This is a genomic window from Burkholderia sp. 28_3, from assembly GCF_003253915.1.
Taxonomy (GTDB): Bacteria; Pseudomonadota; Gammaproteobacteria; order Burkholderiales; family Burkholderiaceae; genus Burkholderia; species Burkholderia cenocepacia.
The window spans coordinates 1-57132 of record NZ_QKZF01000014.1; the positions used below are offsets into that span (position 1 = coordinate 1).

General features: G+C 67.2%; 53 protein-coding genes and 1 pseudogene (1 of these 54 only partly in view). 19 read left to right on the forward strand and 35 right to left on the reverse strand.

Annotated features, from left to right (window positions below; all coding sequences use genetic code 11):
* The 6 genes and pseudogenes from DFS13_RS25355 to DFS13_RS25380 form a co-directional block, all read right to left on the reverse strand.
* Window positions 1-3065 (reverse strand): annotated as a pseudogene (locus tag DFS13_RS25355) (DUF6531 domain-containing protein); the annotation flags it as partial.
* Window positions 3066-3072: 7 nt separating this feature from the next.
* Window positions 3073-3495: a DcrB-related protein gene (locus tag DFS13_RS25360; RefSeq protein WP_006484761.1), complete on the reverse strand. Its 423-nt coding sequence runs from the start codon at window positions 3493-3495 to the stop codon at window positions 3073-3075.
* Between the two features lie 21 nt (window positions 3496-3516).
* Entirely contained in the window at window positions 3517-5637 is a 2121-nt protein-coding gene (locus tag DFS13_RS25365; protein WP_012493514.1) for a type VI secretion system Vgr family protein, read from the reverse strand.
* 401 nt (window positions 5638-6038) lie between these two features.
* Window positions 6039-6548, reverse strand: a complete 510-nt coding sequence (locus DFS13_RS25370; RefSeq protein ID WP_012493515.1) for an OmpA family protein — start codon at window positions 6546-6548, stop codon at window positions 6039-6041.
* Window positions 6549-6634: 86 nt separating this feature from the next.
* Window positions 6635-7903, reverse strand: a complete 1269-nt coding sequence (locus tag DFS13_RS25375; protein WP_048985069.1) for a diguanylate cyclase domain-containing protein — start codon at window positions 7901-7903, stop codon at window positions 6635-6637.
* A complete protein-coding gene (locus tag DFS13_RS25380; protein WP_006484729.1) occupies window positions 7900-8595 on the reverse strand; it encodes a YfiR family protein in 696 nt (231 codons plus the stop codon). Before DFS13_RS25380 ends, DFS13_RS25375 begins: the two co-directional genes overlap by 4 nt.
* Window positions 8596-9033: 438 nt before the next feature.
* Here DFS13_RS25380 and DFS13_RS25385 point away from each other — a divergent pair, with 438 nt between their 5' ends.
* The 4 genes from DFS13_RS25385 (at window position 9034) to DFS13_RS25400 (ending at window position 14294) form a co-directional block, all read left to right on the forward strand.
* Window positions 9034-9921: a LysR family transcriptional regulator gene (locus tag DFS13_RS25385; RefSeq protein ID WP_058903614.1), complete on the forward strand. Its 888-nt coding sequence runs from the start codon at window positions 9034-9036 to the stop codon at window positions 9919-9921.
* 169 nt (window positions 9922-10090) lie between these two features.
* Window positions 10091-11602, forward strand: coding sequence for an amidohydrolase family protein (locus tag DFS13_RS25390; RefSeq protein ID WP_006498787.1), 1512 nt, complete (start codon window positions 10091-10093; stop codon window positions 11600-11602).
* Window positions 11599-12939: an MFS transporter gene (locus DFS13_RS25395; protein WP_060211924.1), complete on the forward strand. Its 1341-nt coding sequence runs from the start codon at window positions 11599-11601 to the stop codon at window positions 12937-12939. Before DFS13_RS25390 ends, DFS13_RS25395 begins: the two co-directional genes overlap by 4 nt.
* 14 nt (window positions 12940-12953) lie before the next feature.
* A complete protein-coding gene (locus DFS13_RS25400; protein ID WP_111442278.1) occupies window positions 12954-14294 on the forward strand; it encodes an amidase family protein in 1341 nt (446 codons plus the stop codon).
* 97 nt (window positions 14295-14391) lie between these two features.
* On the opposite strand, the gene DFS13_RS25405 is transcribed toward DFS13_RS25400, so the two are convergent.
* The gene (locus DFS13_RS25405) at window positions 14392-16638 is read right to left on the reverse strand and encodes a xanthine dehydrogenase family protein molybdopterin-binding subunit (protein ID WP_111442244.1); all 2247 of its coding nucleotides are present in this window, start codon (window positions 16636-16638) and stop codon (window positions 14392-14394) included.
* Between the two features lies 1 nt (window position 16639).
* Entirely contained in the window at window positions 16640-17134 is a 495-nt protein-coding gene (locus tag DFS13_RS25410; RefSeq protein ID WP_069352569.1) for a (2Fe-2S)-binding protein, read from the reverse strand.
* A 117-nt stretch (window positions 17135-17251) separates the two neighbouring features.
* Between DFS13_RS25410 and DFS13_RS25415 the strand changes: the two genes are divergently transcribed.
* On the forward strand, window positions 17252-18145 hold the full coding sequence (locus DFS13_RS25415) for a LysR substrate-binding domain-containing protein (RefSeq protein WP_111442245.1): 894 nt from the start codon (window positions 17252-17254) through the stop codon (window positions 18143-18145).
* Between the two features lie 10 nt (window positions 18146-18155).
* Here DFS13_RS25415 and DFS13_RS25420 read toward each other — a convergent pair whose 3' ends face one another.
* Window positions 18156-19046, reverse strand: coding sequence for a LysR substrate-binding domain-containing protein (locus DFS13_RS25420; RefSeq protein ID WP_006484720.1), 891 nt, complete (start codon window positions 19044-19046; stop codon window positions 18156-18158).
* 241 nt (window positions 19047-19287) lie between these two features.
* Here DFS13_RS25420 and DFS13_RS25425 point away from each other — a divergent pair, with 241 nt between their 5' ends.
* The 8 genes from DFS13_RS25425 to DFS13_RS25460 all read left to right on the forward strand — a co-directional run bounded on the left by DFS13_RS25425 (window position 19288) and on the right by DFS13_RS25460 (window position 27965).
* Window positions 19288-20190 carry an amidohydrolase family protein gene (locus tag DFS13_RS25425; protein ID WP_111442246.1) on the forward strand — a complete coding sequence of 301 codons (903 nt, stop codon included), beginning with the start codon at window positions 19288-19290 and terminating at the stop codon, window positions 20188-20190.
* A gap of 34 nt (window positions 20191-20224) precedes the next feature.
* Window positions 20225-21130 (forward strand): amidohydrolase family protein, encoded by a 906-nt coding sequence (locus DFS13_RS25430; protein ID WP_034202000.1) that lies wholly within the window; start codon window positions 20225-20227, stop codon window positions 21128-21130.
* 75 nt (window positions 21131-21205) lie between these two features.
* Window positions 21206-22600 (forward strand): UbiD family decarboxylase, encoded by a 1395-nt coding sequence (locus tag DFS13_RS25435; protein WP_034201999.1) that lies wholly within the window; start codon window positions 21206-21208, stop codon window positions 22598-22600.
* Window positions 22597-23211 carry a UbiX family flavin prenyltransferase gene (locus tag DFS13_RS25440; protein ID WP_006484736.1) on the forward strand — a complete coding sequence of 205 codons (615 nt, stop codon included), beginning with the start codon at window positions 22597-22599 and terminating at the stop codon, window positions 23209-23211. Before DFS13_RS25435 ends, DFS13_RS25440 begins: the two co-directional genes overlap by 4 nt.
* Entirely contained in the window at window positions 23208-24320 is a 1113-nt protein-coding gene (locus DFS13_RS25445) for a GTP-binding protein (RefSeq protein WP_111442247.1), read from the forward strand. The genes DFS13_RS25440 and DFS13_RS25445 overlap by 4 nt, the downstream gene beginning before the upstream one ends.
* A gap of 61 nt (window positions 24321-24381) precedes the next feature.
* Window positions 24382-25755 (forward strand): nucleobase:cation symporter-2 family protein, encoded by a 1374-nt coding sequence (locus DFS13_RS25450; RefSeq protein WP_006498778.1) that lies wholly within the window; start codon window positions 24382-24384, stop codon window positions 25753-25755.
* A gap of 87 nt (window positions 25756-25842) precedes the next feature.
* The gene (locus DFS13_RS25455; protein ID WP_111442248.1) at window positions 25843-27225 is read left to right on the forward strand and encodes an amidohydrolase family protein; all 1383 of its coding nucleotides are present in this window, start codon (window positions 25843-25845) and stop codon (window positions 27223-27225) included.
* Between the two features lie 14 nt (window positions 27226-27239).
* Window positions 27240-27965 carry an aspartate/glutamate racemase family protein gene (locus tag DFS13_RS25460; RefSeq protein ID WP_062884921.1) on the forward strand — a complete coding sequence of 242 codons (726 nt, stop codon included), beginning with the start codon at window positions 27240-27242 and terminating at the stop codon, window positions 27963-27965.
* A gap of 10 nt (window positions 27966-27975) precedes the next feature.
* On the opposite strand, the gene DFS13_RS25465 is transcribed toward DFS13_RS25460, so the two are convergent.
* Together DFS13_RS25465 and DFS13_RS25470 are read right to left on the reverse strand one after the other, a co-directional pair.
* Window positions 27976-28473 (reverse strand): PIN domain-containing protein, encoded by a 498-nt coding sequence (locus tag DFS13_RS25465; RefSeq protein WP_012493518.1) that lies wholly within the window; start codon window positions 28471-28473, stop codon window positions 27976-27978.
* The gene (locus tag DFS13_RS25470; protein ID WP_006484766.1) at window positions 28470-29642 is read right to left on the reverse strand and encodes an XRE family transcriptional regulator; all 1173 of its coding nucleotides are present in this window, start codon (window positions 29640-29642) and stop codon (window positions 28470-28472) included. The genes DFS13_RS25465 and DFS13_RS25470 overlap by 4 nt, the downstream gene beginning before the upstream one ends.
* A 398-nt stretch (window positions 29643-30040) precedes the next feature.
* On the opposite strand from DFS13_RS25470, the gene DFS13_RS25475 reads away from it, so the two are divergent.
* Window positions 30041-31282, forward strand: a complete 1242-nt coding sequence (locus DFS13_RS25475; protein ID WP_006498776.1) for an FAD-binding oxidoreductase — start codon at window positions 30041-30043, stop codon at window positions 31280-31282.
* Between the two features lie 50 nt (window positions 31283-31332).
* On the opposite strand, the gene DFS13_RS25480 is transcribed toward DFS13_RS25475, so the two are convergent.
* The 10 genes from DFS13_RS25480 to DFS13_RS25525 form a co-directional block, all read right to left on the reverse strand.
* Window positions 31333-32478: an alpha-hydroxy acid oxidase gene (locus tag DFS13_RS25480; RefSeq protein ID WP_006484756.1), complete on the reverse strand. Its 1146-nt coding sequence runs from the start codon at window positions 32476-32478 to the stop codon at window positions 31333-31335.
* Between the two features lie 182 nt (window positions 32479-32660).
* Window positions 32661-33428 carry a FadR/GntR family transcriptional regulator gene (locus DFS13_RS25485; protein ID WP_006484716.1) on the reverse strand — a complete coding sequence of 256 codons (768 nt, stop codon included), beginning with the start codon at window positions 33426-33428 and terminating at the stop codon, window positions 32661-32663.
* A 67-nt stretch (window positions 33429-33495) separates the two neighbouring features.
* Window positions 33496-34386: an amidohydrolase gene (locus DFS13_RS25490; RefSeq protein WP_012493519.1), complete on the reverse strand. Its 891-nt coding sequence runs from the start codon at window positions 34384-34386 to the stop codon at window positions 33496-33498.
* A 63-nt stretch (window positions 34387-34449) separates the two neighbouring features.
* Entirely contained in the window at window positions 34450-35391 is a 942-nt protein-coding gene (locus tag DFS13_RS25495; protein ID WP_006484743.1) for an ABC transporter substrate-binding protein, read from the reverse strand.
* A gap of 82 nt (window positions 35392-35473) precedes the next feature.
* A complete protein-coding gene (locus DFS13_RS25500) occupies window positions 35474-36511 on the reverse strand; it encodes an ABC transporter permease (RefSeq protein WP_006484738.1) in 1038 nt (345 codons plus the stop codon).
* A 27-nt stretch (window positions 36512-36538) separates the two neighbouring features.
* The gene (locus DFS13_RS25505; protein WP_111442249.1) at window positions 36539-38077 is read right to left on the reverse strand and encodes a sugar ABC transporter ATP-binding protein; all 1539 of its coding nucleotides are present in this window, start codon (window positions 38075-38077) and stop codon (window positions 36539-36541) included.
* A gap of 12 nt (window positions 38078-38089) precedes the next feature.
* Complete coding sequence (locus tag DFS13_RS25510) at window positions 38090-38866, reverse strand: SDR family oxidoreductase (protein ID WP_111442250.1); 777 nt, start codon at window positions 38864-38866, stop codon at window positions 38090-38092.
* A gap of 70 nt (window positions 38867-38936) precedes the next feature.
* Window positions 38937-40214 carry an L-fuconate dehydratase gene (locus DFS13_RS25515; RefSeq protein ID WP_111442251.1) on the reverse strand — a complete coding sequence of 426 codons (1278 nt, stop codon included), beginning with the start codon at window positions 40212-40214 and terminating at the stop codon, window positions 38937-38939.
* A gap of 23 nt (window positions 40215-40237) precedes the next feature.
* Window positions 40238-41080, reverse strand: coding sequence for an ureidoglycolate lyase (locus DFS13_RS25520; RefSeq protein WP_006484749.1), 843 nt, complete (start codon window positions 41078-41080; stop codon window positions 40238-40240).
* A gap of 57 nt (window positions 41081-41137) precedes the next feature.
* Complete coding sequence (locus tag DFS13_RS25525; protein WP_006484753.1) at window positions 41138-41902, reverse strand: SDR family oxidoreductase; 765 nt, start codon at window positions 41900-41902, stop codon at window positions 41138-41140.
* A 666-nt stretch (window positions 41903-42568) separates the two neighbouring features.
* On the opposite strand from DFS13_RS25525, the gene DFS13_RS25530 reads away from it, so the two are divergent.
* The 3 genes from DFS13_RS25530 (at window position 42569) to DFS13_RS25540 (ending at window position 44521) form a co-directional block, all read left to right on the forward strand.
* On the forward strand, window positions 42569-42859 hold the full coding sequence (locus DFS13_RS25530; RefSeq protein ID WP_006484717.1) for a DUF3331 domain-containing protein: 291 nt from the start codon (window positions 42569-42571) through the stop codon (window positions 42857-42859).
* 161 nt (window positions 42860-43020) lie between these two features.
* Window positions 43021-44007, forward strand: coding sequence for an oxidoreductase (locus DFS13_RS25535; RefSeq protein WP_006484712.1), 987 nt, complete (start codon window positions 43021-43023; stop codon window positions 44005-44007).
* 214 nt (window positions 44008-44221) lie between these two features.
* Window positions 44222-44521, forward strand: a complete 300-nt coding sequence (locus DFS13_RS25540) for a DUF4148 domain-containing protein (RefSeq protein WP_006484704.1) — start codon at window positions 44222-44224, stop codon at window positions 44519-44521.
* Window positions 44522-44714: 193 nt separating this feature from the next.
* Here DFS13_RS25540 and DFS13_RS25545 read toward each other — a convergent pair whose 3' ends face one another.
* The 6 genes from DFS13_RS25545 to DFS13_RS25570 form a co-directional block, all read right to left on the reverse strand.
* A complete protein-coding gene (locus tag DFS13_RS25545; protein WP_048985087.1) occupies window positions 44715-45920 on the reverse strand; it encodes a TauD/TfdA family dioxygenase in 1206 nt (401 codons plus the stop codon).
* Window positions 45921-45943: 23 nt separating this feature from the next.
* A complete protein-coding gene (locus tag DFS13_RS25550; protein WP_111442252.1) occupies window positions 45944-46900 on the reverse strand; it encodes an alpha/beta hydrolase in 957 nt (318 codons plus the stop codon).
* Between the two features lie 50 nt (window positions 46901-46950).
* Entirely contained in the window at window positions 46951-47439 is a 489-nt protein-coding gene (locus DFS13_RS25555) for a thioesterase family protein (protein ID WP_006498767.1), read from the reverse strand.
* Between the two features lie 3 nt (window positions 47440-47442).
* The gene (locus tag DFS13_RS25560; RefSeq protein ID WP_006484739.1) at window positions 47443-48408 is read right to left on the reverse strand and encodes an L-carnitine dehydrogenase; all 966 of its coding nucleotides are present in this window, start codon (window positions 48406-48408) and stop codon (window positions 47443-47445) included.
* Between the two features lie 92 nt (window positions 48409-48500).
* On the reverse strand, window positions 48501-49430 hold the full coding sequence (locus DFS13_RS25565; RefSeq protein WP_006484708.1) for a 3-keto-5-aminohexanoate cleavage protein: 930 nt from the start codon (window positions 49428-49430) through the stop codon (window positions 48501-48503).
* Window positions 49431-49491: 61 nt separating this feature from the next.
* On the reverse strand, window positions 49492-50445 hold the full coding sequence (locus DFS13_RS25570; RefSeq protein ID WP_006498766.1) for a choline ABC transporter substrate-binding protein: 954 nt from the start codon (window positions 50443-50445) through the stop codon (window positions 49492-49494).
* 378 nt (window positions 50446-50823) lie between these two features.
* On the opposite strand from DFS13_RS25570, the gene DFS13_RS39980 reads away from it, so the two are divergent.
* The gene (locus DFS13_RS39980; RefSeq protein ID WP_124550714.1) at window positions 50824-51057 is read left to right on the forward strand and encodes a hypothetical protein; all 234 of its coding nucleotides are present in this window, start codon (window positions 50824-50826) and stop codon (window positions 51055-51057) included.
* A 51-nt stretch (window positions 51058-51108) separates the two neighbouring features.
* Here the strand turns inward: DFS13_RS39980 and DFS13_RS25580 are convergent, their stop codons facing one another.
* On the reverse strand, window positions 51109-51990 hold the full coding sequence (locus tag DFS13_RS25580; RefSeq protein WP_111442253.1) for a LysR family transcriptional regulator: 882 nt from the start codon (window positions 51988-51990) through the stop codon (window positions 51109-51111).
* A 121-nt stretch (window positions 51991-52111) separates the two neighbouring features.
* Between DFS13_RS25580 and DFS13_RS25585 the strand changes: the two genes are divergently transcribed.
* On the forward strand, window positions 52112-52555 hold the full coding sequence (locus DFS13_RS25585; RefSeq protein WP_006484755.1) for a DMT family transporter: 444 nt from the start codon (window positions 52112-52114) through the stop codon (window positions 52553-52555).
* Window positions 52556-52609: 54 nt separating this feature from the next.
* On the opposite strand, the gene DFS13_RS25590 is transcribed toward DFS13_RS25585, so the two are convergent.
* The 7 genes in view from DFS13_RS25590 to DFS13_RS25620 are tightly spaced (at most 39 nt apart) and all read right to left on the reverse strand, a layout consistent with a single transcriptional unit that may run on beyond the window.
* Entirely contained in the window at window positions 52610-54115 is a 1506-nt protein-coding gene (locus DFS13_RS25590; protein ID WP_006484740.1) for an aldehyde dehydrogenase family protein, read from the reverse strand.
* A 33-nt stretch (window positions 54116-54148) separates the two neighbouring features.
* Complete coding sequence (locus DFS13_RS25595) at window positions 54149-54637, reverse strand: cytochrome c (RefSeq protein WP_111442279.1); 489 nt, start codon at window positions 54635-54637, stop codon at window positions 54149-54151.
* A gap of 38 nt (window positions 54638-54675) precedes the next feature.
* On the reverse strand, window positions 54676-55176 hold the full coding sequence (locus tag DFS13_RS25600) for a cytochrome c (RefSeq protein ID WP_006483796.1): 501 nt from the start codon (window positions 55174-55176) through the stop codon (window positions 54676-54678).
* Complete coding sequence (locus DFS13_RS25605; RefSeq protein ID WP_006483798.1) at window positions 55173-55718, reverse strand: methylamine dehydrogenase light chain; 546 nt, start codon at window positions 55716-55718, stop codon at window positions 55173-55175. Before DFS13_RS25605 ends, DFS13_RS25600 begins: the two co-directional genes overlap by 4 nt.
* A 39-nt stretch (window positions 55719-55757) precedes the next feature.
* Window positions 55758-56384 carry a methylamine dehydrogenase accessory protein MauD gene (gene mauD / locus DFS13_RS25610; RefSeq protein ID WP_034178328.1) on the reverse strand — a complete coding sequence of 209 codons (627 nt, stop codon included), beginning with the start codon at window positions 56382-56384 and terminating at the stop codon, window positions 55758-55760.
* On the reverse strand, window positions 56381-56935 hold the full coding sequence (locus DFS13_RS25615) for a MauE/DoxX family redox-associated membrane protein (protein WP_111442254.1): 555 nt from the start codon (window positions 56933-56935) through the stop codon (window positions 56381-56383). Before DFS13_RS25615 ends, mauD begins: the two co-directional genes overlap by 4 nt.
* Before the next feature lie 7 nt (window positions 56936-56942).
* Window positions 56943-57132 carry the 3' end of an amine dehydrogenase large subunit gene (locus tag DFS13_RS25620; RefSeq protein WP_111442255.1) on the reverse strand. The gene runs 968 nt beyond the window's last position, so the window shows 190 of its 1158 coding nt (coding positions 969-1158); its start codon lies off the right edge, out of view; the stop codon is at window positions 56943-56945.

Sequence of the window (57132 nt, forward strand, 5' to 3'; positions counted from 1 at the left end):
CTGAATTGAGCGCCGATTCGCTTCGTCATCCAGAAAATTTGAAGCCATCTCGCCTGCAACTTCGGAAGTTGGTCCATTGATCAGCGTTTCCCTAGGTGTCATCCGCAGACGGCATTGTCCATCGGCGTCGTAGACGTGCCGCAACAGTTCGCCATGCTGATCTTCGCCGATCAAGCGGCCATTCCTGTCGTAGGCAAAGCGCGTCACATGAGCGTGCTCACCCTGGACCTCCGCCGACGCCAATCGGCCGCTCGCATCGTAGCGGTAGGCAAGCTTCACGTCGCCGGCATCGATCTCGATGAGTCGGTCGGATGCATCGTACGTATAGCGCCACTGGCCACCGTCGGGCAGTGTCTTCGTCAGCAGGCGACCGACGGCATCGCGGTCGTATTCGGTCGCGCGGCCTCCCCAGTCAATTTCGGCCGCGAGACGCCCGGCCGCGTCGTAGCGGTATGTGTAAGTCTCTCCCAGCGCATTGATAACCTTCGTCAGCCGGGTCGCATGGTCGTACTCAAAACGCGTTGCATGTCCGGCCGCGTCGATCGACGCAGTAAGCAGGTCGAATGGACCGTAGGTTCGCTGGATCGTACGTCCTAGCGGATCGATCCACTCGACGGGCAGGCTCTCGCTGTTATAGCGTGCCCTCGATACCGAGCCATCGGGGCGCGTAACGGCGCTCAGCAGACCGCGCGGATTTGCCGGGCCGTCAGCATAGTCGTAACGCGTCACATGCCCATCGGGCGACGTTTCCTCCAGCAGCCGGCCCAGCGCGTCTATCTTGCGCCTAAAGCGCGCACCCGTTGGCAATTCGATGTCGGTCAGCCGCAGCCGGTCATCGTAGTCCAGGCGTGTCTCGCGATCACCTTGAACCACTCGCAGCAGTTCGCCACGGGGCCCATAGCGATAGGTCGTTTTGTTGCCGTCCGGCTCGGTCCGTGCAATCAACCGAGACAGATGGTCGTACTCGAGCTTGATCGTGCCGCCGTTCGGCAAGCGCGCCCCGGTTAGGCGCTGCTCGTCGTCATAGTCGAAGTCAACCGTCCTCCCCGAGCTTTCGACGACCGAAGTCAGTTGGCCTCGCTCGTCGTATCGATAGTCCGTCCGTCGGCCAAGCGGATCAATCCGGGCCATCAAACGACCAAGCTCCCATTCGGAGTAAGTGCAATGACCGAGCGGATCAGTTTCGGCCGTTACAAGGCCTTCGTCGTTATAGGCGTAGGTCCATTCGCCATCGACGTCAATCACGCGTGTGCAGCCGGCTTCGTAGATGAATCGGCCCGTGTGATAGCCCTGCCGTGTACCTGTTTCGACTACACGACCAGCTCGACTACACGACCAGCGGTGTCGTACCGATATCGAACATCGGTCTGGTCTGTATCCCGCCATTGGGTCATCCAGCCGTGTTCGTCGTACGCGTAATAGAACTGCCCAAACTGGAAGCTCGCCACATGGGTAAGCATGCCGTTCTGGTAGTCGTAGCCCACAAGCGTTCTGGAACCACCGTCCGCATCATGGAGAACGATCCGTTGCAGCTGACGGTCGCGGCCAGGATAGGCAATCTCGAGCCGATAGCCATCGCTATGGACCATGCCGCTCAAACGGCCAGCAGTATCGTAGGAAAGAACGATCGCGTTGCCGTCGAGGTCCTCGACCCGTTCAAGGCGAGACGAGCGCCCGTCGACGAGCGGCGCGAAAATACGCAGTTGCCGCGCGTCACGATCGAAGATGCGCGGTTCGAGTCGGCTTCCGACCAGCCGATAACGCGGCTCACGAAGGTTGATGCCGTTGAGCGCCATATCCGGCGCGTCAAAGCCGATCACCAGGCCAGCGCCGTCGTGGAATCTCACGAAGCGGCCACCATCGAACGTCAATCGCTGCGACCAGTTGTCCGACCAGCGGTGACCGAGCAATCCATGATCGTCCGATCGAGTCCGATAGCGTCGTTTGAACTCAAGGGGCAAGATTCCGGGAATGGCCAGATCCGTACGGATCTCCAGCATTTCTCCGGATACCGGATCAACCGGGTCCTTGCACTTCGGTCGATTCTCGTCCTTGATACCCCTCTGCTCCGCCGATCGGGTGGGTTCGGGCCGGAATTTTTCGCGCACCGCCCGCAGCCCCTTGCCGCCAACTTTTCCAACTCCGCCGCCTACAATCCCGCCGATCAAGCCCGCCAGGAATTCCTGCGTCGCGGACAGCTCCGGGTTCTTCGGGCCATAATTTCCGGTCGTCTTGTCGATCCAGATACTGTTGCGCCCCGAATTGACTTTGCCGCTGCAGTGGGTCTCGTGGCCGATCCGCACCAGCGGCAGCCCGTTGACGAACACGGTTTTGCTGCCGTCGACGAGCGCCTGCGGCGCGCCGGAATGGTGATCGCATTTCACCAGGTCCGTGACACGCGCCACCTTTTTGCCTTCAAAATATACGTTGCTCGAACCGGTGACGATCTCGCCACAGTTGCTGCCCATACTTTGGCTGGCCGACGCGAGCGCACCACCAAGCGTCAGGCCGCCGGCCATGCAAGCGCCAACGATCAGCGCCCCGGCGAGTCCACCTGTTGCCACAGTCGCCGCCACTGCCACGCCAATCGCAACCCCCACGGCAATGCCGGCGAGAATCCCCATAAAACCTGACGAGTGCGCGATCCGATCGCCAATGCATGCGGGGTGTGGATCGCCTCGGCCGATGGTGAGGCCCAGTGCGTCGCCAACCTGTGTGAACTCCTTCGACAGCCAGCCGGTCACGCCAACCTTGTCGAGCGCCCAAGCTCCCCCGACTGCAATCGCGAGCGGAAGCATGACGGTGCCCGCCGCAACCGCGCCCGCACCCAGTGCCGCCCCGCCGGTCGCGCCACCCGCCAGCGCTGTACCGGCCGCACTCAGCCCGGCGGCCGTCCCCTCAACGGCGGTCAGGCCCGCATCGGCGCCAAGCATCCCATAGTTGAGGTGCTCGTAAAACGGCTGCTCGGCCGCTTTCGCGGCTTCACCGTCCTCCAGCTTGGCGATCTGATCGAGACGTTCCTGTGCGCTGCCGCTCGGTTCGTCGTAACTCGGCGTGTCCGACATTGCAGCCTCAGATCGGATCGCGCAACTGAAGGCTCTGAATCACCGCCCGGATTTGTTCGCGCTGTGTGTCACTCAGCGTACCGGGCGCAGTGAAGGTGAGCATCAGGACAACCTGCCCGTATTCCACCATCGTCAGCCGCTGGTGAATGGGCGCCTGGTTGTTCGTCCAGGTAAACTCGTGCACATGCGCGGCGCGCCCGGAAACCGTGGCGTCTTCATTTGCCACCTCGGCATAATCCGGAACCTGCTTCGCCACCTTCCGGATTTCGCTTGACACATATTCGGCGAACTTCATGCCCCACGGCAACCGCTCGCGCGTGATCACGAAACTCACACCCTCCGTGCCAGTCGCTGCCGACACAAATACGTTCATCGTTTTGTCCTGCCACTCCACGGGCAGCGCCAACGTGCCTTCCTGCATCTGGTACATGCTTTGTTATCCTTATTGGTGTTAGCCGTTCTTCGGGTTGATGTCGGTCCGAGCCGCCTGAATATTGATGTTGCTGTCATCCAGGTGGATCACCGAATCGCCCTTATAGATGTCGATCGAGTCGGCTGTCATATGGATCCGCGTGCCGCCATCGCCGCCGATCTTGATCCAGAGTTCCTTGGCTTCCAGTGTGTGCACACCCTGCGGAGTCTGGTGCAGCGTATTGCCCTGCACGACAACGTCCGACAGGTTGCCAACTGCGACGGCCGTCGTATGGTTGCCCTTGCCAACCTCGACGGTCCGGTCGCCTTTGAGAACTTGAGTCCACTGCGCGTCCTCGACAACGGTATGCATGTCCTTCTGCGCATGCATGTAGAGCATCTGTGCGCCATTGACGTCGCTCATCAGCAACTCGTTCGACCCCTGCCCCTTGTGCGTCTGGCTCTTGATCCCCATCGTCTGGCCGGCCGCGCCGTGATACGGGTTGCCCTGCTCGCCGTTGAACACGCGGCCGACGATCACGGGGTTATCCGGATCGCCCTGATTGAACGCCACCAGCACTTCCTGCTTGATCCGCGGAATCGCGGCCGCGCCCCAGCCGTCTCCCGCCCACGGCTGCGACACGCGCACCCACATCGAATCGGAGCCGTCCTTCTTGCCGCGCCGGTCCCACGGGAAATGCACCTTCACCGCGCTGCCGTTCGTATAGATTTCCTCGCCCTTCGGCCCGACGACGATCGCCGATTGCGTGCCGTGAATCACCGGCTTCGGCGTCGCGCGCGGCGCACGGTACGGAATCTTCTTCGGCAGCAGCGAGAAGCTGTTGCGGTACGGCAGCTTCGCACTGTGCTGCGTATAGTCGTTCACGGCCTCGTGACGCACGTGCAGGATCACGTACTCCTGGTTGTTCTCGAGGACGGGGTGATTCGCGACGGTCACGGCGCCGGCCGTCGTCATACGCCACGCGTAGCCGCCGCCGGTATAGCGATGGGCTTGCGCCTCCTCGGCCTCCATCGCGAAACGGGCATAGCGGTTGCCGTCGTCGCCGTGGTCGTACAGCGACTGGTGCTCGAAGCGCTCGGTCGCATCGAGCCGCGCATGCTTGAGGTTTTGCGGCCCGGCCTCGACCAGCATCAGCGGCGACGACGGATTCTGGTGATTGAAGTCGCGGAACGTGACCTTGCCGACGCCGAAGCGCCGGCCTTCGTGCAACTGATCGATGCCGCTGTCCTCGCTGGCCTCGGTCGCGGCGAACGGCACGGTGGCGAGCCCGTCGATCGGGCGGAACAGCAGGTTCGTGTCGCCGATCACGAGAAAGTGCTTGTCCTTCTCGTAGCGGTGCGTCCACACGAGCCCTTCCTGCTCCATCAGCCGCGCGCAGAAGTTGTAGTAGCTCTCCTGGTACATCACGACGTACTCGAGCGGCTTCTGGCTGGTCCGGATGTCGAACGTGAAATCGGAAAAACCGTGTTCCTGGAAGATCTCGGTGAGGATGTCCTGCGCGGTCTTGTTCTGGAAGATCCGGCAGTCGGTCGAGCGCGTGAGGAACCAGAACCACGGCACGGCCGTCAGGTGGTATTGCGTGACGTTCCCGGGATTGCCGGCCCGGTCGAACGACGCGACGTAGCCGTCGAAGTAGCGGTCGCCCTCGACTGCCCCCGACGCGACGACGCGTTCGAGCGTCGACAGGCGCGCCTGCTGATCGAAGCGGATCTTGACCTGCTGGCCGATCAGGTCCTCCGGGCGCAGGTCGTGGCGATGCGACAGCAGGTCGAGGTGGATTTCCGGCAACCGGTTCACGTGCTCGTCGACGACGGCCGCGCTGACCAGCAGCACATCCGGGCCGAGCGGCGTATCGAGCGTCACGTAACGGTTGAGCTGGGTCAGGCGTGCCGGGTTGGCGGCGCCGTTGATCGCTTCGGCGATCGCGCCGGGCGTCTTGTCCATCAGCGAGAAGCCGGTCTGCGCGAGTTGCATCGCGCGCTGGACGGTGTCGACGTGCCCGGCCAGCCCGGCGAGTGGCCCGAGGCTGCCGGCCACGCTCGACGCCACCGGGCCGGCGAGGCCCCCGAGTGCGCTCAACGAGCCGAGCGCACCACCGCCCAATCCACTGGGAATACCCCCGTTCGGAGCGAAACTCATTCTTGTTCCTTGCGTGTGATCTCAGGTTCCATGAGCCGGCTCGCCGGCCCGAAGCCCCGATAATGTAGGGTAAAACCCGACTGCGCGAAAGTCTCGCGCAAACGTTTGCTTTCCGACCCTAAAACCGAAAGAACTGAGCCAGCAGTGAAGCTGACTGAAGGCTATCGCCCACGGCTGCGCAGTACGACGGTCTGCAATGAAAACCGTGTCAGCGCGCGTGTCGATAACCTGGACCGCCCGGAACACCGTGACGATCAACGGATGCTCGGGTGTCTGCGTGACAATGGTAAGAAACCGTCCAGACCGACCGCACCAAGGCATTCCCGGGTCGGTGTTTGAACAAACATACTAGGCAACCTGCTGGTCGGCAGGCGTGCAATCGCCATCACGGCGCACTTCCCTCACCGCGGCGAAACCACGATCGCGGCCCGCCGATTCTGCGCCCTCCCCACCGGCGTCTTGTTGTCCCCCACCGGATCGCTCTTCCCTCGCCCCACGACCGCGATCCGCTTCGCATCCAGCCCGACGTCGGCCAGTTCGACGGCAACGACTTCAGCCCGCCGCCTCGACAACTCGAGATCGTAAGCCGCCGTCCCCTCGTCATCCGAGTACCCGTACACCCGCACCCCGTTGATCCCCGCCGACCGCAACGTCCGCCCGATCCTTTCGACGATCCGCCGCACGTCCGGCTTGAGGTTGTACCGGTCGAAATCGAACAGAATCGGTCCGGTCGATCCGAACTCGAATCCCTGTCCGGTCTCCTGGAATCCGGCCGACTTCAGCGCCGTGACCTGCGTCTGCGTCAGCCCGCGATGAAGCGGCGGCGTCTTGCAGCCCCCCAGCAGCATGCACAGCAGCAGTGCGCTCCCGACGCACATCCGCCCCATGCTCACAGGAAACGAGTGGTTCATTTCGCATCCCCTTCCGTTGCGCCCGCCCGGCAAGCGCTTCTTTTAACCGCCGCCGCGGCCTCGCCCGCAGCGCGAGTCGATCGACCTCACACCGGCCCTGCAACGCTCTCCGCCAGTTGCCACGATCCCGGCCGCGCGCGCTTGGCGCGGTACATCGCGATATCCGCCGCGCGCAGCAAGCCGCTCGCGTCCGACGCGTGATCGGGATACAGCGCAACGCCGGCACTCATCATGGTGGCCACCACGCGGCCGTCGGACAACTCGATCGACGGCGCCATGCCGGACAAAATCTCGTCGGCGATCCGGCACACGCTGCCCGCTTCAGGCACCGCCGCCAGCATCACCGCAAATTCGTCGCCGCCCAGGCGCGCGACGAGATCGGTCTCGCGCACCCGCGTGCGCAACCGCGACGCGATGCCGATCAGCACCGCATCCCCGGCGTCGTGGCCGAGACAATCGTTGATCTCCTTGAAGCGGTCGCAGTCGAGATACAGCACGGCGACCCGCTGCCCGGTCAACGTGGCGTCGCAAAGCGCAAGCGCGAGGCGCGATTCGAACTGCACGCGGTTGGGCAACCCGGTGAGCGCATCATGCGTGGCCTTGTGTTCGAGCGACGCGTTCTCGTCGCGCAGCGTGTTCTGCCAGTCTTCGAATTCGTCGAGCAGCGCGTTGAAGTCGTCGCCGAGCTGGTTCAGTTCGGCGATCGCCGCCGGCTCGACACGCCGCGCGAACGCACGCTCGCGTCGCACCGCATGCGCGACGCCCGCCAGCGCGCGCAGCGGCGACACGATGTTGCGCAGCAGACGCTTCGAGCTGACATACGCACCGAATACGCTGACGGCCAGGCAGCCGAGAATGCCGCCGATGCCCCCGAGCAGGAATCCGAAGAACTGATGCCCGCGGCCACGCACGACGACGTGGCCGACGATGATGCCGTCATGCATCACCGGGACGGTCACCGGCCCAGGCAGCGCCACATCGGCGACGGCGCGCTCGAGCCGCGCGACCCCGTTTCGGGCCGGTAACTGCCACGTGGCGAACAGTTGCCCGTTGCTGTCGGTGACGACCACCTGCGCGACGTCCTCGTCGCCGGCGATCATGCCGATCGCCTCGTTCGCCGCGACGCGGTCGCCGAACACGAGGGCTGCCTCGACCGTGTAACCGAGCGAGCGCGCCAGCAGGTTCAGGTTGTTGCCGGCATACGCGCGCAGCGCGATCACGGCGACGACGATCAACGACACGGCGGCCATCGTCACGGCGACGAACGCGAGGCGCAGGTGCGCACGACGCAACACGCTTTGCAGCGTCGGGCGCGGCAGGCGCGAAGCGGGAACGGGGAGCGCGGAGCGTGTCATGGCGTCACCGGCCGTCGTGCGAGATTGAGAACATTCGGATGCACGCGCACGCCGCTGCGCGCGACGGCATCGAGATTGATGTCGAACGACACGCGGTCGCCGTCGACGTTGAGACAGAACATGCCGCCCGCGGTGCACGACGGATCGTGTTCCGCGATCGTCAGCACCGGATGGCCGGCCAATGCGGCTCTCACCCGCGCGCGCTCGTCGTTGCTCAACGTGCCGAGATAGACGACGTCGCACGCGATGCCGAGCGACGGATCGTCGAAGCGGACGCGTTGCACGTCGAGCAACGTCGAGCCGGCCTGCAGCGTGTCGGTCAGGCCACGCGCGTAGTCGGGCCGCCCGGTGACGCACAGATGCAGACGAACGGGCGTCGTCGGCCAGCGCGTGAAGCTGATGATGCCGAGCACGACCTGACGCACGGCCGTGTCGTGTGACGACATGCCCGGATCGACGGGGTTCGCGGCGGGAACGATGTGCGCGTTGTCGGGCGGGCCGTCGGCATCGGTCGGTGCCCCGGCGAGTACGGCCGGCGCGGCCCCCAGAACGCAAACGATTGCGAGCAACGCGTGGCGCAGCGAAGTGATCCGGCCGGGCCGGCTCGTGGTCCGTGCGGCGATCTCCGCCGCGCCCGTTGGCGTCGCCGCCGTCGCAAGACAGGCAGCCGCCGCGCACACTTTCGCTTCCATGATGGCAACATCCGCTGGCATCGCTCCGGCGCTGCCTCCTGCCTCCCTCCATGCGCATGCAAGCACCGAATGACGCGCACGATTTCTTCATCTTAGGTAAAAATTCGGATGACCAAGCAGTGGGAAACACCCGAGAAAACGTCGGAAAGTATGCGGATTCGATGCCACCGCCCGGGGAGGCGGCCGAACGCGCGGGCCGACGTCGATTCATCATCGACGTCGACGGATTGATCAGCGGATTGGATGCCGGTGCGCGGCAAACGTCAGACGTTCGTCAACGCTGCGACGGCTCGTGCGTCAGTACGCGGGCCACTCGTCGCCGACCCGGCCGGCAATGCATGTACGCTTGCGGCGATCATCAAGCGAGACCGGCGAGAATATCCGCGAGGCCTGCCGCGATACGTCGGCATGCCGGAGTCGGTCAACTACTGGAACGCCATGAAAGTCGAAAACTCGGAACTCGAAGCCTTCGTCGCCGTTGCGGAACTCGGCACGTTCCATCGCGCGGCGGAAAAGCTGAACCTGACCCAGCCGGGACTGTCGCGCCGCATCCAGAAACTCGAACAGACGCTCGGTGTCGAGTTGTTCCAGCGCACCACCCGCAGCGTGACGCTGACGGGTGTCGGCCGCCAGTTCCTGCCGATGGCGCGCGAGCAGATCGCGCAGCTCGGGATGATGTTGTCGTCGATCCAGGACATCGCGCAAAAGCGATACGGCAAGGTACGGCTCGCGTCGATCCCCACGGTCGTCGCTCAGGCGTTGCCCGACGTGCTGCGTCGCTACGCCGCCAAGTATCCGCACGTCGCCGTGCAGATCCTCGACGGCAATCACGACTTCGTGCTGTCGCAAGTGCGCGCGGGCATCGCCGAATTCGGCGTGAGCCTGCATCCCGGCGACGACGACGATCTCGTGTTCGAACCGCTCTTCACCGACCGCTACGTGCTCGCGGCCCACGACGCCGATCCGCTGGCGCACGCCGACGCCGTCACGCTCGGTGAACTGCGGCACGCCAAGCTGATCATCGGCGGTCGCGACAGCGGCAATCGTCTGCTGCTCGAAATGCTGATGGGCCAGGAAGCGGTGCGAACCCGCTGGTTCTATGAGGTCGAGCACATCTCGTGCGTTGCCGCACTGGTAGCGGCCGGGGTCGGTTGCGCGATCCTGCCGGAGAGTGCGCTGCGTGCTTACGGTTCGCCCGCGGTACGCACGGTGCCGATCGCGAGCCCGACGATCGAGCGCCGGGTCGGCATCGTGCGGCATCGCGCCATCTCGATGTCCAGCTTCGCGAGCGACCTCCTTGTGCTGGTGCAGGCGTCGTTCGCATAACGCCGCGGGCCACACGGCGGCGCGACAGCGCCCGCATTGATGCCGGTTTCGCATGAATCGCGAGCCGAACGGCATTGGACTCGCGAAAAATGGCTGGAGACGATGGTGGCAAACATGAACGACGGAAACGGGCGCGGCCCGGCTCCGCGCGGATTCTGGAGGAACCACCATGCATTTCGACGTGATCCTGCGTCGCGGCGAGCTGATCGACGGCACCGGGGCCGCACGCTTCGAGGCCGATCTCGGCGTAACGGGCGAGCGCATCGCCGCGATCGGCGATCTGGGCGGCGCGACGGCCTCGCACACGCTCGATGCGGGCGGCCTCGTCGTCGCGCCGGGTTTCATCGACAGTCACACGCACGATGACGCATTCGTGCTGACCGATCCCGACGTCGAGCCGAAAGTTGCGCAGGGTGTCACCACGGTGATCGCCGGCAATTGCGGAATCAGTCTCGCCCCGCTGCTCGCCAACCGCGAGGTGCCGCAGCCGCTCGACCTGCTGGGCGCGTGGCAGGCGTTCCGCTTCCCGTCCTTTCGCGCCTATCTCGACGCACTCGACGCGACGCCCGCCGCCGTCAATACGGCGGCCCTGATCGGCCACTCGACGCTGCGCGTGCGGCACATGGCCGATCTCGACCGCGCGGCCAGCGCAGCCGAAATCGCGGCGATGGCGGCCGACGTACGCGAAGCGATGGCGGCCGGTGCGTTCGGCGTCTCGTCGGGCACCTTCTATCCGCCCGCGGCAGGCGCGCCGACGGAAGAACTGATCGACGTGTGCGCGCCGCTGCGCGAGACGGGCGGCGTATTCGCGACGCACCTGCGCGACGAAACCGATGCGATCATCGCATCGCTCGACGAAGCGTTCTCGATCGGCCGCGCGCTCGACGTGCGCGTCGTGCTGTCGCATCACAAGGTGGCCGGCAAGGCCAACCACGGCCGCTCGGTCGAAACGCTCGCGCATATCGACGCGCGGCGCAAGCTGCAACCGCTGTGTCTCGACTGTCATCCGTATCCGGCCACGTCGACGATGCTGCGCGCGGATCGCGTCCGTCAGTCGTCCCGCGTGATTCTCGGCTGGTCGAAGCCGCATCCCGAACTCGCGGGCCGCGATTTCCACGAACTGCTGCCGCTGTTCGGCAATTCGGTGGACGCCACAATCGACGCGCTACGCCCCGCCGGCGCGATTTACTTCGTCATGGACGAGGCGGATGTCGAGCGCATCATTCGGCACGAGCTGACGATGGTCGGCTCGGATGGACTGCCCAACGACAAGCGCCCCCATCCGCGGTTGTGGGGCACGTTCCCGCGAGTGCTCGGCGAATTCTCCCGCGAGCGCGGCCTGTTCCCGCTGGAAACCGCCGTGCGCAAGATGACGGGCCTCACAGCCGAGCAGTTCGGCATCGCACGGCGCGGACGGCTCGCGGTCGGTCACTACGCCGATCTCGTCGTGTTCGATCCGGCACGCGTGATCGATCGCGCGACGTTCGCGAGCCCGACGCTACGCCCCGAAGGCATCGAACACGTCTTCGTCAACGGACGGGCCGTGCTCGAACATGGCCGTCACACCGGCGCGCGTCCCGGCCGGGCGCTGCGCCGCGACGTCCAGGATCGCCTGGCGGCGACGCGCGCTCGCGCGATCGCGACAACCGGCCCCGAGTCAACCTGCACGGAGTCACCATGACGAATCCCAACGGCGCCGCCACGCCGCGCGGCTTGCACCGCGGCTCGAGGCCGCACGCCGAATCCGCCACGCCCGGGCTCGACGCACTTTATGCGCGCCTGAGCCGACGCATCATTCCGCTGATCCTGGTCTGCTATTTCTTCGGCTATCTCGACCGTGTCAACGTCGGCTTCGCGAAGCTTCAGATGGTGACCGACCTGCATCTCACCGACGCGGCCTACGGCGTCGGCGCGGGCCTGTTCTTCGTCGGCTACCTGCTGCTGCAGGTGCCGGCCGGCTGGCTCGTGCGGCGGATCGGCGTGAAGCGCTGTCTCGCCGGATCGATGCTGACGTGGGGCGTCGTGTCGGTCGCCACGCTCGCGACCCGCGACACCGCGAGCTTCTATGCGTTGCGCTTCCTGCTCGGCGTGACCGAAGCAAGCTTCTTTCCGGCCGTGATCGCGTACTTCAGCGTGTGGTTTCCGTCGCACCGGCTCGCGAAGGTCATGGCGTTCCTGTTTCTCGCGATGCCGCTCGGCGTGATCGTCGGCGGCCCGCTGTCCGGCTGGATCATGGACGCCACGCACGGCGGCTTCGGGTTGCGCGGCTGGCAGTGGATGTTCCTGATCGAAGGCCTGCCCGCCATCGTGCTTGGCGGCTATCTGCTCGCCCGCGTGACGGAACGGATCGACGATGCAGCCTGGCTGACCGATACGGAAAAACGGATGATCCACGCGGAAATGGCTCAGGAAGCGGCCGGCAAGCGTACCCGGCTCGGCGCTGCGCTGCGCGAGCCGACCCTGTGGCTGCTGTTCGCGACGTCGTTCCTCTACAACGTCGGCAACTACGGGCTCGTGTTCTGGATGCCGACGATGGTCAAGGCGCTCGGATCGCCGAGCAACCTCGAAATCGGGCTGGTCAGCGCCTTCCCGTATCTGGTCGCGTCGGTCGCCATGGTCGCGAACGCGCAGCATTCGGTGCGAACCGGCGAGCGCCGCTGGCATACGGCGCTGCCGGTCGCGCTCGGCGGCGTTGCGTTGCTCGCGAGCCTCGGAATGCGCGCGCATCCCGTGCTTGCGGTCGCGTGCCTGACCGCGGGTGTGGCCGGCATCATGAGCACGCTCGCGATGTTCTGGAGCCTGCCGTCGCGGATTCTCGCGGGCGAAGCGGCCGCGGGCGGCGCCGGGCTCGTCAATATCGGCGCGGCCGTCGCGGGATTCGTCGGGCCGACGCTGATGGGCTATGCAACGGGATTGACCGGCAGCACCGAACTCGGTGTCGCGCTGCTCGCCTTCACGCTGTTCGCCGCCGCCGCGCTGATCCTGGCGATTCCGCGTCGGCTCATGGTGCGCTCATGAGCGCGGCGCCTTCGATGCGCAGTGCGCTGGCATTGGCGGCGGGCGTGCGCAGCGGGCGGGTGAGCGCGGAGTCGCTCGTGCAAACCGTGCTCGCCGACATCGCCGCGCGCGATGACGCGATCAATGCCTGCGCACGCACTTTCGACGAACGGGCACGGCGCGACGCGCTGCGCGTCGACCGCCTCGTGCGGGACGGGGACGACCCGGGCCCCTTGGCAGGCGTGCCGTTCCTCGTGAAGTGGAATGTCGACGTGGCGGGCTACCCGACGGTCGCGGGATCGCCCGCGCGCGCCGCGTTGCCGCCCGCCAGCGCCGACGCGGCAACGGTCGCACGATTGCGTGCGGCCGGCGCGGTCCCGATCGGCGCAACCCACATGGACGAACTCGCATGCGGCGCCACCGGCGTGAATCCGCACTATGGCGCGGTGCACCTGCCGGCCGACCCGACGCGCATGACGGGCGGCTCGTCGAGCGGCTCCGCCGCCGCGGTTGCCGCCGGATACGTGCCGCTCGCGCTAGGCAGCGATACGAACGGATCGATTCGCGCGCCGGCGGCGCTGTGCGGCGTATGGGGATTCCGCCCCGGCGACGGACGGCTGTCGCGGGCCGGCTGCCTGCCGTATGCCGCATCGCTCGATACCGTCGGCGGGTTCGCGAACGATATCGACGATCTCGCGGTGCTGTACGACACGCTGTGCGAAGCCCATGCGCCGCGCTCGAACCCGGTGCACGATCCGGGCGTGCCGCTACGCCTCGCCGTGCTGACTGGCGATTTCGAAACACATGCCGATGCGGATGCACAACGCGCCGTGCGGCGCGTGGCCGCCTGCCTGCGGGCGCGCGAATCGGTGTCTGTCGGCAGCGACGAAGTTGCGAACGTGCGCGAAGCGGCGCTCGTGATCTCGAACGTGGAGCTGGCACGCGCCCATAGCGGGTTGCTCGACGCGCCGGCGGCACTCGTATCCGAACACCTGCGCTCGCGCATCGGAATCGGCCTCGCCGTCCCCGGCGCCGTGTATCGCGAGGCGCTCGCCTGCCGTGCCGCGTGGCGCACGCGCCTCGAAGCGCTGTTCGCGTGCTACGACGTCCTGCTGGCCGCTGCGACGCCGTGCGCGGCGCCGCACTTCGCCGACGCAACCGTCGATATCAACGGCGTCGCGCTCGCCCCCGCGAAGGCGCTCGGCCTGCTCACGCAACCGATTTCATTCGCAGGGCTGCCGGTCGTCAGCGCACCGTGCTTCGCGTCGGGTGAACTGCCGGTCGGCGTGCAGTTGATCGGCGCACCCAGCGACGACGCCGCGTGCTTCGTCGCCGCGCGGCAATTCTCGGCCGCATGGCGCGCGATGATTCGTTAGCCGGGCCCCGGTACGGCATGCCCCGTGCGAAGCGCCTGATCGTGCGAAACAATCCCCGCCGCGCATGCTGCGCGTCGCCGCGACTGTCTTTCGCGTGCTATGTCAACGCCGACAAATCGAACGGCGTCTCCCGCAACCGCGTGCCCGTCAGCCTGAACACCGCATTCGCGATCGCAGGCGTCACCGCGGGGCTCGACAGTTCCCCCACCCCGCCCGGCTTCGCCGGATCGCCCTGCACGACATGGATGTCGGTGTCGGGCATGTCGCGCATCCGCATCACGCGATACGTATCGAAATTCGACTGCTGCACGCGGCCGTGCTTGAAATCGATGCGATCGGCGGTTGCATGGCCGAGCCCCCACATCAGCCCGCCGTACAGTTGCTCGTCCACGCCCGACGGCGACACCGCGATCCCGCAATCGGCCACGCACGTGAGCTTCTCCACCTTCACCGCGCCGTCCTGGCGCACGACCCGCGCGACCACCGCGACATAGCTGTCGTACGCCTGGTTCGTCGCCACACCGAGCGCGACGCCGTCCGGCAGCGGCTGCCCCCAGCCGGCACGCCGCGCGGCCTCCCGCAGCACGGCCGCATGACGTGGCCGGTCACGCATGTGCGCGAGCCGGAATTCGACCGGGTCGCGCTTCGCCGCATGCGCGGCTTCGTCCATCACCGATTCGACGGCGAATACGTTCGGGATGTAGCTCACCGCACGAAACCAGCCGGTCGGCACGCCCGTCTCCATGCGGATCCAGCCGATATCGCGATGCGGCGCACGGTACGCGAACTCCCATTTGGTGAGCGCTTCGGTCGTGCTGAAGTCCATCCGGTCGGTGCGCTCGAGATAACCGGGCTCCCACTGCTGCGGCGACGCGGGCATCACGCCACGCAGCCACAGCGACGCGAGATTGCCCTGCGCATCGAGCACCGCACGCGCACGGTGGTGGCTCGCCGCGTGATAGAACAACGCGCGCATCTCGTCCTCGCGGCTGTTCATCAGCTTCACGGGCTTGCCCGTCTTCACCGCGAGCCACGTCGCCTCGAACAGCCAGTACTTCGCTTCGCGCGCGCCGAAACTGCCGCCCGACACGAGCTCGTGCAACGTCACGCGATGTGCGGGAATGCCGCCGATCACGTCGGCCGCTTCCATCGCGGTGGACGGCACCTGCAGCCCGCCCCAGTATTCGATGCCGCCGTCGCGCGCCCACACGGTGAGGTTGATCGGTTCCAGCGGATTCGCGGCCTTGTGCGGCATCGAATACGACGCTTCGATCGTGCGTGCGCCGGGCGCTTTCGCATGCGCGGGATCGCCGTCGGCGATCGTCGGTACGACGCGCGCGGTCGGATCGTCGATCCACGCCGCCTGACGCGCGGCGAGCGTGCCGCTGTCGAACGTCTCGAACAGGCTGTCCTCCCATTCGATCGTCAACGCGGCCTGTCCCTTGTGGGCCGACCAGTAATCGTCCGCGAGCACCGCGACGCCGGCCTGGTTGCCGCCGAGCACGTCGGGGCGCGGCGGAATCTGCAATACCTCGCGCACGCCGGGAATCGCCAGCGCGGCCTTCGCGTCGACGCTGCGCACGCGGCCGTCGATCACCGGCGCGCGCGTGACGACCGCCACCCGCATCCCGGGCAGCGACACGTCGATGCTGTACGGAAACGAACCATCGGCCTTCTGCGCGGCGCCGCGCTTGCTGCGCAGCTTGCCGATGTAGCGGAACTGCGCGGGGTCCTTCAGCGCGACCTGCGTCGGTGCGGGCAGTTGCGCGGCGGCCTGCGCAAGCGACCCGTATGTCGCACGGCGCCCGCTCGCCGCATGCAGCACGGCGCCATCGGCCGTCGTGCACGTCGAGGCGGGCACGCTCCATTGCCGCGCCGCCGCGGCCACCAGCATCGCCCGCGCAGTCGCACCCGCGCGACGCAACCGCTCGTATTCCATCGCGACGCTCGTGCTGCCGCCGGTCGAGAACACCTTCCACAGCGGATGGATGTAGTCGGCGAAGAACGGATCTTCCGGCGTGATCACGTCGACGCGAAACGGATCGACGTCGAGTTCCTCCGCCACCACCGCCGCGAGCGCGGTACGCGTGCCGGTGCCCGAATCGTGCTTGTGCACGACCAGCTTGATCGTGTCGTCGGGCAGCACGCGCACCCATGCGTTCGGTTCGAATTCGCCCGCGGACGGATGCGGATCGCCGCTCGCACGCTTGCCCGCGGCGGCCGCATCGGGCATCCGGAAACCGATCGCGATGCCGGCGGCGAGCAGCGCGGAAGTCTGTCTGAGAAAGCGACGACGCGGCGTGTCGTCGGTGCTCGGTGCATCCGTTGCGTGATCGTCGCGCATGTCACGCCTCCTTCACGGGTTCGGCGGCAGCCTTCAACGCCGGATCGCCGGCGGCCGCACGCCTGATCGCACGGTGAATCCGTGCATAGGTGCCGCAGCGGCAGATGTTGCCCGACATCGCCGACACGATCGCCGCGTCATCCACCGGCTGCCTGCCGTTCAGCAGCGCGGCGGCCTGCATCAGCTGCCCTGGCTGGCAATAGCCGCATTGCGGCACGTCCTCCGCCACCCATGCAAGCTGCAGCGGATGGCGCCCGTCCGGCGACAGCCCTTCGATCGTCGTCACGTGCCGCCCGTTCGCGGCGACAGCGGGGATCAGGCACGACCGCACGGCCTGCCCTTCGAGATGCACGGTGCACGCGCCGCACAGGCCCTTGCCGCAGCCGAACTTCGTGCCGGTGAGCCTGAGCCGGTCGCGCAGCACCCACAGCAACGGCATGTCGTCCGGTACATTCTCGAGCGAATGGCGTGTATCGTTCACGACGATGTCGATCATGTGCAGTCTCCTGATTCGCATTCATGGGGCGGTGCGCGGTTTCGGAGCATTATCGAAACGCGATGGGCGGCCACGCCAGCGATCATTTCGTCGAATCCCTGTCAGTCGGACTAACAGATGCTCAAGCGATACCCTTCGATCCAGTCGATGCAGGCGTTCCTGCAGGCCGCGCGGGTCGGCAGTTTTTCGAGCGCGGCGCGTCAGCTGGCGCTCACGCACAGCGCGATCAGCCAGCAGATCCGCTCGCTCGAGGAATTCATCGGCCAGCCGCTGTTCGCGCGGGCCGGCGGCCGCGTGATCCTGACCGACGCGGGGACGCTGTTCGCGAACCAGTTGTCGGACGGGCTCGAACAGATCGATCGCGCGCTGTCGTCGGTCAAGGGGCGCACGACCGCGCCGTCGCTCCGGCTCGACGTCGATCCCGAACTGATGCAGGGTTGGCTGCCCGCACGGCTGCCGGAACTGATGCGCACGCTCGGCGGCACGACGCTGACGGTGCTGTCCGCGCCGCGCCACGACCGCGATGCGTTCGATCGTGTCGATATTGCGCTGCGCTATGGCTACGGGGAATGGGAAGGCGTGGACAGCGCACTGGTCTGCCCCGACCGGCTGACCGCGATGGCCGCACCGGCACTGCTCGCCCGCTACGGGCTCGCCGCGCCGCTCGCGCCCGAGCAGGTGCTGGAACTGCCGCTGCTCGGCTATACGAAGCGTTCGTGGATTCCGTGGCTCGAAGCGGCCGGGCTGGCGCCCGTCGAACCGGAGACGATCGCCGTGTTCGACAACGCGGCCGGGCTCGTCGCGACGCTGGCGTCAGGGTGCGGCGCGGGACTGGTGCGCGGGCTGCTCGCCGCCGATGCATTGCGCGACGGCCGGCTCGTCGAGCTCTGCACGATCGCGATTCCGACCCACTACAACCTCCATGCGATCTGGCCGCGCGAGCGGCACGCACGCGTGAAACCGCTGATCGACGCGATCGGCGCGCTGGTCACGCAATCGCTCGCGCGCTGACCCGCGCGCTTCAGGCGGTGAATTCCGCCGCGACCTCGCGCACGGTATCGAGAAATGCGCCGAGCACCGCCGACGTATCGTCCGCGCGGTAACGCGCCTGCAGCGATACCTCGAGCGCCGGCGGCAACAGCGGCACGAACGCGACGCCGCCCGTCGAGATCTGCCGCGACGACGCCGGCAGCAGCGCGACGCCCAGCCCTTCGCGCACCAGCGACAGCAGCGTGTGCACCTCGACGACCTCGTGCGCGATCCGCGGCGTGAAGCGCGCATCGACGCAACTCTGCTGCAGGAAGCGCGCCAGTTGCGAATGCCGCAGGCCGAACGACACGAACTGCTCGCCGGCCAGCTCGCCGAGCGCGATCGCCGCGCGTGATGCGAGCGGATGGCCTGGCGGCAGCACGGCCACGGCCGTCTCGCGCACGACGATCTCGCTGCGGATCGACGGATCGTCCTGGAACAGCCGGAAGAAGCACACGTCGAGCCGCTTCTCCTTCAGCGCATCGATCTGCGCGGCCGGCGTCATCTCGTGCAGCGACCAGTGCACGTGCGGATGGCGTTCGGCGAACACGCGCAACGCGTGTGGGATCGGCGCGACCATCGCCGAGCTGATGATGCCGACCGCGAGGCGCCCGACTTCGCCACGCCCCGCGCACCGCGTCAGATCGATCGCGCGATCGAACTGCGCGACGATCAGCGGCACCTGTTCCTTCAGTGTTTTCCCTGCCTCCGTGAGTGCGACGCGATGCTGCGAGCGCACGAACAGCGCGGTGCCGAGCTGCTCTTCCAGCAGCCGGATCTGCTGGCTCAGCGGCGGCTGGGAGATATGGAGCCGCGCGGCGGCGCGCCCGAAATGCAGTTCGTCGGCCAGCACCGCGAAGTAACGCAACACACGCATGTCCATATCGCAAACGTATCAAGAGCGTCAGTAAAAAATATTGTACAGAGCACATTCGGCTTGTGACACTCGGTCTCAAGCAGCAGTGCACGCCGCAGTGTGTCACTCGATGCCGGCGAGGGGAAGGCGCGAAAAAAAAGCGCCTTGCAAAGGGCCGCATGAATCCGACCGACAGGTCGCTTCATCGACGTGCCTGCCCGCGACCCGGCAACCGGCTTTTCCGGTTCCTCTCAAGGAGATCGAGTAGATGATCATCGACACCAGCTGTTACCCGACGAATCTCGTCGACCTCGCGTGGCGCCACGACGGCCCGCCGTTCACCGGCGAACGCCTGATCGAGACGATGAACGGCCCGTTCCTCATCAACGGCAAGCCGCGCCGCGTGGACAAGGCGTTCATCCAGCCGCCGCAAGGCAACACCATCTATACGTATACCGACGGCGAAAAGTCGGGCACCGAATCGATCGACGCGTACATGGCGTACACGGTCGAGATGGCGCGCCGGCATCCCGACCGCTTCATCGGCTGCTTCGTCTACAACCCGCGCTGCGGCGTGGAGAACGGCGTGAACGCGATCGATCACTACGTGCGCAAGCTCGGCTTCAAGATGGTGCAATTCCAGGCCAACATGCATGCGTATCGGCCCGACCGCGCGCTCGACTGGCTGCGTCCCGCGCTGAAGAAATGCGCGGAACTCGGCGTGCTCGTGAAGCTGCATACCGGCGACGGCCCGTACAGCATCCCGACCGAGTGGGTGCCGATGATCAAGGAATTCCCGACGGTCAATTTCATCATGGCGCACTTCGGTGTGCAGACGGGCGGCGTCTACTGCTTCGAGCCGTTCCAGCTCGCGATGGATCTGCCGAACGTGTATTGCGAGTCGGGCTGGTGCCTGCAGTCGCGCATCGTCGAATTCGCGAAGGTGCTGCCGAAGCACAAGATCCTGTTCGGCTCCGACACGCCGCCGAACGAACCGGGCATGTGGCTGCGCCTGCTCGAAGTGCTGTGCTTCGACCCGCCGCAGGGGATGAATCTCGACGAGGACACGCTCGAGGATTACCTCGGCAACAACACGGCGCGCATGATCGGCCTCGAACCGACGCCCGCGCCGCGCACCGTCGACGAAGCGAAAGCGTTGCTCGCCGCCTGACGCGCGCCCCTCTCTCCCGATTCCGGAGCATTGCATGATCATCGATACGCACCTGCACCCGACCAACCTCGTCGACGAGGCGTGGCGCCATACCGGCGAACCGTTCACCGGCGAACGCCTGCTGAAGATGATGGACGGCCCGTACATCATCAACGGCAAGCCGCGCCGCATCGACATGGGGTTCATCCAGCCGCCGCCCGGCAACACCGGCTATCGCGACGGCAATCGCCGCGGCCGCGACGGCATTCGCGACTACATGGCGTACATCGCCGAACTCACGCAGAAGTACCCCGACCGCTTCATCGGCAACTTCACGTACAACCCGCGCTGGGGCCCGGAAAACGGCGCGGCGGAGCTGGAATTCCACATCAGGGAGTACGGCTTCAAGATGGTGAAGCTGCACGCGAACATGCACGGCTACCGGCCGGACCGCGCGCTTGACTGGCTGCGCCCCGCGATGAAGGTGTGCGCGAAGTACAACACCGTCGTGCTGATCCATACGGGCGACGGGCCGTACACGATTCCGACGCAGTTCTACCCGATCATCCGCGAGTTTCCGATGGTGAACTTCATCATCGGTCACTTCGGCATCCAGACGGGCGGCAACTACTCGTTCGAAGCGTTCTGGATGGCGATGGACACGCCGAACGTGTATTGCGAATCGGGCTGGTGCTACCAGTCGCGGATCGTCGAATTCGCGCGCGAGCTGCCGCGCAACAAGATCGTGTTCGGCACCGATTCGCCGCCGAACGAGCCCGGCATGTGGCTGCGCGAGCTGGAAATGCTGTGCGGGCCCGCGCCGCAGGGGATGGATCTCGACGAGGACGGCCTCGAGGACTACATGGGCAACAACATCGCCCGCCTCGTCGGCATCGAGCCGACCAGGCCGCCGAAGGATCTCGACGAAGCACGGAAGCGCCTGACGGCGACCTACGTGTAACGCGCCGGCGCCCGGACCGCGTGCCGCCGTGCACGCGGTCCGGCCTTTTCCCTTCCGCATCCGACGGAGTGCATCATGGCGTCGAGCCTTTTCGCCGAGCAGCAGGATTTTCATCACTTCGCGACGGCCTATCGCGAACGCTTTCCGGACGACGTGCTGACGATCGCGCAGCCGCTGTCCGCCGATCAGGACGTCACCGCCGTCGTCGCGTCGCTCGCCGCGCGCGGCCGGCACGAGATGCTCGTCTGCGAGCGCATCGACGGCCTGTCGACGCCGCTCGTCACCAACGTCTTCGCGTCCCGCACGCGTATCGGCCGGCTGTTCGGCGTCGACGCGAACGGGCTGTTCGACGCGTGGCAGCAGCGCGCGAACGCGCCCGTCGCGCCGGTCGTCGTGCCGCACGGCCCCGTGCTCGATCATGTGGTCGAAGGCGACGCGGTCGACCTCGCACACCTGCCGATGATCCGCCACTTCGAAACGGATCGCGGGCCATACGTGACCAACGCGGTGATCGTCGCCGAAGATCCGGTGACGGGCATCGCGAACCTGAGCTATCACCGCTCGATGCCGCACGCGCGCAACGCGCTGGCGACGAGCCTGCATTCGCGCGGCCATCTGTGGCGGATGCTGCAAACCGCGAAATCCCGCGGCGACACGCTGAAAGTCGCGATGGTGATCGGCGCACATCCGCTCGTCATGCTCGCGGCCGCCGCGCGCGTGCCGTTCGGCGCGGACGAACGCGCGATCGCGGGCGGGCTGTTCGGCGCGCCGTTGCAGCTCGTGCGCACGCCGCGCCACGGCATCGGCGTACCCGCCGCCGCCGAGTTCGTGCTCGAGGGCACGATCGATCCCGATGCGCACGCCGAAGAAGGCCCGTTCGGCGAATTCACCGGCTACTCGTCGGATCGCTCGACCAACAACGTGCTGCGCGTCGACACGATGATGCGGCGCGACGACGCATGGCTCGTCGACGTCGTCGGCGGCCCGTACGCGGAACACCTGACACTCGCGCGGCTGCCGCGCGAAGCCGAGATGAGCGAGAAGCTCAAGGCGCGCTTTCCGGCCGTCACCGCGATCCACTATCCGAATTCCGGCACGCATTTTCACTGCTACGTCGCGCTGAAGCAGTCGCGCGACGGCGAGGCGCGCCAGATCATGCTCGCGCTGCTCGGCTGGGACCCGTACCTGAAGAACGTCGTCGCGGTCGACAGCGACATCGACATCACCGACGACGCGCAGGTGCTGTGGGCGATCGCGACGCACTTCCAGCCGCATCGCGACCTGTTCGTCGTCGACGGGCTGCCCGGCAGCCCGCTCGACCCATCGTCGTCGGCCGACGGCACGACGTCGCGAATGGGCGTCGACGCGACCCGCGGCGCGCGCTTCGACGGCGTGCGCGCCCGGGTCGGCGACGCTGCAATGCAGCGTGCCGCGCATCTCGTCGCGCAACTCGCCGGAGCGCCGCGATGAGCGCGCGGCGGCTCGTGGTCGGCATCAGCGGCGCGTCCGGCTTCGTGTACGGGATACGGCTGCTCGCGCTGCTGCGCGAACTCGACATCGAGACGCACGTGGTGGTGTCCCGCGCCGCCGCGCTGACGATGGCGCACGAGACCGATTTCAAGCTGTCCGACGTCGCCGCGCGCGCGAGCGTGCTGTACCGCAGCGACGACATCGCCGCGCCGATCGCGAGCGGCTCGTTCCGCACGCTCGGGATGATCGTCGCGCCGTGCTCGATGAAGACGCTCGCGGAGATCGCGAGCGGGCTGTCGGCGGGCCTGATCGCGCGCGCCGCCGACGTCGCGCTCAAGGAACGCCGCCGGCTCGTGCTGCTCGCACGCGAAACGCCGTACACGCTCACGCACCTGCGCAACATGGCCGCCGCGACCGAGATGGGGGCGATCGTCGCGCCGCCCGTGCCGGCGTTCTATGCGCGCCCCGCGTCCCTCGAGCAGATGATCGACCACACGCTCGGCCGCGTGCTCGACCTGTTCGACCTCGATTCCCGCACCGTCCATCGCTGGAAAGACAGCGAATCACGGCCCCATCCGCAGCCCAACCGACTCAACGGAGACGCGTCATGACCCACATCCACACCACCCACAGCGACGTCCAGAAGATTCCGGTCACCGTGCTGACCGGCTTCCTCGGCGCGGGCAAGACCACGCTGCTGAACCATATCCTGCGCGAGAAACACGGCCGCAAGATCGCGGTGATCGAGAACGAGTTCGGCGAAATCGGCATCGACGGCGGCCTCGTGCTCGAATCGACCGAGGAAATCTACGAGATGACGAACGGCTGCGTGTGCTGCGTGGGCGCGGTGCGCGAGGATCTCGTGCGGATCGTGCGGATGCTGGTCGCCCGGCCCGACCGGCTCGATCACATCATCGTCGAGACGAGCGGGCTCGCCGATCCGTATCCGGTCGCGCAAACCTTCTTTCTCGACGATCCGATCGCGAAGGAAGTCGCGCTCGATGCGGTCGTCACGTTGGTGGATGCGAAGCATATTCGCGCGCACCTCGACGATCTCGTGCTCGACGGCCGCGACAACCAGGCGGTCGACCAGATCGTCTGCGCGGACCGCATCGTCATCAACAAGGTCGATCTCGTCGACGCGACGGACGTCGGCGCGCTGACCGCGCGGCTGCGCGAGTTGAACAGCACCGCCGAGATCGTGACGTCGAGCTACGCGCAGGTCGATCTCGATCGCATCCTCGGGATCGGCGCGAACGAATTCGCGCAGATTCTCGTCGAGAGCGACGGACTGGCGGTCGAGGCGCCGCATGCGGACGAACACGAACACACGCATGCGCACGGCCACGACGAACACGGCGATCATCCGCACGACGACCACGACGACCACGACGATCACCACGAACACGACGCAAGCGTATCGTCGGTCGGCATCGAAGTCGACGCGGACGTCGATCTCGACGCGCTCGAAGCCTGGCTCGGCGAGCTGCGCCGCGCCGACACCGCGAACCTGTTCCGGATGAAGGGCATCCTCGCCGTGCAGGGTCGCGCGCAGCGCTACGTGCTGCAGGGCGTGCACGGCGTGATCGAACTGCGCGCCGCGCAGGCGTGGGGCTGCGAGCCGCGCTCGTCGCGCATCGTTTTCATCGGCCGCGATCTCGATCGCGCCGCGCTGACCGACCGTTTCCATGCCTGTCTCGCCGCGCCGGTCGCGGCCTGACGGGCACGCCAGGCGGGTGCGCCATGCGCCCGCCCGATAACGAACCTCAGGAGACACGCCCATGAACTCTGCTTCACATCCCGTCGATCGGGTCCTGCCGCGCCGCCAGATGCTGACGCTCGGCCTGCAGCACATGCTCGTCGCGTATATCGGCGCGATCGCGGTGCCGCTGATCGTCGCATCGGCCTTGAAGATGTCGCCCGCCGATACGACCGTGCTGATCAGCACCGCGCTGTTCTGTTCCGGCATCTCGACGATCCTGCAAACGGTCGGCGTGTGGAAGCTCGGCGTGCGCCTGCCGATCCTGCAGGGCGTCGCGTTCAGCAGCGTCGGCCCGGTGATCGCGATCGGCCTGACGCCGGGCGTCGGGTTCGCCGGCGTGTGCGGCGCGGTGATCGGCGCGGGCATCATCACGACCTTCGCGGCGCCGCTGGTCGGCCGGCTGCGCCGCCTGTTCCCGCCGGTCGTGACGGGCTGCATCGTCACCGTGATCGGGCTGCAGCTGTTTCCGGTCGCATATCAGTGGGCCGGCGGCGGCGACGCGGCGAAGCTGCAGTTCGGCGAGCTGTCGTTCCTCGCGGTCGCGCTCGTCGTCGCGGTCGTGATCCTCGCGGTCAACCGCTTCGCGAACGCGTTCCTGCGCAACCTGTCGGTGCTGATCGGGCTGGTGGCCGGCAGCCTGCTCGCGATCGCGCTCGGGATGGGCAACTTCACGAACGTCGCGGCCGCGCCGTGGTTCACCGTGCCCTACCCGTTCCATTTCGGCACGCCCGTGTTCGCGATCGTGCCGGTGCTGACGATGGTCGTCGTGATGATCGTGCAGATGGTCGAATCGATGGGCCTGTTCGTCGCGATCGGCGACATCGTCGAGAAACAGGTGAGCGAGGAGGACGTCGTGCGCGGGCTGCGTGCGAACGGCATCGCGAGCGCGATCGCCGGCACGTTCGCCGCGTTTCCGTTCATCGCGTTCATGGAGAACGTCGGGCTCGTGATCCTGACCGGCGTGCGCAGCCGCTGGATCGTCGCGGTCAGCGGCGTGCTGATGTGCGTCGTCGCGCTGGTGCCGAAGATCGGCGCGATCGTCGCGTCGACGCCGTCGGCCGCGCTCGGCGGCGCGGGTATCGCGATGTTCGGCGTGGTCGTCGCGGCCGGCGTGCAGACGCTCGCGAAGGTCGATTTCGAGAACAACCGCTACAACGTGCTGATCGTCGGCTTCACGATCGCGACCGCGCTGATTCCGGTGATGGCGCCGAAGGTGTTCGCGCACATGCCCGACTGGACGCAGCCGTTCCTGCACAGCGGCGTCGTGATCGCCTGCCTCGTGTCGGTGCTGCTCAATGCGTTGCTCAACGGCGTGCCGGCGGCCGCCCCCGTTGAAACGCATGCCCGTGCCGATGCCGCGCCCCGCAGCCCGATGGCGCGCGAGTGCGACTGACCGGCTTCATGCCGCGCGCGGCCTCACGGCGGCGCGCGGCGCACGACAACCCGTGACCCGACTATCCGAATCCGAGGAGACCCGACCATGAGCGTTCCTTGTTCTTCGCTGCTGATCCGCCACCCGCTCGCGGTCATGAGCGGCCACCCCGGCGACGCCGCGCGGCTCGGCCGGCCCGACCTGCGCATCCGCGACGGCCGGATCGAGACGATCGCACCCGATCTCGCGCCGCTACCCGGCGAGCGCGTGATCGATGCGAGCCATTGCGTCGTCTATCCGGGCTGGATCAACACGCACCATCATCTGTTCCAGAACCTGCTGAAAGGCGTGCCGGCCGGCATCAACGCCGACCTGCAGGCATGGCTTGCCGCCGTCCCGTATCCGCGCGTCGCCCGCTTCACGCCGGAGCTCGCGCGCATCGCCGCGCGGCTCGGCTTCGCGGAACTGCTGCTGTCCGGCGTGACGACCTGCGCCGATCATCATTACCTGTACCACGCGGGCGGCACGACGGAGACCGGCGACCTGCTGTTCGACGAAGCCGCCGCCTTCGGCATGCGCTTCGTGCTGTGCCGCGGCGGCGCATTGCAGGCGGCCGGCGATCATCCGGGGTTCGCCGGCACCGCGCTGCAGCCCGAGACGCTCGACCAGATGTTCGCGGATATCGAACGGCTGAAGGCGCGCTATCACGACGCGGGCGCGGCATCGATGCGCCGCGTGGTCGTCGCGCCGACGACGCCGACCTTCTCGCTGCCGCCGGACCTGCTGCCGGAAGTCGCGCGGGCGGCGCGCGGCATGGGTCTGCGGCTGCATTCGCACCTGTCCGAGACGACCCGCTACGTCGATTTCTGCCGCGAGCGCTACGGCAAGCTGCCCGTCGAATTCGTCGCCGAGCACGAATGGCTCGGCCCGGACGTGTGGTTCGCGCACCTCGTTCATCTCGAGGCGAGCGAGATCGCGATGCTCGCGGACACCGGCACCGGCTGCTCGCACTGCCCCGTCAGCAATGCACGGCTCGGCAGCGGCATCGCGCCCGCGCCGCGCATGGCGGCGGCCGGCGTGCCGGTATCGCTGGGCGTCGACGGCGTCGCGTCGAACGAATCGGGCAGCATGACGCACGAGGCGAATTTCGCGTGGCTCGTGCATCGCGCGGCGCACGGCGCGTCGGCCACCACGGTCGAGGACGTGCTGCATTGGGGCACGCAAGGCGGCGCCCGCGTGCTCGGGCTGGATGCGGTCGGCACGCTCGGGGTCGGGCAAGCCGCCGATCTCGTGCTGTACGACGTGAGCGGACCGCGCTTCAACGGTTTCCACGACCATGCGATCGCGCCGGTGGCGGCCGGCGAGCCCGCGCCGGTGAAGTACAACATCGTGAACGGTCGGATCGTGGTGGACAACGGCGAGATCCCGGGGCTCGACCTTGCCGCGTTGCGCCGTGCGGCCGTCGCCGCGGTGCGGCAGTTGCTCGACTGAGCGGAGGCCATCCGATGAATCCGCGCATCCGCATCGGCATCCTGACGCCGTCGTCGAACACCGCGCTCGAGCCGCTGACGAGCGCGATCGTCGCCGGCCTGCCACACGTCAGCGTGCATTTCGCGCGCTTCACCGTGACCGAGATCGCGCTCAGCGCGGCCGCGCTCGACCAGTTCGACGCGGCGCACATCCTCGTCGCGGCGCGGCAGCTCGCCGACGCGCGCGTCGACGTGATCGGCTGGAGCGGCACGTCGGCCGGCTGGCTCGGCTTCGAACGCGATGCCGCGCTGTGCCGCGGCATCGAAAAAGCGACCGGCATCCCGGCGACGACGTCGGTGCTCGCGCTGAACGAGTTGCTCGAGCGCACCGGCGTGCGGCGGCTCGGCCTCGTCACGCCGTATCTCGACGACGTGCAGCAACGGATCGTGCGTCAGTATGCGCAGCTCGGCATCGACTGCGTGGCCGAACGGCATCTCGGGCTGCGCGACAACGCCAGCTTCGCGGACGTGCCCGATACGCAGCTCGCGGCGTTGATGCGCAAGACGGCACAGGCGTGGCCGGATGCGGTGGCGACGTTCTGCACGAACCTGCATGCCGCGCATCTGGCCGGGCCGTTCGAACAGGCGACGGGCATCGCGGCTTACGACACGGTGTCGACGGTCGTGTGGAAGGCGTTGCGGATGGCCGGCGTCGATACGGGCGTGCTGGCGCGGTGGGGAAAGCTGTTCTCGATGAGTTGATGCTTGTCGGTCAGAACTGCCAATCCTGCTGATGCATGAATTCTTCGAGATCAATGCACGGGATTTCGAAATGCGCGCATACATTGGGTATCTTCGCTGCATGCGGTTTAGGCACAAGTCCGTCGCCCGCATGCAACCATCCCTCTTCCGTCACAACCGTCCCCAGACAGACCTTGGCGCACGCTATAACGAACGGATCAGCGACTGGCGTCCCTTTGAGTCGCTGCTGTTGACCGATAAGTGCCTGAAAATGTTTGATCTGCAAAATCGAAGCGACAAACCGCAATTCGTCCGCGCTCGGCGTCGTGAACAGTGATCGGTTGCCTTTCACCCACGTCAATACATCTGCACTGACAGCCTGTCGCTCGATCTCGTTCAACACTTCTCTAGTCGAAATCAATCGCCTCTGACCCACGAGCTTTTCGATGCCCTGCCAGATACTTCGGAACACACGCGGATAGAAATGTTGCAACGATCGAATGGAACTGGTGTCAAACACATAAATCATGCACCGGCCCCATGAAGAACATGCTCTTCGAATCCGGCAAAGCTTTTGGGTTTGATGCCGAGAAAGTCCGCGGCCTGCTCAAGCGTGATTTGATGCCGATAGTGGCGTCCGACGACCTCCCGAGCAAAGCGGTCACTCAGATATGCGCCTTGATTCGCATAGTAGCTTCCTCCCTTCGCCTCTCTCTGCTGCGCTGACCAGATCGTTGCCTTACGTTTGTAGAACGCCTGACTCACTCGTCCCTGGTCCAGCAATCGCCGCAGCACCGCCTCACGACTCACACCAAAATAGCTGGCCAGTTCGGCGAACATCTCGTCGGGCGCGGATTCAACGTCGGAGGGATGTCCTGCCACGAGGCGGTCGAAAGCCGATGGTGGAATCAGTACTTCCGCTGCTATGGCGTTGCAGAATCGCTCAATTTCCCGCTCCGCTTTCGGAAGCGCATCAATATAGCCGGAATCGAGCTTGCTCAACCCATTCATGCTCAGGAGCAAATGCGCCAGTTCGTGCAAAAGACTGAATATCTGACGCGTCTTCGTCGTACTGTTGTTGAGATAAATGATCGGGAATGCCTCGTCCATCAGGCAAAATCCCGAAATCTCGCGCTGCTTGAACGACGACTTGAAGACAAAGACACCAGCGTCTTCGATAGCCTTCCGCCACTGTTTGAGCGCGAGATCATCGTTACGCCACGAGGTCTGCTCATCGAGCGTGATACCCAGCAAGCGACGAACCTTGTCAGCTTGCGCCGATACAGGCTCCGACAACGAAAGCGCCAGGGATTTCCAGATCAACTTATCCGCAGGATTACGTCCGTTAAACACCTCTTTGAGCGATAGCTGGAATGCATGCGCTTGCCGGATCTGCAGATAGGTGTCGCGAGCAAGCGAGCGCATGTCCGTTTCCGGAAGCGTGCGAAACTCCCGCTGCGGAACCTTTTCCTCGGGCGGCGCCGGAAGAAAAAAAACTGCAAGCGGTCTCTTGAATACCTGATACGCGAGCTTCTCGAGTTGAGCGTATGTCGGCGCCCCGGCGCCCGTTTCCCAATCAGCCACTTCGCTCGGCGCTGCGCGAAGCATGGTCGCGACCTCGTCGATCGACAGTCCGACCGTTTCCCTCGCCCAACGCAACACCTCAGGCTGCACGCCTTCAACCGGTTCCCGTTTCATCCTTGTATCTCTATCGACTCAAGAGGCCCCAACCACCAGCATGATAGATGGGTGTCCCGCCCACGGCCGATGCGCTCAACGTCGGCGAAACGCAGGGGCCAGCGGCAATCCGGAGCGCCGCCATAGGCCCGTTCACGATTCCATTCTAAATCATGGAGTTACATGAATGGGGCGCAGTCGTCCAATGCCGTCGGACGGCCTCTGACCTTGGACTTTGCGTCCGAGCAAAATTCAGATTGTCGCAAATCGTGAAGTGCAGCCCAGCAGACCCCCAGTGATTTTGCGAATCGAATGACATCGCGAGTATCCTAATAACAAGCCGCACGGCGGCAGCTCGCGGTATTCGCTCCGACCACGATGTCGGCTCGCAACCTATATCAACCTCTCTCCCGTCATCGATGGATTTCGACGTCATCGTTCTCGGCGCCGGCATCGTCGGCGTCTCCGCCGCGCTGCACCTGCAGGATCGCGGGCGCAAGGTTGCGCTCGTCGATCGCGGCGCGCCCGGCGAAGGCACGAGCTTCGGCAATGCCGGGCTGATCGAGCGCTCGTCGGTCGAACCGTACCCGTTCCCGCGCAGCCCGTTCACGCTGATGCGCTATGCGCTGAATCGCTCGACCGACCTCTACTGGCACAGCGCGTCGCTGCCCGCGTTCGCGCCGTGGCTCGCGCGGTTCTGGTGGGAATCGGCGCCGCTGCGTCACGCGGCGGCCTCGCGCGACATGCTGCCGCTGATCGAACGCTGCATCGTCGAACACGACGCGCTGATCGCCCGGGCCGGCGCCGGCGAACTGATTCGCGCGAACGGCTGGCTGGAAGCGTTCCGCACGCCGGCCGCATTCGAACGCGGCGTGGCCGAGGCCGGCCTCACCGCGCGCCGCCACGGGCTCGGCATCACGCCGCTCGACGCGGCCGCGCTGCTCGCGCATGAACCGAGCCTCGCGGCGGGCTTCTGCGGCGCGCTGCACTGGCTCGACCCGAAAAGCGTCGTCGATCCGGCCGCGCTCGTCAAAGCGTATGCGCAGCTGTTCGCGCGGGGCGGCGGCACGCTGCTGACGGGCGACGCCGCGAGCCTCGACGCGCTGTCACCCGGCTGGCAGGTGAAGACCGGCGACGGCCCGGCGGCCGCGCCGGCCGTCGTCGTCGCGCTCGGCCCGTGGTCCGACACGGTGTTCGGCAAGTTCGGCTACAAGATTCCGCTGCGCGAGAAGCGCGGCTATCACATGCACTACGCGCCGTCCGCGCGCGGCGTGCCGTCGGCGCCGATCGTCGATCGCGAATACGGTTACGTGATCGCGCCGATGCGGCGCGGATTGCGGCTGACGACCGGCGTCGAGATCGCGCGGCGCGGGCTTCCGCCAACGGGCGTGCAGCTCGAACGCGCGGAACGCGTCGCGCGGCCGGTGTTCGGGTTCGGCGAGCGGCTCGACCCGCATCCGTGGCTCGGCTTCCGGCCGTGCACGCCCGACATGCGCCCGGTGATCGGCCCCGCGCCCGCGCATCGCGGGCTGTGGTTCGCGTTCGGCCACAACCATCACGGCCTGACGCTCGGCCCCGTCACCGGCCGCCTGCTCGCCGAGATGATGACCGGCGAGGCGCCGTTCACCGATCCGGCGCCGTATCGCGCGGATCGCTTCTGAGCAGGCGATCCCCCGACGCGCCGCCCCGAATGGCGTCGAATCCGGCGTCGTCAGCGAAAGCGCAGCTGATCTCGCCCGAGCTGCGCAACGGACGCGCAGCCCATCAGCCGCATGTCCCGTTCGATCTCTGCCCGCATCAGTTGCAACGCGCGCTCGACGCCGGGCTGCCCGGCGGCGGCGAGCGGGAACAGGTAATAGCGTCCCAGCCCGACGGCCTTCGCCCCCAACGCCAGCGCCTTCAGTACGTGCGAACCGCGCTGCACGCCGCCATCCATCATCACGTCGATCCGGTCGCCCACCGCGTCGACGATCTCGGCAAGCTGATCGAACGCCGCGCGCGAACCGTCCAGTTGCCGTCCGCCGTGGTTCGACAACACGATGCCGGTACAGCCGATGTCCACCGCCCGGCGGGCATCGTCGACCGACATCACGCCTTTCAGGCAAAACTGCCCGTTCCACTCCCGCACCATCGCGGCGACGTCGTCCCATGACATCGACGGATCCAGCATGTCCGTGAAGTAGCGGCTGATCGACATCGCGCCGCCGCCCATGTCGACATGCCGGTCGAGTTGCGGCAAACGGAACCGCTCGTGGGTCAGATAGTTGATGGCCCAGGCCGGCTTCAACGCGAACTCGGTCAGCCCCGCGAGAGTCAGCCGGAATGGAATCGAAAAACCGGTGCGCTTGTCGCGCTCGCGATTGCCGCCGGTAATGCTGTCCACCGTCAGCATCATCACGTTCACGCCGGCGTCCCTCGAGCGGTTCATCATCTCGCGATTGAGGCCGCGATCCTTGTGAAAGTAGAACTGGTAGACCTGCGGGCCCTGGCTGATCGCACGCGCTTCTTCCAGGCTCACGGTGCCGAGCGACGACACGCCGAACATCGTGTCGAATTTCGCGGCCGCGGCGGCGACCGCGCGCTCGCCGTCATGATGAAACAGGCGTTGCAGCGCCGTCGGCGAACAATAGACCGGCATGCCGAGCTTCTGCCCCATGACCGTCACCGACAGGTCGACATCACGCACGCCGCGCAACACGTTCGGCACCAGATCGCAGCGTTCGAACGCACGCGTGTTGCGTCGATACGTGGCTTCATCGTCGGCCGCACCGTCGATGTAGTTGAAGATCGGTCCCGGCAACCGCCGCCTGGCGAGTTCGCGGAAGTCGTGGAAATTGTGGCAATCGTTCACGCGCATTCGTCACACTCCATTCGGCGCGCGAGCGGCGTGCCGGTCGACCGGCGCGCGTCGCTCGCAGCGCAGCGTTCGTTCTGTCCCGACGGCCGGTGCGCTCGCACGGTGCGGACGCCGCATCGACACCCGGAAGGGTCCGCGTCGCGTGCGCCGCTTCCCGACATGCAGGAAATCGATTCGTGCGCTCAGTCGAGCGCGCGGCCGAAGATGCGGATCACTTCGTCGAGATGCTCGGCCATCGCGCGGCGCGCGGCGTCCGGGTCGCGCGCGCGGATCGCGTCGAGGATCGCGCGATGCTCGAGTTCGGACCGGTGCGGCATGTCGTTCGGCATGTACAGCGACTGCAGCCGCTGGAACATCAGATCGTACTTGTGCGCGAGCAACTGCTTGATCATCAGCGCATACGCGGGGTTGTCGCTCGCTTCCGCGATGCGGATGTGGAACAGCCGGTCGCCCGGGTGCGTGAGCGAGCCGCTGCGGTTGTCGTCCTGGTTGCGCAGGAACGCTTCGTGAATCCCTTCGATCTGCGCGTCCGAGCCATGCTTCGCGGCCAGCGACGCGGCTTCCGGCTCGATCAGCCGGCGCGCCTGCAGCAGCGCGAACGGCGGGATTTCGGTATCGAGGTCGAGCGCGATGCCGAGTTCGGGATCGATCTCGACGATCGAGAACGGCGCGACCTTCGCGTCGGGCGCCGGCGCGGGTTCGGGCACGGCAGCCGCTTCCGGGTGGCGCACCTTCACGCCGTCGCCGACGCGCACGCTGACGAGCCCGTTCACTTCGAGCGCGATCAGTGCCTCGCGCACCGACGTGCGCGACACGCCGAAGCGTTCGGCCAGTTCGCGCTCGGGCGGCAGATAGCTGCCCGGCGGGAAATCGCCGGACTCGATCATCGCGCTGAGCTTGTCGGCGATCTGCTGGTAGAGGCGGCGGTTCTGAATCGGCTGGATGGACATACGTTGACGCTGGTAATCGGTTTCGTTCCGGACGGTCTGACGAATCGGCAGACCGCTCGCGCCTATTTTATATGCCGCGCTTCATGTCGCCCGGCACCGCGTAGCAACGCGCGGCCGTGCCGCCCCACAACGCGTCGCGCTCGGCCGCCGACAGCCGCGATTCGGCCCAGCGCTCGACGAGCGACGCCACTTCGTCATACGACGCCGCGAGCAGGCACACGGGCCAGTCCGAGCCGAACATCAGCCGCTGCGGGCCGAACGCGTCGAGCGCCGCGTCGAGGCACTGTTCGACATGCCGGATATCCTGCCCGCGCAGGCCGCGCCGCCAGTCGGCCTCGGTCACGAGCCCCGACAGCTTGCACACGACGTGCGGCAGCGCGCCCAGCTCGCGCAGCGCCGCACGCCAGCGCGGAAATGCCGTGTCGTCGCGCTCGAACGCGGCGAGCGCCGGCTTGCCGCAATGATCGAGCACGAGCCAGTGCGCGTCGTGCCGCGCGCAGAACGCACGCACGTCCGGCAACTGGCGCTCGAACACGAGCACGTCGTACACGTAACCGTTCGCCTGCAGCCACGCGACGCCGCGATTGAAGCCGGGATCGGCGACGAACGCGCCGACGTCGGCTTCGTCCTGCACCTGGTGACGAAAGCCGCGCAGCTTCGGGCTGCGCCACTCGGCGACACGGTCGGCCAGCGCCGGCGCGCCGAGATCCTCCCAGCCGACCACCGCCGCGATGCGTGCGTCGTCGCGCGCGAGGTCGAGCAGGAATGCCGTCTCGTCGCGCCCGGCGCGCGCCTGCACCGCGATCGACGCGCCGAGCGCCTGCGCATGCATCTGCGGCCACAGCGCGTCGGGCAGGTAGTCGCGCGCGAGCACGCCCATGCCGGGGCCGATCCACGGATAGTCGGCCGCGCGATAACGCCAGAAGTGCTGATGCGAATCGATACGCACTGCGCCCATGATGCCCTCGTGTTCAATCGCCGCGGCGGCGACGGCCCGCATCGTCGCCACCATTCGCCACGTTCAGTCGTACAACACCGCCGTGATCTTCGGATCGTCGATATTGGTCTTGTCGTACCAGTAGAACCCGGTATCGATGACCTTCGGCAGCTTCTCGCCCTTGATCGCCTTCACGGCCGCCTCGACGGTCTTGTAGCCGATCCCGATCGGGTTCTGCGTGATCGCGCCGGCCATCAGCCCGCTGCGGATCGCGTCCTTCTGCTGCTTGCCGGAATCGTAGCCGATGATCACGACCTTGCGCTTCATCTCGCGCACGCCGTTGACCACGCCGATCGCCGAGCCTTCGTTGGTGCCGAACAGCCCCTTGAGCTTCGGATACGCCTGCAGGATCGACTTCGTCACCTCGGTCGACTTCAGCTGGTCGCCCTCGCCGTACTGCACGGTCACGACCTGTACCTTCGGATGCGCGGACTTCATCCGTTCGAGGAAGCCGTCGCGGCGGTCGATGCCGGTGCGGCTCGTCTGGTCGTGCGCGACCACGGCCACCTCGCCTTCGTCGCCGATCAGCGCGGCGAGCTTGTCGGCGGCGAGCGCGGCGGCCGCCTTGTTGTTGGTCGCGGCCGTCGTCACCGGAATGTCGCTGTCCACGCCCGAGTCGAACGCGATCACCGGAATCTTCTCGGCCTGCGCCTTCTTCAGGAGCGGCAGCGCGGCCTTGCTGTCGAGCGCCGCGAAGCCGAGCGCGGCCGGTTTCTTCGCGATCGCGGCCGACAGCATGTCGATCTGCTTGTCGACCATCGCCTCGGTTTCCGGCCCTTCGAACGTCACCTTCACCTTGTAGTCCTTCGCCGCCTGCATCGCGCCCGATTTCACGGCCTGCCAGAACTGATGCTGGAAGCCTTTCGAGATCAGCGGGATGTAGGTTTCCTGCGCCTGCGCGCCGGCCGTGACGCCGACGGCGAACGTCAGCCCGACGATCGCGTTCAACACCTTGCTCCTGATCACTTCGCGTCTCCTTGGTTGGTATCGACTGAAATGCCGGCCCGGCCGGCGGTGAAGCCCATGCGTGCTTGCGCCCGTACCTGCGTCAGCGGCGCCGCCGGCGCAGGATGTCCACGTAGACGGCGAGGATGATGATCACGCCCGTCACGACCGTCTGCCATTCCTGCGCGACCGACATGATGCGCAGGCCGTTGGTCAGCACGCTCATGATGAACGCGCCGATGATGGTGCCGACGATGCTGCCCGCGCCGCCCGACAGCGACGTGCCGCCGATCACGACGGCCGCAATCGCATCGAGCTCGTAGCCCTGCCCGAGCGCCGGCTGCGCGGAGTTCAGCCGCGACGCGATCAGCAGGCCGGCGATCCCGCACACCGCGCCGCTGAACGTGTAGACGGCGATCTTCCACGCGTCGACGTTCACGCCGGACAGCCTGAGCGCCTCCTCGTTGCTGCCGAGCGCGAACGTGTAGCGGCCGAAGATGGTGCGGTTCAGCACGATCGACGCGCCGATCGCGACGAGGAACAGGATCAGCACCGCGTTCGGGATCGGCAGCGCGGGAATCAGGTTGCCGATCAGCGAATCCTGCGCGATCGACGTGAAGCCCGGCGTGTCGTTGAAGTAGATCGGCCGCGTGCCGGAGATCACGAGCGACAACCCCTTGAGCAACATCATCATGCCGAGCGTCGCGATGAACGGCGGCACCTTCATCTTCGCGATCACGATGCCCGACACGCAGCCCGACAGCGCGCCGAAGCCCAGCGCCGCCAGAATCCCGAGCGGCAGCGGCATGCCCCACTTGGTCAGCACGACGCCGGCCATCACCGCGCAGAACGTCATCAGCGTGCCGACCGACAGGTCGATGCCGGACGTGATGATCACGTACGTACAGGCGACGGCCAGCACGCCGTTCACGGCGGTGGCCTGCAGGATCGACACGAGGTTGTCGACTTCGAGGAAGTTCGACGACGCGAAGCTGAAGAACACGATCAGCAGCACGAGGCTCGCGAACGCGAGCAGCTTCTGCCGCGCGGCCGGGTTGAAGAAGCGCGATTTCAGGCTCGCTGCGGCGGCCGGCGTGTCGCCGGTGGCCAGGGACGGAACGGGATGCGTATCGTTGGACATGATCGGGTAGGCGTCTGAGCGTCTGATTCAGGACAATACGGTCGACTCGCGCTGCGTCGCGAGCTGCATGATCTTTTCCTGCGTGGCGTCGGCCGCGCGCAATTCGCCGGTCACGCGGCCTTCGCACATCACGAGGATCCGGTGGCTCATGCGCAGCACCTCGGGCAGCTCCGACGAGATCATCACGATCGCCTTGCCGTCGGCGGCCAGCGCGTCGAGCAGCTTGTAGATCTCGCTTTTCGCGCCGACGTCGATGCCGCGCGTCGGTTCGTCGAAGAACAGGATGTCGCAGTCGCGCAGCAGCCACTTCGCGATCACGATCTTCTGCTGGTTGCCGCCCGACAAGAGCCGCGCGGGCTGCGCGACCGACGGCGTGCGGATCGCGAGCTGGCGCACGTACGACTGCGCGGCCTCGCGCATCCCGCGCGCATCGAGGAACATGCCGCGGCGCACGAAGCGGCGCATGCTCGACAGCGCGATGTTGTTCTGCACGTCCATCCCGACCGCGAGCCCGAAGTGCTTGCGATCCTCGGACAGGTAGCCGATGCCGAACTTCACGGCGTCGGCCGGCGTGCGGATCGTCACGGCCCTGCCGTGCACGCGGATCTCGCCCGCGTCGACCGGATCCGCGCCGAACACCGCGCGCGCGACCTCGGTGCGGCCCGCGCCCATCAGCCCGGCGAAGCCGAGGATCTCGCCGCGCCGCACCGTGAAGCCGACGTCGCGGATCGCGCGGCCGCGCGACAGCCCGCGCACTTCGAGCGCGATCTCGTTCGCGGACGTATCGGGCGGCGTGCGGGTTTGCGCATCGAGCTGGCGGCCGACCATCATCGAGATGATCGTGTCCATCGACGTGTCCGCCATCGGCACGGTCGCGACGTACTTGCCGTCGCGCATCACGGTCACGCGATCGGCGATCTGGCGCAGCTCGTCCATCTTGTGCGAGATGTAGATGATGCCGACGCCGTTCGCGCGCAGGTCGCGGATGATGCGGAACAGCTCGGCGATCTCCGCGTTGTTCAGCGCGGCGGTCGGCTCGTCCATGATCAGCACGCGCGAGTCGAACGACAGCGCCTTCGCGATCTCGACCATCTGCTGCTTCGCGACCGTCAGCCGGCCGACCGGCGTGCGCGGATCGAGATCGAGCCGCATCCGCTGGAAGATCGCGGCAGCGTCCCGGTTCAGCCTGTCTTCGTCGACGAACACGCCGAAGCGGCCGCGCGGCTCGCGGCCGATGAAGATGTTCTGTGCGACGCTCAGGTGATTCATCAGGTTCAGTTCCTGATGGATGATGCCGATGCCGAGCGCCTGCGCGGCACGCGGGTCGGCGATCTCCCCCGGGCGGCCGTCCATCCGGATCTCGCCCGCGTCGCGCTGGTAGACGCCCGCGAGTATCTTCATCAGCGTCGACTTGCCGGCGCCGTTCTCGCCCATCAGCGCATGCACTTCACCCGCATGCAGGTCGAAACGGCAATCGTCGAGCGCCTGCACGCCCGGAAAGCGCTTGCCGATGCCGGTCAGCGCGATCAGCGGCGGCGGGGTGTTCGGGGTCGGGTCGGGTTGCATGGAACGCGGCCCTCAACTGATCGCACGATCGAGATGCGTGTAGCCGCCATCGACGAACAGCCACTGGCCCGTCGTGTGCGATGCGCGATCCGACAGCAGGAACACGGCCGTATCGGCGATCTCGTCGGCCGTCGTGAAGCGCCGGCCGAGCGGCACCTTGCCGGCAATTTCCGCGACTTTCGCCGCCGGATCGTCGAAACCGGCGATCCAGTGCTGGTAGAGCGGCGTCATCACCTCGGCGGGAATCACCGCGTTCACGCGCACGCCGTCGTCGCGCAACGCGACCGCCCATTCACGTGTCAGCGCGAGCTGCGCGCCCTTCGACGCGCAATAGCCGCTCGTGTTGCCCTGCCCGGTCACGGCCGTCTTCGACGAAATGTTGACGATCGCGCCGCGCGCCGCCTTCAGGTGCGGCACGCAGTAGTGCGCCATCACGTAGTAATGGATCAGGTTGCGTTCGAGCGACGCGACGAACGCATCACGTCCGGCGTCGAGCCCGATGCTGTCGTTGACGCCCGCGTTGTTGACGAGGCCGTCGAGGCGGCCGAAGCGCGCGACGGTCTGCGCGACGGCGTCGCGGCACTGCGCGTCGTCCTGCAGCGCGACGCTCATGCACGCCGCGCGCGGCTGCTTGCGCGCGAGTTCGCGCCAGAATGCGTCGTCGGGCGCGTGGCGCGCGAACACCACCGGTATCGCGCCCTCGCCGGCCAGCCGCATCGAGATCGCGGCGCCGATGCCCGACGCACCGCCGGTCACGATCACGACCTTGTCTTGCAGATTCAAATCCACTTCGCGTCTCCGTCGTTCATGTTGTCGCCGCGCACGGCGCGCGCGGCGCGCCGTCGCGCGTCGCCCCGCGTCAGCCGCGGAACCGGTATTGCTCCAGCGATTCGGGCTTCATCTCGATCGAGAAACCGGGCGCCGTCGGCGGCATGTACGCCGCGCCGCGCACCACGCACGGTTCGACGAAATGCTCGTGCAGGTGGTCGACGTACTCGGTCACGCGCCCTTCCTTCGTGCCGGAAATGCACACGTAATCGATCATCGACAGGTGCTGCACGTACTCGCACAGGCCGACGCCGCCCGCATGCGGACACACCGGCAGCCCGTACTTCGCGGCCATCAGCATCACCGCGAGAATCTCGTTCACGCCGCCGAGCCGGCACGCGTCGATCTGCACGACGTCGATCGCGCCGCGCGCGATGAACTGCTTGAACAGCACGCGGTTCTGGCACATCTCGCCGGTCGCGACCTGCACCGGCGCGATCGCCTTGCGGATCTTGCGATGCCCTTCGACGTCGTCGGGGCTCGTCGGCTCCTCGATGAACCACGGCCGCGCGAACGCGAGCTCGCGCACCCAGTCGATCGCCTCGTCGACTTCCCACACCTGGTTCGCGTCGATCATCAGCTTGCGGTCGGGGCCGATCACCTCGCGCGCGATCGTCACGCGGCGGATGTCGTCCTCGAGGTTCCCGCCGACTTTCAGCTTCACGTGGTCGAAGCCTTCTTCCACCGCCTCGCGGCACAGCCGGCGCAGCTTGTCGTCGCTGTAGCCGAGCCAGCCGGCCGACGTCGTGTAGCACGGGTAGCCGTCGCGCTCGAGCGCGGCGATCCGCGCGGCCTTGCCGGCCGCCTGCCGGCGCAGCAGCTCGAGCGCTTCGTCCGGGCTCAGGCAGTCGGTCAGGTAGCGGAAGTCGATCGCCCGCACCAGCTCCTCCGGACTCATGTCGGCGACGAGCCGCCACAGCGGCTTGCCGACGGCCTTCGCCCACAAATCCCACACCGCATTGACGACGGCGCCCGTCGCCAGGTGGATCGCGCCCTTGTCGGGGCCGATCCAGCGCAACTGGCTGTCCGACGTGACGTGCCGCCAGAAACGGCCCATGTCCTCGCGGATCCAGTCGAGGTCCAGGCCGACGACGAGGTGACGCATCGCGTCGATCGCCGCACAGCAGATTTCGTTGCCGCGCCCGATGGTGAACGTGAGCCCGTGACCTTCGAGCCCGTCGTGGTCGGTTTCGAGCACGACGTAGGCCGCCGAATAATCGGGGTCCGGATTCATCGCGTCGGAGCCGTCGAGCTGGCGCGAGGTCGGAAAGCGCACGTCGAGGACGCGCATCGATCGAATGATAGGCATGACGAACCGTCCGTTAAAGGGAATCAGGCCTGCACGGTGCGCTGGCGTTGCTCGCCGAGCCCGTCGATGCCGAGCGTGATCACTTGTCCGGCGCGCAGGTAGACGGGCGGCTTCTGCCCGAGGCCGACGCCCGGCGGCGTGCCGGTCGAGATCACGTCGCCCGGCTGCAAGCTCATGAAGCGGCTCAGGTAGCTGATCAGGTGCGGCACGCGGAACACCATCGTCGCGGTCGAGCCGTTCTGGTAGCGGTGGCCGTCCACGTCCAGCCACAGCCGCAGCGCGTGCGGATCGGGCACTTCGTCGGCCGTCACGAGCCAGGGCCCGAGCGGACCGAACGTGTCGTTGCCCTTGCCCTTGTCCCACGTGCCGCCGCGTTCGAGCTGATATTCGCGCTCCGACACGTCGTTCACGACGCAGTAACCGGCGACGTGCGACAGCGCATCGGCTTCGTCGATATAGCGGCCGCCCTGGCCGATCACCACGCCGAGCTCGACTTCCCAGTCGGTCTTCTCGGAGCCGCGCGGGATTTCGACGTCGTCGTTCGGGCCGGAGATCGCGCTCGTCCACTTGCCGAACACGACGGGCTCCTTCGGCACCTCCATCCCCGATTCGGCCGCGTGATCCGAGTAGTTGAGCCCGATGCAGATGAACTTGCCGACGCGGCCGACGCACGCGCCGAGCCGCGGCGTGCCTTCGACGAGCGGCAGCGACGACGGCGGGATGTCGCGCAGCCGCGCGAGCGACGCGGGCGTCAGCGCGTCGCCGGCGATGTCGTCGATCACGCCGGACAGATCGCGAATGTGGCCCTGCGCATCCAGCAGGCCCGGTTTTTCATGGTGTTTGTCGCCAAATCTCAGCAGTTTCATATCGTCGTCCGAACGGAAACGGAAAGTGAATGGAAAGGGGCGGTCAGTTTGACGCGGTCAGTTTGACCAGCCGCCGTCGATCAGGTGAATCGTGCCGGTGGTGAACGACGCTTCGTCGGACGCCAGGTACAGCGCGAGCGCGGCCACTTCGTCCGCGGTGCCGATGCGGCCGATCGGCTGGCGCGCGACGAACGCCTGGCGCACCTCGTCGGTCGACACGTGACGCGTGCGCGCCTGGTCGGCGATCCGCTGCTCGAGCGACGGCGATTCGATCGTGCCCGGGCAGATCGCGTTGCAGCGGATGCCCCGCTCGACGAAATCGGCGGCCACCGCCTTGGTCAGCCCGATCACGGCCGCCTTGGTGGTGCCGTACACGAAGCGGTTGGGCACGCCCTTCACGCTCGACGCGGCCGACGCCATGTTGACGATCGACGCGCCGCCGGCTTCGAGCATCGCGGGCAGCAGCGCGCGGATCAGCCGGTACATCGACGTGACGTTCAGGTTCAGCGAGAACGCCCACGCGTCGTCGTCGCAGTCGAGGATCGAGCCGTGGTGCACGTAGCCCGCGCAGTTGAACAGCACGTCGAATGCGCGTTCGCTCGCGGCGAGCGCGGCCACCTCGTTCGCGTCGGTGACGTCGAGCCGCCGCGTGACCAGCCGTCCGCCCGCGCGCTCGGCGTCGGCTTCGAGCCGCACCAGCGCGGCTTCGTTGATGTCGGTCGCCAGCACGTCGGCGCCCTCGCGCGCGAACCGCAGCGCGGTCGCACGGCCGATGCCCTGCCCGGCCGCCGTCACCAGCGCGCGTTTGCCCTGCAATCTCATGAGCACTCTCCGAAAAAGCCGGCCGCCAGTCGGCCGATTGGCACAAAGGACTAAAGGTCCAACCAATCATAGGAACGGATCCCGCATTTGTCACGAAATCGGAATTCAGTATTTACCCGGGGCTGGGAACCCGTCCGGCGGATGAGGATTCGGCGTGAGAGCGGCGTCGAGGCTTTGCTTGGGCGATCCGCGCAAAGCCAATACGGGCGGGCCTTTGCGCCGATTCTTCGGCGCCGTTCGGCACGGCGAGCGGCGCAACCTGACAAAAAAGTCATGTTCGCGTCAGGGTGTCAACGGGTGGCGCACGCCATCATGGCGTTGCCGGACCGCGCTTCCGGTACATCGCCTCCCCGCCCGCGCAGGATCCCTGCGGGCACCTCCGTCCTCCGGCGATGTATCCCGTGACTGGGCGAGCAGACACGGCGCGCGGGCCGATTTTCCGCCCCGGACGTCCCCGTCCGGGGCTTTTTGTCCTTGGTTTTTCAAGAAAATAAGCGTGGATTGTTTCTAAATCGGCAAAAGGTAATTTGAGCCAGACAGGATGTTTTTTCCGGTCACAGACGCTTACATTTAGCGCACCACTCATGGAAACCCCTACGGATTCCCCTTGGGTAGTGACACCCCACTGCCATGGCCGAACCCGCACGGGCTTTAGGAAACGGCAAAATGAAGGCCTCCAAATCCCTGCCTGCGCTCGATCCCGCCGACGTCCACGTCGAAATCCTCGAACGTTCCGATACGCTGCTCGTCGTCCGCTGGGTCGAACCCGGCCGCTGTCACTACGGCGAACAGCGCTGGCGCCGCCGCTTCGCGCAGCGCACCGGCACCTGCGCGCTGTCGCGCCAGGTCATCCATCGCGGCGACGAAGTGTTCCGCCCGGCCGAGCGCCCGGCCCCCGCGAACGCCGCCGCCATGATCTCCGCCGCCGAAGTGCTCGCGCTGGCCGGCAGCAGGTAACACCTGCCGGCCGCGCGCCGGGCTCGCGGCGCCACGCGCCAGCCCTAGAAGCGCCGGTCTAGTTCCCCCGCTTGTCTGCTCCGTCCGCCCGCACTATCGTTACACCACTCAATGTAACGATTACGTGCCGCGGCCAACCGGCTGCGCCGATGGAGGCAGACATGCATGCATGGAGCGCACGCCACGTCCCGGCGCAAGGCGGCAAGATCGCGGTCGTGACCGGCGCCAACAGCGGTCTCGGCTGGCAGCTCGCGGAAACGCTGGCCGCGAAAGGCGCGACGGTCGTGATGGGCTGCCGCGACGCCGCACGCGGCGCGCAGGCGGCCGACGCGATCCGCCGGCTTCATCCTCATGCCCGCGTCGAAGTCGATCCGCTCGACCTCGCCGATCTCGCGTCGATCGCCCGCTTCGCCGCCGACGTCGGCGAACGCCACGGCCGCGTCGACATCCTCTGCAACAACGCCGGTGTGATGTTCCTGCCGCTGCGGCACACGCGCGACGGCTTCGAGATGCAATTCGGCACCAACCACCTCGGCCATTTCGCGCTGACCGGCCAGTTGCTGCCGGCGCTACGCGCCGCGCGCCGGGCGCGCGTCGTCACGATGTCGAGCGGCTTCAACCGCGGCGGCCGGATTCGTGTCGACGACCTGCGCGCCACGCAGCGCTACAACCGTTATCTCGCCTACTGCGACAGCAAGCTCGCGAACCTCGTGTTCGCGATCGAGTTGCAGCGCCGTTTCGAGCGCGCGGCGTTCGCCGGCATCAGCGTCGCCGCACACCCCGGCTACGCGGCGACCAACCTGCAGTTCGCGGGCCCGGCGATGGACAGTTCCCCGGCCCGCGCCGCGCTGATGCGTGCCGCGAACCGTTATCTCGCGCAGCCGGCCGACCAGGGCGCGCTGCCCGCGATCCATGCGGCAACGTCGCCCGATCTGGCGGGCGGCGCGTACATCGGCCCGTCCGGCTGGTTCGAGTCGCGCGGGCTGCCGGCGCCGGCGAGCGTACCGCGCGCGGCACGCAACGTGGCGTCGGCGGCATTGCTGTGGGAGGCCTCGGAAGCCGCCACGGGCGTGCGCTTCCTCAGCGCCGGGGCGCCCGCCGCACGCGCGCCGGGCCGGCCGTTCGATGCGGCGGCCGAAGCACGCTGAACCGCCCGCGCGCGATCTCGATATTCTTCATACTTATTACGGCAACCGAAAAGAAAGCCCGTTGAAAGACTGATTCGACGCTCCACTGTTACCAGACAGGAAACAATCTATCGTCAAAATCAGCGTTTACCCTGAACCGCCCGGTGACTAAGATTTGATCAATCGCTCAAGACATGGTGTCGAGAGCGAACTCAATAAAACACCGGAGGTCACCATGAAATCGCTCGTTTCCGCAGTCGTTGCCGCTGCCGCCCTGTCCGCTTCGTTCGGCGCATTCGCCCAAAGCACCGTGACGCGCGCTCAAGTGCGCAACGAACTGGTCCAGCTCGAAAAGGCCGGCTACAAGCCGGGTCTGTCGAGCCCGTACTACCCGAACGACATCCAGAGCGCCGAAGCGCGCGTTCATGGCGCCGACACCAGCGGCTACGGCGCGCAACCGGCTCCGCTCGTCCACTCGGGCGCACCGGCTGCCGCGTCGTCGAACGCACGCGACTCGATCTTCTTCGGCCAGTAAGCCGACGCGCCCCCGGCGGGCGCCGCGCGTCGCGCGCTGAAGTCAAGCAGTCCGGACGAGCCCCCTTCGCGGGGCTCGTCTTTTTTGTGAAACGCATACCTCCGCCGCCCGGCAGCGGGTGGCTTCGCCCGGACGCCTGGCGTCCGGGTGCTTTTTCCCGAACAGGTGTGCGAGAAGGCGCCGTGCGTGTCGGTCAGCGCGCCGCGGCCGCAGCCCCGGCCGGCGCCGATCGCGACAGCACGCGCCACCGCGACAGCAACTCGTCGCGATCGACGTAACAGCCCTGCAAGTGCCGGCGGCCCGTCGACGGGTCGAACTCGGTGCGCGCGTGCAGCACGCGCCGGTTGTCGAACGCCCACATGTCGCCGGCCCGCAACCGGCGCTGCACGCGAAAACGCGGCTCGCGCGCCAGCGCGAGGAACCGCCGATACGCACGATAGACGGCCGTCACCGCGCCGGCCGGCGCATCGAGCGGGCCGCGCAGGAAATTCGCGACACGCACCTCCGTCACATGGCCGCGCGCATCGAGCCCGATCACCGGCGCCGAACAGCGGTAGTCGCTGTTCGCGCTCTTGTTCCAGAACTCGAACGGCGTCGATGCGAGTCGCTCGAAATCGTCCGGATGTTCGCGCCGCAACGCATCCGCGAGCGCGAAGCCATCGAGGAAAATGCTGTCGCCGCCCGTCGCGTCGTTCGCGAGACAGTGCAGGAACTGCACGCCCGGCTGCAATTCGCGCGTCGGCAGATCGGTGTGCGGCGGAAGATTCAGCGACGTATACGCATTGCTGTCCGGGCGCGGCTTCGATTCGACGTCGAACAGCACGCCGAAATTGCTTTCGCGGATCAGGCCGACGCGGCGCGCGATCTCGTCGACACGGCCGCGCTCGGCCGGCACGCCTTCGACGAGCGTCAACCCCGTGCGCTGCAACGCGCCGAGCCATGCCAGCAACGCGCGGTCGTCCTCCATCACGTCGCGCCACGCGAACACGCCGATCGCCGTCGCATCGTCGCCGGTCCATACGTGCCGCCGATGCGCGGCCAGACGCTCCGCGCGCGATGCGTCGTCGTACGCGTGCGCACGCAACCAGCCCGGCGACCACGCACTGCGGTGCCCGTCGTTCCATTCCACATGCAGCGCGCCATCGGCTTCGACGTGCACGGTGAGCGCGGACAGATCCTCGCGCGCATCGGCGATCTCGAACACCTGTTCGCGCGTGATCGCGTGCACGCACGCGGAACACGCGCAGTTGTCGCGCAGCCAGTCGAAATGGAACGGCGAGCGTCGCGCGTCGCTCCACTCGACGTCCACCGCGCCATCGCCGATCGTCGCCGCCGCGATGGCCGCGTCGGCCGAAAACGTCCGCCAGTCCTCGATACGGTGTTGCGCCGCTGCCTGCATCGTTGCCTCCCCGAAAACGCCCGCTACGCGTGTGGTGCGAGCAAGAACCCGCCGACCATCCGGTGCATCCGTGCGGCCTGCGGGCTCGTTCCGAGCGCGCGCCAGCAGCCATGCACCAGCCCCTCTCCCATCCAGCCGTGCGCGACCCCGCCGGCCGCGCGAATCCGCTCGACGTACACGCGCGCATCGTCGCGCAGCGGATCGTGCTCGGCGCCGATCGCGAGCACCGGCGGCAAGCCGTCGAAGCGTGTGGCTTCGAGCGGCACCGACGCGCGCAGCAGCGGGTCATCGTTCAGCAGCACGGCCGACAGGTCGCCGTTCCAGTACAGCGCGCGGTAGCGATGCACGTCGTCGAGCGTCAGCATCGGCGCGTGCGCTTCCGTTTCGCGCGCGGGCGATTGCGGTTCGAAACCGAGCATCGGATAGACGAGCGCGATGCCGTCCACGTTGCGTTCGCCCGCATCGCGCAGCGCGGTCGCCACCGCCGCCGCGAGCATCCCGCCCGCGCTGTCGCCCGCGAGCGTCAGCGGATGCGCGCACGGCCCGAACGGCCAGCGCGCATCGCGTGCGGCGCGCGTGACTTCCACGCAATCGTCGAGCGCGGCCGGCGCGCGGTGTTCGGGCGCCAGCCGATAGTCGACGGCGATCACGTCGAGGCCGGTATCGGCCGCCAGTTGCGCGGTGATCAGCGCATGACTGTCGAGCGAGCCGACGACGAAACCGCCGCCATGAAAAAACAACACCGTGCCGCGTGGCGTGCCGTGCGCGGACGTATAGCGCCGCAGCGCGATCGGGCGGCCGTCCGGCGCGTGCCACACGGCGTCCTGCCGCACGATGCCGGCCGGCAGTGCGGCCGGCGTCCATTCGGCCGCGAAGCGGTCGTAGAGGCGGCGCTGCTCGTCGTGCGAGCGCGCCGCCGCATCGGCCGGATACCACGCGTCGACGGCCGCGACGAACGCCGCAATTTCCGGTTCGAGCATCGTGTGCGCTCCGCGATCGAGGACGACGATGGAAAAGATGACGCGCGCCGCTAGCGCCGCGGCGGCAACCCGATCACGCGGCCCGCATAAGCAGGCGCCGCGCAATCGCGCTGCAATGCGTGCAGTTCGGCCACGCGCGCGGCCACGTCGTCGTCGAACGGCGCCGACTTCGCACCGCCGCGCGTATCGACGTGCAGCAGCATCTGCTCGCTCGCCGATACCGCGTCGTCATGCCCGTCGGCGAACAGTTCGAGATACAGATGCAGCCGCTTCGCGTCGTGCGCCAGCACGCGCGCATCGACGCGCACCGGCGCGCCTTCCTTGATCTCGTGCAGGTAGTTCACGTGCGCTTCGAGCGTATAGACCGAGCGGCCCCGCTCGCGACGCGCGGCGTCGTCGAGGCCGATGCGATCCAGCAGCGCATCGGTCGCGAAGCTGAAGATCAGCAGATAGAACGCATCGCGCAGGTGGCCGTTGTAGTCGACCCATTCGGGCCGCACCACGTCGCGGTAAATCGTCAGCGGGGTATCGCCCGTCATCGTCTAGTCCTCGAATCGCATCCCGTGCCGCGCCTTCACCGCGGCGATCGATTTCAGCACCTCGGTGATGCACTCGTCGCGATAGCGTTCGAGCTCCTTGATGCTGCGCGTGCCCTGCTGTTCGGTCGTGCCTTCGACGACGCTGTCGATCAGCGCGTCGGTCAACGTCGGCGCGACCAGCTTCGTCCACGGCAGTTCGAGCGCGGGGCCGAATTGCTGCATGAAGTGTCGCATGCCCGCGTCGCCGCCGGCCAGCGTGTAGGTGAGGAACGTGCCCATGAACGACCAGCGGATGCCCGCGCCGAAGCGGATCGCATCGTCGATCTCGCCGGTGGTCGCGACGCCTTCGTTGACGAGATGCAGCGCCTCGCGCCACAACGCTTCGAGCAAACGATCCGCGATGAAGCCCGGCACTTCCTTGCGCACGTGCAGCGGCCGCATGCCGAGCTTGCGATAGATCTCCATCGCGCCTTCGACCGCTTCCGGCGACGTGCGCGCGCCGCCGAGCACCTCGACGAGCGGCAGCAGGTACACGGGGTTGAACGGGTGGCCGACCACGCAGCGCTCCGGATGCGTCGCCCGCGCGTAGAAATCGGTCGGCAACAGCCCCGACGTCGACGACGCGATGATCGCGTCGGGCTTCGCCGCGCGGCTGATCTGCTCGTGCAGTTCGAGCTTCAGCGCTTCGCGCTCGGGCGCGCTTTCCTGGATGAAATCGGCATCGGCGACGCACGCCTCGATCGTCGACACGAACCGCAACCGCGCGGGATCGGCGCCCGGTGCGAGGCCGACGCGTTCGAGCGCGGGCCACGCGTTCGCGACGTTCGCGCGCAGCCGCGCTTCGGCGCCCGGCGCCGGGTCCCACACGACCACGTCGAGACCGTGCGCGAGCGCGCGGGAAATCCATCCGCTGCCGATCACGCCGGTGCCGATGGCGGCAAACGTCTTGATGTCGGTCTTCACAGCCATGTCAACGCATCCTTCAAATCAGGGGAAATCGGGGGCGGCCGCGCGGAGACGCACGCCGCCATGTCATTCAGTCGGCGAGACGGTGAAACGGCTCACGCGAATTCGGCAACCGCACGGCGTTCGAGCAGTCGCTCGCCGCGCGCCGGCAGGCCGAGCTTGCGGCGGCCCTCGGCCGGCGTCAGCACGCGGCCGCCGAGGCGTTCGACGATCTCGCGGGCGCGTTCGACGAGCGTGCCGTTGGTCGCATGCACGCCGCGGTCGAGCCAGATGTTGTCTTCGAGGCCCACGCGCACGTGGCCGCCGAGCAGCATCGCCTGCGCGACCATCGGCATCTGCATGCGGCCGATCCCGAAGCCGGCCCAGTGCGCGCCCGGCGGCAGGTTGTCGACCATCGCCTTCATCGTGCCCGTGTCGGCCGGCGCGCCCCACGGAATGCCGAGGCACAGCTGGAACAGCGGCGGATCGTCGAGCAGCCCTTCCTTCAGCAGCTGCTTCGCGAACCACAGATGGCCCGTATCGAAGATCTCCAGTTCCGGCTTCACGCCGAGTTCCTGGATGCGTTTCGCGCCGGCGCGCAACTGCGCGGGCGTCGACACGTAGATGTAGTCGCCGTCGCCGAAATTCAGCGTGCCGCAGTCGAGCGTGCAGATCTCGGGCAGCAGCTCCTCGACGTGCGCCAGGCGCGTGAGGCCGCCGACCAGGTCGGTCCCCTTGCCGAAGCGCATCGGGTCCTCGCCCGGGCCGATCTCGAGATCGCCGCCCATCCCGGCCGTCAGGTTGATGATCACGTCGACGTCGGCCGAGCGGATGCGGTCGACCACCTCGCGATACAGGTTCGGGTCGCGGCTGCCGCGCCCCGTCTGCGGATCGCGCACGTGGCAGTGGGCGACCGTCGCGCCGGCCTTCGCGGCTTCGATCGCGGCGGCCGCGATCTCCTTCGGCGTGACCGGAATCGCCGGATGCTTGCCGACCGTATCGCCCGCGCCCGTGACGGCGCAGGTGATGATGACTTCGTGGTTCATGCTGGATGCCTCGCTTGATTCGGGTTGTGTCGCATTGCAGATAGCGCGTGGGCGCCGGCCGTTACAGGCCGAGATACGCCTTCACGGCAGGCAGGCCGTCCTTGCCGTCGAACGTCTTGACGCCCGCGAGCCAGGGATCGAGCACCTGCGGGTTCTTCTTCAGGTATGCCTTCGCGGCCTCGGCCGGCTTGGTCTTGTTCATCACCGACTGCATCAGCTGGTTCTCGAGCTGCGTCGAGAAGCGCAGGTTCGTCACGAGCTTGCCCGCGTTCGGGCAACGCGCGATGAAGTCGGGCGCGGTCAGCGTGTACACGCGCGCTTCGCCGTAGTTCGGGCCGAACGCCGCGTCGCCGCCGGACAGGTAGTTCATGCTGAGCTGGATGTTCATCGGATGCGGCTCCCACCCGAGGAACACGACCCACTTCTTCTCGCGGATCGCGCGCTCGACCGTCACCAGCATCCCGGCCTCGCTCGATTCGACGAGCTTGAAGCCGCCGAGCCCGTACTGGTTCGTGTCGATCATCTTCTGGATCGTCGCGTTCGCGCTGCTGCCCGGCTCGATCCCGTAGATCTTGCCGTCGAGCTCCGCACGATGCTTCGCGATGTCGTCGAAGGTCTTCAGGCCGGCCTGGTATTCATAGCTCGGGACCGCGAGCGTCGCCTTCGCGCCGGACAGGTTCGGCGGTTCGACGACGTTGATCGACTTGCTGTCGAGGAACGGTTGCAGCTGCTTCTGCTGCACGGGCCACCAGTAGCCGAGCGACACGTCGAGCTGCTTGCTCTTGAGGCCGGCAAACGAGATCGGCACCGACGCGATCGTCGTGGTCGGCTTGTAGCCGAGCGCCTCGAACACGGTCGACGCGAGCGCGGTGGTCGACGTGATGTCGGTCCAGCCGATATCCGCGAAACGCACGGTGCGGCAGGTCGCGGCCTCCGTCTCGGCAAGCGCGGCGTGCGTGAACGCGCCGGTCGCCAGCACGGCCGCGGCGAGCGCGGCGATCTTCGTCGACTTCATGGTTCGATTCCTCCCGGTTGGTCTCGCGGCAGCCGGTGCGCGGAGTGTGCGCCGGCCTGCATCGTGGGAGTAAAAGTAACGAGCCATATTCGCCGCGAGAAGACCGGCGGCGACCTGTTCTTGCCTGTTTGCGACTATGAGTGGAAACCACTAGCTTGCGCTTGAGGCTTTCCTGACGGGGGTTTGGGGTTTTTTGGGGGATCGGCGGGATTGCCCGGAAGCGGCGCACGCCTTTCGATTCCGCCACGGCCTTGCTGACAGACTTCCGACACGTCGCCGGATGCCGTGGGCGGGCCCTATGCTGGAAGCCGCCGGGCGATCGCGCGCGGCCCGCCAGTTGCCGCGCCGCCCCGGGCCCGGGTACTGCGTATAACTGAAATGGACGGAGACGAACATGACCGGCCGTCGCGATGTCCGTCTCCGGTTTCTTCGGCCAGGAGCAATACGATGCTTGTCGCTTTCTTCGTCGTCGCCCTTTTTGCCATCATCGTGGCCATGCATCGCGGCGTGACGCGCGGTGCGAATGCGAAACTTGGCGCGCGATTCGACGCGGAAGGCCCGCGCGGCGAGCTATCGCGGCGGTTGATGCGCGACGCGGGGTACCGCGTCTGAGTCATGACGTCGGTTCGATCGAACCCGCGTGTCGATCAGGAAGCGCGCCGTTCAGCCCGCCGTCACCACCCGCACGAACGCCTGCGCGAGCACCGTCGGCTCCGCCGGCAGCACCAGCGCGCATACCGACTTCGCGTCTTCATCGGAAATCGGCACGAACACGACGCCGTCGATCCCGACGCTCGCCATCCGCGCCGGCACGATCGCCACGCCCCGGCCGGCCGCGACGAGATTCAGCATCGACGTCTTCGGCGACACGATCCGCGCGGCCACCGGCACGAAGCCCCGCTTCAGGCACAGATCGATGACGACGCGCGCGAGGCCGCCCCGCTCGCGATACACGGCCGACACGAACGGCTCCCGCCGCAACCGCGCGATCGCGATGCGCTCGCGGCCCGCGAGCGCGTGATCGGCAGGCACCGCCGCGCACAGGCGCTCGGCCGCCAGTTCGACGAAGCGCACGCGTGCATCGCGCCGCAGCACCGGCAGCCGAACGATCCCGATATCGGCATGGCCGTTCGCGATTTCGGTCACCTGATCCTCGGACGACGCGCGGTCGAGATCGATCCGCGCGCCCGGACAATCCCGCATGAAGCGGTCGAGATCCGGCATCAGGCTGCTGACGGGCACGGTACTGGAATGCAGCAGCCGCAGCACGCCGGCTTCCCCGCGCGACAATTGCGAGCCTTCGTCGGCAGCCGCCGTCAGCGTGGCCGGGATCGACGCCACGCGTTCGCGGTAGATCGCGCCGGCCGGCGTGAGCCGCACGCCCCTTGGTTCGCGGTCGAACAGCACGAAACCGAGTTCGTCCTCGAGCTGGCCGATCTGCCGGCTGAGCGCCGACTGCGCGACATGAAGCGCGCCCGCGGCCGGCGTGAAGCCGCCGAGGTCCGCCACGGTCAGGAAATACTGGATTTGCCGGAGTGATGGCATGCCGAAACGAGATGGATGAACGCCAGATTCGATATTTGCGTTATACCGGCGTGCTCCGCAGAATGAAAGCCTTCCGTGCCGGAATCACCGTTGCGGCCATCCTTGCGGAGCGTTCATCGTCGTGGCTACCCTCCTGTCTTACCTGCTGGTCGTGGCGGCCGGCATCAGCGTGGCGTTGCAGCAGGTGCTCAACGCGAACCTGCGTGCGCAGATCGGCTCACCGTGGTGGGCCGGCTCGGTCAGCTATCTCGTCGGCCTCGCCGCGATGCTGGCGGTCGCGTTGCTGTCGCCTCATCCGCGCCTGAGCGGCACGTTTTCCGGGGCGGGGTCGTGGTTCAGCTGGACGGGGGGAGTGTTCGGCGCGGTATTCGTCGGCGTCGCGATCCTGATGGTGCCGCGCCTGGGCGCGGCGACGACGCTCGCGCTGATCGTCGTCGGCCAGATGACCGGCGCGCTCGTGTTCGACCACTTCGGCATACTGGGCATCCAGCAGCATTCGGCGAGCCCGATCCGCGTCGCGGGCGCGGCGTGCCTCATCCTCGGGGTCGTGCTGATCCGCGCTTGACAGCGCGTGCGTGCGTTCCCGATCCGCCGGCCACGCACGCGCTCGCCGCGACGCTCACGCGTAGTTCATCATCACCGACTTGCTTTCCGTGTACTGGTCGATCACCGCGCGACCGAGTTCGCGGCCGAAGCCCGACTGCTTCATCCCGCCGAACGGCAGCGCGTTGTCGAGCAGCGAGTGGCAGTTGACCCACACGGTGCCCGCGGCAATACGCGGGACCAGCTTGTGGATCGCGGACAGATCGTTCGACCAGATGCTCGCGCCGAGGCCGTACGGCGTGTCGTTCGCGAGCTGCACGGCCGTATCGACGTCGTCGAACGGCATCGCGACGAGCACCGGCCCGAAGATCTCCTCGCGCACCACGCGCATCGCCTGCGTCGTATCCACCAGCACCGTCGGTTCGACGAAGAAGCCGGGGCCGTCGATCGCGCGGCCGCCCGCAGCGGCACGCGCGCCCTCGCCGAACCCCGAGTCGATGTAACCGCACACGCGCTCGCGCTGCTTCGCCGAGACGAGCGGGCCGATCTGCGTTGCCGGGTCCATCCCCGGGCCGATCTTCAGGCTCGCGGCGATCTTCGCGACGCGCTCGATCACGCCGTCGAACACCTTCGAATGGATGTAGGCGCGCGAGCCGGCCGTGCACACCTGCCCCTGGTTGAAGAAGATCGCGTTCGCGACGCCCTGGGCGGCCTTGTCGAGATCGACGTCGGGCAGCACGATCACCGGTGACTTGCCGCCGAGTTCCAGCGACATCCGCGTCATGTTGTCGAGCGCCGCGTGGCCGATCGTCTTGCCCGTCTGCGTCGATCCGGTGAACGCGATCTTGTCGATGCGCGGATCGCGCGACAACGCGGCGCCCGCCGTGTGACCGTAGCCGGTGACGATATTGACGACACCGTCCGGAAACCCGGCCGCCTGGATCAGCTCGCCCAGCCGCAGCGCGCTCAACGGCGTATCCTCGGCAGGCTTCAGCACGACGGTGCAGCCGGTCGCGAGCGCCGGCGCGATTTTCCACGCGGCCATCAGCAGCGGGAAATTCCACGGGATGATCGCGCCGACCACGCCCACGGGTTCCTTTCTCGTATAGGCGAAGATCTCGCTGTCCGGCAGGTACGGCATGCCGGCATCGATCACGCTGCCTTCGATCTTCGTCGCCCAGCCGGCCATGTAACGGAAGCACTGCGCGGCCATCGCGACGTCGAGCCCCTGCGCGACCATCACCGGCTTGCCGTTGTCGAGCGATTCGATCTCGGCCAGCTCGCGCGCGTTGGCTTCGATCAGGTCGGCCAGCACGAGCATCAGGCGCTCGCGGTCGGTGGTCTTCGCGGTGCGCCACGGGCCCGCATCGAAGGCGCGGCGCGCGGCGGCGACCGCCTGCTGCACGTCGCGCTCGTCCGCTTCGGGCACGCGCGCAATCACGGTGCCGTCGGCCGGGTTCACCACATCGAGCTGGCGGCCCGACGCGGCATCGCTCCATTCGGCGCCGATCAGCATCTGCTTCGGCTTCGCGAGAAACGCGCGCGTCGCGTCGAGCAGCGCAAAGGTTTCGTTCGTCTCCATGTTCACGTTTCCTTGATTCGTTGAGTGAGTCGGTCAGTAGCGATCCGTAACGCCGTCGATGCCGCGCGCCTGCAACGCGCGGACGAGACCGGCGCGCTCGGTCGCGACGTCGGACAGCGCGGGGCGGCGGTGCGCGGCGACTTCCGCGGCCGTATAAGGCTTGAAGTCGCGCGGCAGTGCATCGCGGTTCATCGTCGTGAGCACCCAGTTCAGCACGTCGGCCAGCTCCCGATCCGACAGCGCCGAGTTCGACGCGCCGGGCACGCGCATCACGTACTCGCGCCCGGCCGGCACATGCGTGAAATAGCCGAGCGAATTCGCGAGCGGCGGCACCTTGCCGGGAATGCCGCCGCCCGTCGCCGTGTGGCAGCCCATGCAGTTGAGCACCCAGTGTTGCCGGGCGAGCACGGCGTCGGCCGCACCGTCGGCCCGCGCGGACGTGGCAAACGCGCACGCCGACGCGCCCGCCAGCAGCAGCCAGCCCGACACGCGACGCGCCACGCTGCCCAGCCGCGACGCCACCGCGCAGCACGTGCGCCGCGCCGGCGAGCACGCGCCGCTCACAGGCCGAGCCCCTTGATCACCACCGCGCGCTGCGCATGCACGGCCGCGCCGTCCATCGGCTTCGCGCGCGCCGCCCGGATATCGGCCGCAGTGAACGGTTTCGCATCGCCGTGCTGCGCATCGAGGTCGAACACGACGTAATTGAGCAAGTGCGCGATGTCGTCGTCGCTCGCGCTCGCGAACGACGGCATCTTGAAGTTGTAGCGCTTGTCGTGCACCTCGATCTCGCCGAACATCCCGTGCAGCAGCGTCGCGATCAGTTGAGCACGCCCGGCTTCCACCGTCGCGTACTTGCCCGGATACTCGGTCAGCGGCGGCGCGAGGCCGTCCTGCCCTTTCCCGCCCGCCTGGTGGCACACCGCGCACTGCGCGTCGAACAGGCCTTTCCCGGCCGGGTAACGCACGGTTTCCTGTGCGTTGCCCGCGCCGGGCAACGCGAAGGCCGTCGCGGCCGTCATGCATGCAACGATGCGCTTTCCTGCTTGCTTCACTTTCATTGCTTCGCCGCTCCCAGCAGAACCGAAACCGAACAGTGGTAATTCGAGTTACCGTTCGCCATGCACCAGTTGATGTCGTTGTTCAGCGACAGCTTGTACAGCGGCTTCTCGCGCTCGTTGCGGTTGCAGAAGCACTTGCCGCACGAGGTCTTGCCGCAGCAGTCGTTGTACGACACGATGTAGTCCGACCCGTCGTGCGGGTTGCGACAGGTGCCGATCCACGTGATCGGCGAAGGCGTCGTGCCCGGCGGGCAACTGCTCGACGTGCCGCCGCAGCAGCTGCAGAGCCAGCCGTCGATCGCGCAGTATTTCCAGTAGTCGCAGCTCATCGGATCGTCGCTCGCACCCGCGGCGGCGGCGCCGGATGCGCCCGACGGACCCGACGCCGCATCGGCCGCATACGCGGTGCGATCGACGGGCAGCAACGGCAGCAGCGCCGAACCGACCAGCACCTTGCCGAGCCTTGCCATCGCGCTGCGCCGCGAACTGTGCTGCGCGACGCCGCGCGCCGACCGCTCGAACCATGAATCAAACACGCCCATGTCGTCGTTCTCCAATGACGTTGAAAAAGGTTCGGCCGGTCATGCGTGCTGCGCGTGCGCATCGTGGCTGTGATCGCCGTGCACGAACTGCTGCAGCGACGCGACGCCGCGCTCCTTCGCCTCGAACAGGCTCTCCAGGTGCTCGCGCGTGTTGACGAGCCCCTTCGCGCGCACGGTGCCGGTTTCGTCGAGCAGCACCGCGTACGGCAGCTTGCCGATCTGGTACGCGAGGCCGAGCTCCTGCGACAGCACGTACGGGAAGCGCCCGAGGTCGTGCTTTCGCGCGAAGCGCGTGTGTTCGTCGGCATCGCCGTCGCTCGCGAGCACGATGTTCACGGGCGTCGCTTCGCTGGCCTGCAGCGACGGCAGCAGCGGCAGCAGCTTCTTGCAGACGGGGCACGTCGGCGACAGGAAGAACAGCAGCGTGGCCTTGCCCGAGGCGTCGATGCCGCCGACCTTCACGTGCGCGCCGCGAATGTCGGTCAGTTCGAACGTCGGCGCGATCGCGCCGACGGCCGGCCCCTTGTCGATCATCAGCGCGCCGGCCGGCATGATGCGTTCGTACAGGATGCCGATCTGGCGCACCAGCGCGAGGCAGATCGCGCCGAGCGCGAGGACGGCCACCCACAGCAGGGCGGTGGAAACGGTGAGAGCGGTTTGCATCATGAATTCCTCAGGTGGGAAAGGCGCGGCACGTTGGCGAGCAGCACGTCGACGGTGAGCAGCGCGCAGACGATCAGCAGCACGGAGAAGAACAGCGTCAGGTAGTCGAACCACACGACGGCGCGCGTGCCCGGCTCGACGAACGCGGTCGCGGCCAGCGCGACGAGCAGCAGCACGCGGCCGACATGCAGCCAGCCGATGCCGCGCGGTGCGTCCGCACGGGCGGTGGTGAAGCCAAAACAGCCGCAGTCGATGTCGGTGTGGCCGCGCAGCAGGTTGATCGCGAGCCCGGCCGCGAACGCCACGAGCAGCGCGATCAGGCCGATCGCGCCGGCCGTGCGCGTGTCGGGAAACAGCAGCGCCGCGGCGCCGAGCGCTTCCGCGAGCGGAAGCGCGAACGCGACGGGCGCGGTCAGCGCGTCGGGCAGCAGCCGGTAGCCGGCGAGTGCCTGGCGAAATGCGGCGGGCCGGCGCATCTTCGCGAAGGCGCCGAGCAGCACCACGACGGCCGCGCCGGCCTGCGCGCTGGTGGCGAGTACGGGATCGAGGGTCATCGCGGCCTCACGGGTTGACGAGCAGCGACGACGTGTTGCCGATCTGCTTCTCGACGTGCTGCAGCGCGCCGGTACGCGCATCCATCACGACGAGATCGGAGGTCGCCGTCAGCCCGTAGAACAGCGGCTTGTCGTCCTCGCTGACCTGGATCGACACGAGCGGCTCGACCTTCTGCTGCGTGAGATCCCAGCGCGCG

Coding starts and splice junctions, on each gene's coding strand:
- DFS13_RS25395 (WP_060211924.1), top strand. CDS start 11,599: ATGACGAATCCCAACGGCGCCGCCACGCCGCGCGGCTTGCACCGCGGC.
- DFS13_RS25580 (WP_111442253.1), bottom strand. CDS start 51,990: ATGCCATCACTCCGGCAAATCCAGTATTTCCTGACCGTGGCGGACCTC.
- DFS13_RS25425 (WP_111442246.1), top strand. CDS start 19,288: ATGATCATCGACACCAGCTGTTACCCGACGAATCTCGTCGACCTCGCG.
- DFS13_RS25420 (WP_006484720.1), bottom strand. CDS start 19,046: ATGGACATGCGTGTGTTGCGTTACTTCGCGGTGCTGGCCGACGAACTG.
- DFS13_RS25365 (WP_012493514.1), bottom strand. CDS start 5,637: ATGAGTTTCGCTCCGAACGGGGGTATTCCCAGTGGATTGGGCGGTGGT.
- DFS13_RS25455 (WP_111442248.1), top strand. CDS start 25,843: ATGAGCGTTCCTTGTTCTTCGCTGCTGATCCGCCACCCGCTCGCGGTC.
- DFS13_RS25485 (WP_006484716.1), bottom strand. CDS start 33,428: ATGTCCATCCAGCCGATTCAGAACCGCCGCCTCTACCAGCAGATCGCC.
- DFS13_RS25360 (WP_006484761.1), bottom strand. CDS start 3,495: ATGTACCAGATGCAGGAAGGCACGTTGGCGCTGCCCGTGGAGTGGCAG.
- DFS13_RS25375 (WP_048985069.1), bottom strand. CDS start 7,903: ATGACACGCTCCGCGCTCCCCGTTCCCGCTTCGCGCCTGCCGCGCCCG.
- DFS13_RS25475 (WP_006498776.1), top strand. CDS start 30,041: ATGGATTTCGACGTCATCGTTCTCGGCGCCGGCATCGTCGGCGTCTCC.
- DFS13_RS25520 (WP_006484749.1), bottom strand. CDS start 41,080: ATGAAACTGCTGAGATTTGGCGACAAACACCATGAAAAACCGGGCCTG.
- DFS13_RS25370 (WP_012493515.1), bottom strand. CDS start 6,548: ATGAACCACTCGTTTCCTGTGAGCATGGGGCGGATGTGCGTCGGGAGC.
- DFS13_RS25560 (WP_006484739.1), bottom strand. CDS start 48,408: ATGGCTGTGAAGACCGACATCAAGACGTTTGCCGCCATCGGCACCGGC.
- DFS13_RS25505 (WP_111442249.1), bottom strand. CDS start 38,077: ATGCAACCCGACCCGACCCCGAACACCCCGCCGCCGCTGATCGCGCTG.
- DFS13_RS25480 (WP_006484756.1), bottom strand. CDS start 32,478: ATGCGCGTGAACGATTGCCACAATTTCCACGACTTCCGCGAACTCGCC.
- DFS13_RS25405 (WP_111442244.1), bottom strand. CDS start 16,638: ATGCGCGACGATCACGCAACGGATGCACCGAGCACCGACGACACGCCG.
- DFS13_RS25445 (WP_111442247.1), top strand. CDS start 23,208: ATGACCCACATCCACACCACCCACAGCGACGTCCAGAAGATTCCGGTC.
- DFS13_RS25515 (WP_111442251.1), bottom strand. CDS start 40,214: ATGCCTATCATTCGATCGATGCGCGTCCTCGACGTGCGCTTTCCGACC.
- DFS13_RS25400 (WP_111442278.1), top strand. CDS start 12,954: ATGCGCAGTGCGCTGGCATTGGCGGCGGGCGTGCGCAGCGGGCGGGTG.
- DFS13_RS25450 (WP_006498778.1), top strand. CDS start 24,382: ATGAACTCTGCTTCACATCCCGTCGATCGGGTCCTGCCGCGCCGCCAG.
- DFS13_RS25535 (WP_006484712.1), top strand. CDS start 43,021: ATGCATGCATGGAGCGCACGCCACGTCCCGGCGCAAGGCGGCAAGATC.
- DFS13_RS25410 (WP_069352569.1), bottom strand. CDS start 17,134: ATGATCGACATCGTCGTGAACGATACACGCCATTCGCTCGAGAATGTA.
- DFS13_RS25435 (WP_034201999.1), top strand. CDS start 21,206: ATGGCGTCGAGCCTTTTCGCCGAGCAGCAGGATTTTCATCACTTCGCG.
- DFS13_RS25380 (WP_006484729.1), bottom strand. CDS start 8,595: ATGGAAGCGAAAGTGTGCGCGGCGGCTGCCTGTCTTGCGACGGCGGCG.
- DFS13_RS25390 (WP_006498787.1), top strand. CDS start 10,091: ATGCATTTCGACGTGATCCTGCGTCGCGGCGAGCTGATCGACGGCACC.
- DFS13_RS25605 (WP_006483798.1), bottom strand. CDS start 55,718: ATGGGCGTGTTTGATTCATGGTTCGAGCGGTCGGCGCGCGGCGTCGCG.
- DFS13_RS25540 (WP_006484704.1), top strand. CDS start 44,222: ATGAAATCGCTCGTTTCCGCAGTCGTTGCCGCTGCCGCCCTGTCCGCT.
- DFS13_RS25555 (WP_006498767.1), bottom strand. CDS start 47,439: ATGACGGGCGATACCCCGCTGACGATTTACCGCGACGTGGTGCGGCCC.
- DFS13_RS25440 (WP_006484736.1), top strand. CDS start 22,597: ATGAGCGCGCGGCGGCTCGTGGTCGGCATCAGCGGCGCGTCCGGCTTC.
- DFS13_RS25530 (WP_006484717.1), top strand. CDS start 42,569: ATGAAGGCCTCCAAATCCCTGCCTGCGCTCGATCCCGCCGACGTCCAC.
- DFS13_RS25490 (WP_012493519.1), bottom strand. CDS start 34,386: ATGGGCGCAGTGCGTATCGATTCGCATCAGCACTTCTGGCGTTATCGC.
- DFS13_RS25465 (WP_012493518.1), bottom strand. CDS start 28,473: ATGATTTATGTGTTTGACACCAGTTCCATTCGATCGTTGCAACATTTC.
- DFS13_RS39980 (WP_124550714.1), top strand. CDS start 50,824: ATGGACGGAGACGAACATGACCGGCCGTCGCGATGTCCGTCTCCGGTT.
- DFS13_RS25615 (WP_111442254.1), bottom strand. CDS start 56,935: ATGACCCTCGATCCCGTACTCGCCACCAGCGCGCAGGCCGGCGCGGCC.
- mauD (WP_034178328.1), bottom strand. CDS start 56,384: ATGATGCAAACCGCTCTCACCGTTTCCACCGCCCTGCTGTGGGTGGCC.
- DFS13_RS25470 (WP_006484766.1), bottom strand. CDS start 29,642: ATGAAACGGGAACCGGTTGAAGGCGTGCAGCCTGAGGTGTTGCGTTGG.
- DFS13_RS25545 (WP_048985087.1), bottom strand. CDS start 45,920: ATGCAGGCAGCGGCGCAACACCGTATCGAGGACTGGCGGACGTTTTCG.
- DFS13_RS25590 (WP_006484740.1), bottom strand. CDS start 54,115: ATGGAGACGAACGAAACCTTTGCGCTGCTCGACGCGACGCGCGCGTTT.
- DFS13_RS25430 (WP_034202000.1), top strand. CDS start 20,225: ATGATCATCGATACGCACCTGCACCCGACCAACCTCGTCGACGAGGCG.
- DFS13_RS25500 (WP_006484738.1), bottom strand. CDS start 36,511: ATGTCCAACGATACGCATCCCGTTCCGTCCCTGGCCACCGGCGACACG.
- DFS13_RS25460 (WP_062884921.1), top strand. CDS start 27,240: ATGAATCCGCGCATCCGCATCGGCATCCTGACGCCGTCGTCGAACACC.
- DFS13_RS25565 (WP_006484708.1), bottom strand. CDS start 49,430: ATGAACCACGAAGTCATCATCACCTGCGCCGTCACGGGCGCGGGCGAT.
- DFS13_RS25525 (WP_006484753.1), bottom strand. CDS start 41,902: ATGAGATTGCAGGGCAAACGCGCGCTGGTGACGGCGGCCGGGCAGGGC.
- DFS13_RS25600 (WP_006483796.1), bottom strand. CDS start 55,176: ATGAAAGTGAAGCAAGCAGGAAAGCGCATCGTTGCATGCATGACGGCC.
- DFS13_RS25385 (WP_058903614.1), top strand. CDS start 9,034: ATGAAAGTCGAAAACTCGGAACTCGAAGCCTTCGTCGCCGTTGCGGAA.
- DFS13_RS25550 (WP_111442252.1), bottom strand. CDS start 46,900: ATGCTCGAACCGGAAATTGCGGCGTTCGTCGCGGCCGTCGACGCGTGG.
- DFS13_RS25570 (WP_006498766.1), bottom strand. CDS start 50,445: ATGAAGTCGACGAAGATCGCCGCGCTCGCCGCGGCCGTGCTGGCGACC.
- DFS13_RS25415 (WP_111442245.1), top strand. CDS start 17,252: ATGCTCAAGCGATACCCTTCGATCCAGTCGATGCAGGCGTTCCTGCAG.